This is a genomic window from Variovorax sp. GW821-FHT09D07 (assembly GCF_059416345.1).
Window position 1 is genome coordinate 1 of sequence record NZ_JBWKOY010000017.1, and the last position, 44,214, is coordinate 44,214.

The following is a 44,214-nucleotide window of genomic DNA, read 5'->3' on the forward strand; positions in this document are numbered from 1 at the left end:
GCCGTGGTCAACGTGACCGATCGTGCCCACGTTCACGTGCGGCTTGGTGCGGGTGAATTTACCTTTTGCCATTTTTCGACTCCGAAAAAAACGATTTCAACGCATGCAGATGGGTCGCAAGCCTGTCGTTGCAACCCCAGAAAACTGGTGCCCTTTGCGGGAATCGGACCCGCGACCTCTCCCTTACCAAGGGAGTGCTCTACCACTGAGCCAAAAGGGCTTTTGTTCTAACCAAATCGCTTCCGGCGCCGAACCGGGTCTCTGGAGCGGGAGACGGGAATCGAACCCGCGTCATCAGCTTGGAAGGCTGGGGTTCTACCATTGAACTACTCCCGCATCGGGGGCACTTCAAGGCACCCAAAGCGCTAGATCCAATCGCTCTTAGAAACCAAATTCATCGCTGGTGGAGAGGGCTGGATTCGAACCAGCGTACTCGTAAGAGGGCAGATTTACAGTCTGCTGCCATTAACCACTCGGCCACCTCTCCGGCGAACCTCGAAATATAGCACGATTTTGTGACTACACAGGATTCCCAGCAAAAGATGAAGCATGGAAACCTGCTCGAGGTGTGAAGCCTCTGATTATGAGCGAAGTTCGGAGCCTCCCGACTGCTGCGCCTCACGCCACGCACGGGCTTGGCCAAAATGACCGCAACCGATGAACGGAACCGGCGGCCGGAGCGCAGAAAGCGGCGAGGGATGATTCGACATCAGCACCTTATGGCGCCCAACGTCGATCAACGCACGCTTACTTTGCGCGTGCGAGCCCCATAGCATAAAAACAACAGGTCGCTCACCCTGCGCCACATGGCGAATCACGGCGTCGGTCAGCACCTCCCAGCCGCGGCCTGCATGGCTGGCCGGCTGGGCTTCCTCGACCGTCAGACAGGTGTTGAGCAGCAGCACGCCGTGCGTCGCCCATTTCACGAGACTGCCGCCCGGGTTCGGAAACGCCGGCGGCGGCGTGCCCAGGTCGCGCTGGAGTTCCTTGAAGATGTTGCGCAGCGACGGCGGCAGGGCCACGCCCGACGCCACCGAGAAGGCCAGCCCCTCGGCCTGCCCGCGCCCGTGGTACGGGTCCTGGCCCAGGATCACCACCCGCACGTCTTCCGGCGGCGTGAGTTCCAGCGCCCGCAGCGGCTGCGGCGGAAAGATCACCGCCCCGGCGTCGAGGCGCTCGCGCAGGAAACCCTGCAGCTTCTGGCCGACCGCGCTGGCGAAGAAATCGTCGACCAGCGGCTGCCAGCCCGGCGCCACCGGCCAGTCGGCAGGATCGCTGCTCGACAGCTGGTCCGGCCGCGTCATTTGAACAATGCGGCGAGCGCCTCGCCGGGTTCCTTGGCGCGCATGAAGGCTTCGCCGACCAGGAAGGCATTGACGCCCGCGGCGCGCAGCGTGGCGACGTCCTCGCGCGTGGCGATGCCCGATTCGGTCACCGGCAGGCGATCGGCCGGCAGCTTCGGCAGCAAATCGATGGTGGCCTGGATCGACACCTCGAAGTTGCGCAGGTTGCGGTTGTTCACGCCGATGAGCGGCGTCTTGAGCTTCAGCGCGCGATCGAGTTCGCCCGCGTCGTGCACCTCGACCAGCACCGCCATGCCCAGCCCGCGCGCGATGGCCTCGTAGTCCTTCATCTGCGCGTCGTCGAGGCAGGCGGCGATCAGCAGGATCGCGTCGGCGCCCATCGCGCGCGACTCGTACACCTGGTAGGCGTCGACGATGAAATCCTTGCGCAGCACGGGCAGGTCGCACGAGGCGCGCGCCTGCTTCAGGTAGTCGACGCCGCCCTGGAAGAACTGCTTGTCGGTCAGCACCGAGAGGCAGGCCGCGCTGACCACGCCGTCGCCCTCGGCATAGCTTTGCGCGATGTCGGCCGGAATGAAGTCTTCGCGCAGCACGCCCTTGCTCGGGCTGGCCTTCTTGACCTCGGCGATCACCGCCGCCTGGCCGGCCGCGATCTTGGCGCGCAGCGCGGCCTCGAAGTCGCGCGTGAGCACGCGGCTTTCGGCGTCGAAGCGCACGGCCTCGAGCGGGGCGCGCTTCAGCGCGGCAGCGACTTCCTGGCGTTTGACGGCGACGATCTTGTCGAGAATGTCTGACATGGCTTGCTCTGCTTTCGGTGGCACGACGGCCTGATTCTCAGAAGGAGGTGGAGGCCTTGACCAGCTCGTCGAGCTTGGCCTTCGCCGCACCGGATGCGATGGCCTGGCGCGCATGTTCTACGCCCGCCGGCACCGAGTCGACCACGTTGGCCGCGTACAGCGCCGCGCCCGCATTGAGGAGCACGATGTCCAGCGCCGGGCCGGCCTGGTTGTCCAGCACGCCGATCAGCATGGCCTTCGACTGCTCGGGCGTCTCGACGCGCAGCGAACGGTTGCTCGCCATCTGGAAGCCGAAGTCTTCCGGGTGCAGCTCGTACTCGCGGATCTCGCCGTCCTTGAGCTCGCCGATCATGGTGGCCGCGCCCAGCGAGATCTCGTCCATGCCGTCGCGGCCGTAGACCACCACCGCATGCTCGGCACCGAGGCGCTGCAGCGCGCGCACCTGGATGCCCACGAGGTCGGGGTGGAACACGCCCATCAGGATGTTCGGTGCGCCGGCCGGGTTGGTCAGCGGGCCGAGGATGTTGAAGATCGTCTTGATGCCGAGTTCCTTGCGCACCGGCGCGACGTTCTTCATCGCCGGATGGTGGTTCGGCGCGAACATGAAGCCGATGCCGACCTGTGCGATGCACTGCGCGATCTGCTCGGGCTTGAGGTTGATGTTGACGCCCAGCGACTCCAGCACGTCGGCACTGCCCGACTTGCTCGACACGCTGCGCCCGCCGTGCTTGCTCACCTTGGCGCCCGCCGCGGCCGCGACAAACATCGAGCAGGTCGAGATGTTGAAGGTGTGCGAGCCATCGCCGCCGGTGCCCACGATGTCCACGAGGTTCGTGGTGTCGGCCACGGGCACCTTGGTCGACACCTCGCGCATCACCTGCGCGGCGGCGGTGATCTCGCCGATGGTTTCCTTCTTGACGCGCAGGCCGGTGATCAGTGCGGCCATCATCACGGGCGAACACTCGCCGCTCATGATGAGCCGCACGATGTGCAGCATCTCGTCGTGGAAGACTTCGCGGTGTTCGATGGTGCGCTGCAGCGCTTCCTGGGGGGTGATCATGAAGGGTCTCCTCGGTGTGTGCGTGTAGCCAGGCTTCAGAAGGTGTGAATGAATCCGGCGTGGCCGAGCAGCCCGCCCAGGCGCGCCCCATCAAGGCGCAAAGCGCAGCCATAGCTCGGGCTATGGCGAGCATTTGCAACGCCGAGGGGGCGTGTCTGGGCGGGATGAGCGGACATGGCGGGTTCGTTCACACCTTCTCAAGCCTTGAAGAAGCCGCGGATCGCCGCGACGGCGCGGTCGACGCCCGCGGCATCGACATCCAGGTGCGTCACGAAGCGCAGGCGGTACAGCCCGGTCGCGAGGATGCCCTGCTCATTGAGGCTGGCGAGCAGCGCCGCGGAACGCGCCTGCGCCGCCCCCGCGAGATCGACGAACACGATGTTCGTGTGCGGCGCCTCGACCTTCAGACCCTCGATGCCCTCGAGCCCCTGTGCGAGGCGCTGCGCCAGTGCATGGTCGTCGGCCAGGCGGTCGATGTGGTGGTCGAGCGCATGCGAGGCCGCGGCCGCCAGCAGGCCGGCCTGCCGCATGCCGCCGCCCGCCATCTTGCGGATGCGGTGGGCGCGCGCGATGAACTCGCGCGAACCGACCAGCGTCGAGCCGATCGGTGCGCCCAAGCCCTTGCTGAAGCACACCGACACGCTGTCGAAGCACTGCGCGATGCGGCGGGCTTCGGCGCGGATGTCGCTGCGCTTGTTCAGCGCGGCCTGTGCGGTGGCGGCATTGAAGAGCCGCGCGCCATCCAGGTGCCGCTGCAGCCCCTTGCTTTTCGCCAGGTCGGTCGCGGCCTGCACGTACTCGAAGGGCAGCAGCTTGCCGCCCAGCGTGTTCTCCAGCGCCAGCAGCTTCGTGCGCGCGAAATGCGCGTCGTCGGGCTTGATGGCGGCCTCGATCTGCGCCAGCGGCAGCGTGCCGTCGGGCGCGTGGTCCAGCGGCTGCGGCTGCACGCTGCCGAACACCGCGGCGCCGCCGCCTTCCCAGCGGTAGGCGTGCGCCTGCTGGCCGACGATGTACTCATCGCCGCGGCCGCAGTGCGACAGGATCGCGCACAGGTTGCTCTGCGTGCCGGTGGGCACGAACAGCGCCGCCTCGAAGCCCAGCAGCGCGGCGATCTTCTCCTGCAGCGCATTGACGCTCGGGTCGGTGCCGAAGACGTCGTCGCCCAGCGGCGCAGCCGCCATGGCCTCGCGCATCGCGGGCGTGGGCTGCGTGACGGTGTCGCTGCGCAGGTCGACGATGGGAGAGCGTTCGGTCATGGTGGGTCAGTCCAGAAAGTTCTTGAGCATGGCGTGGCCGTGCTCGGTGAGGATCGATTCAGGATGGAACTGCACGCCTTCGATGCGCACGTCGTGCGCAAAGCCGGTGTGCCGCACACCCATGATCTCGCCGTCGTCGGTCCAGGCGGTGACAGCCAGTTCTTTCGGGCAGCTCTCGCGCTCGATCGAGAGCGAGTGGTAGCGGTTGACGATGAACTTCTGCGGCAGCCCTGCGAACACGCCCTCTTGCGTAGTCGTGATCTCGCTGGTCTTGCCGTGCATGAGCTGCTGCGCGCGCACGATCTTGCCGCCGAAGGCTGCGCCGATGGCCTGGTGGCCCAGGCACACGCCCAGGATCGGCAGCTTGCCCGCGAAGGCCTCGATGGCCGCCACCGACACGCCCGCCTCGGCCGGCGAACACGGACCCGGCGACACCACCAGCCGCGTCACGCCCGAAGCGATCAGCGCGCCGATCTGCTCGACGGTGATCTCGTCGTTGCGGTGCACCTGCACGTCCGCCCCCAGCTCGCCGAAGTACTGGACGATGTTGTAGGTGAACGAATCGTAGTTGTCGATCATCAGCAGTTTCATGGCTTGCTCACAATCCGGTGCACGCCCTTGACGACGGGGAACACGTTGAAGTTGATCAGGAGGCCCAGCTTCAGGCCCGACAGGCGCAATGCGGCCAGCACCTGCGCGCGGTGCAGGTCGGTCAGCACATCGACGGCGCGCAGCTCGACGATGACCGACTGCTCGATCACGAAGCCCGCGCGGTACACCTCGCCGAGCGACCGGCCCTTGTAGCTGGCCGACAGCGCCACGTCGCGCGCAAAGCCGATCTCGCGCTCGGCGAGTTCGATGGCCAGCGCTGCGGCATAGGCCCCTTCGTCGAGCCCCGTGCCGAGCACGCGCTGCACCTCGACGGCGGCGCCGATGATCTCGTGCGAGAAGTCGTTCTGGATGTCGGGTACGTTGCTCATTCCAGGCCTTCCTCGACCAGTTCGGCGGCACGCAGGAGTGCGCGCGCCTTGGCTTCTGTTTCCTTCCACTCCAGCTCGGGCACCGAGTCGGCCACCACGCCGGCCGCGGCCTGCACGTGCAGCATCTGGTCCTTCACGATGCCGGTGCGGATCGCGATGGCCACGTCCATGTCGCCCGCGTAGCTGATGTAGCCGCAGGCGCCGCCGTACAGGCCGCGCTTGGTGGGCTCGAGCTGGTCGATGAGTTCCATCGCATGCACCTTCGGCGCGCCGGTCAGCGTGCCAGCAGGGAACGTGGCCTTGAGCACGTCGATGGCGGTCATGCCGTCCTTCAGCGTGCCTTCGACGTTGCTCACGATGTGCATCACGTGGCTGTAGCGCTCCACCGCGAAGGCCTCGGTCACCTTCACGGTGCCGGTCTTGGCGATGCGGCCGATGTCGTTGCGCGCCAGGTCGATCAGCATCACGTGCTCGGCGCGCTCCTTCGGGTCGTTGATGAGTTCCACCTCGGCCGCCTTGTCGAGTTCGATCGAGGCGCCGCGCGGGCGCGTGCCAGCCAGCGGGCGGATGGTGATCTTCTGCTCGCCGTCGCCCGTGTTCTCCTGGCGCACCAGGATCTCGGGCGAGGCGCCCACCACGTGGAAGTCGCCCAGGTTGTAGTAGTACATGTAGGGCGACGGGTTCAGCGAACGCAGCGCGCGGTACAGCGACAGCGGCGATTCGGTGTAGCGCTTGCTGATGCGCTGGCCCACCTGCACCTGCATGAAGTCGCCAGCGGCGATCATCTCCTTGGCGCGCTCCACGGCCGCAAGGTAGTCGGCCTTGGCGAAGCTGCGCTCGGGCGGATGCGCCTGCGTGGGCTTCACGACGGGCGCACTCACCGAGTACTTGAGCTTGTCCTTCAGCTCGCGCAGGCGACGCTTGCCCACGGCGTAGGCCTCGGGCTGCTTCGGGTCGGCGTAGACGATGAGGTAGAGCTTGCCCGACAAGTTGTCGATGACGGCGAGTTCTTCGCACTGCAGCAGCAAGATGTCGGGGCAGCCCAGCGCGTCGGGCGGGCAGCTTTTTTCGAGCTTGCGCTCGATGTGGCGCACGGTGTCGTAGCCGAAGTAGCCGGCCAGGCCGCCACAGAAGCGCGGCAGGCCGGGCCGCAGCGCGACCTTGAAGCGCTTCTGGTAGTCGGCCACGAAGTCCAGCGGGTTGCCCTTGGCGGTCTCGACGACCTGGCCGTCGGTCACGACTTCGGTGACGGCCTCGTCGCCGAAGCCCGAGGCGCGCAGCAAGGTGCGCGCCGGCAGGCCGATGAAGCTGTAGCGCCCGAAGCGCTCGCCGCCCACGACCGATTCGAGCAGGAAGCTGTGCTTGCCACCGCCCTGCGAATGGGCGAGTTTCAGATAGAGGGAAAGCGGCGTTTCGAGGTCGGCAAAGGCCTCGGCCATCAGCGGGATGCGGTTGTAGCCCTGGGCGCTGAGGCTCTTGAATTCAAGTTCGGTGATCACGGATCGTTCTCCAGTTGCCTGCCGACGCTCCTTTGGCCGGTGGCAAGGTCATTCACGAGAGTGGCCCGGTGCCGGCATGCGTGCCGGCTCGGAACCGCGGGCGCACGGCGTGCGCCGCGCAATCAAACAGTCAGCGATGTATGGCGACGCCAGGGCCAGGCTCCCCGGCTGCCTTCACCTGTTTGAATGATGTGATGAACGAACATGGAGCGCCGAGTTTAGCCCACGAAAACCAGGCCTTGTGCAACCGCAGGCTTCAGGGTTCCCCCGGAGCCTGCGGGATAAAACGAAAAGATACATTCGCACGACCGTTCGCAAATTCAAGGAGACTCACTTGCTCGCACCCCTGCTCCCGGCCGTGTTCTCCCGCCTCGCGGCGCTCGCTGTCCTCTCGGCCGCGCTCTGCGGCAGTGCCTTCGCGGCGCAGGTCGAGGTGGCCGGCGTCAAGCTCGACGACCAGATGGACCTGCGCGGCGCCCCGCTGGTGCTCAACGGCGCGGGCATCCGCTACAAGACCATCATCAAGGTCTACACGGCCGGCCTGTACCTGGGCAAGAAGGCGTCGACCACCGAAGAGGCGCTGGCCGTGCCGGGCCCCAAGCGCGTGGCGATCACGATGCTGCGCGACATCGACGCCAACGAGCTCGGCAAGCTCTTCGTCAAGGGCGTGGAAGACAACTCGCCCAAGAGCGAAATGGTCAACCTGATCCCCGGGCTGCTGCGCATGGGCCAGATGTTCGCGGACCAGAAGCAGCTCAAGGCCGGCGACACCTTCACCATCGACTGGGTGCCCGGCACGGGCACGCTGATCACGGTGCGCGGCGTGCCGCAGCCCGACCCGGTGAAGGAAGTGGCGTTCTTCAATGCGCTGATGCGCATCTGGCTCGGCCCGAACCCGGCCGACTGGAAGCTGAAGGACGCGCTGCTCGGAAAGCAGTAAGTAGCCGGGCGGCCCGTCAGGCCGCCGCGAGGTCGGCCAGCGATTCCACGAACCCGTCCGCATCCACGCCGCGCACCGGCTCGCCGTGGTTGTAGCCGTAGGTCACGAGCACCACGGGGCAGCCGGCGGCGCGCGCGGCACGCGCGTCGTTGCTTGAGTCGCCCACCATCAGCGTGCGCGCGGGCACCGTGCCCAGCGCCTCGCAGGTCTTCAACAGCGGCAGCGGGTCGGGCTTCTTGCGCTCGAAGGCATCGCCGCCGAACACCTGTTCGAAGAAGCCGTCGAGCCCCTTCGCGGCCAGCAGCGGCTTGGCGAAGGAGGTCGGCTTGTTCGTCAGGCAGGCCAGCCGCAGTCCGCGCGCGCGCAGCGCCTTCAGGCCCTCGACCACGCCAGGGTAGGTAGCCGAATACCGGCCGTTGATCTCGAGGTAGTGGTGCTGGTAGCGCTCCCACGCACGATCGAACAGCGCCGCCGGGGCCGGCGCGCCCACGTGCGCCAGCGCCGACAGGATCAGGTGCTCCGACCCCTTGCCCACCATGCGCTCGATGGCGGCGGGCGCCACCGGCGGCAGGTCGAGGTCGCGCAGCATGCGGTTCAGGGCCTCGGCAAAGTCGCCGAGCGTGTCGACCATGGTGCCGTCGAGGTCGACGATGGCGGCGTCGAAGCGGGAGAGATCGGTGCGAAGAGTGTCCAAGACAGGCGGCTCCCAGGGAGCGAAGTGGGTGGTGGATGCGCGAGGCACGCATTGTCCCCCGGCCGCAAAATAGGCGCCCATGACCCCCACGACGCCCCCGCCCTCCGCCCCTCGCCCCATCCGCACCGCCGCCACGCTCGTCGTCCTGCGCGACGGCCCCGAAGGCCTCGAGGTGCTGATGCTGCGGCGGGCCGAGAAGGCCAACGACCAGAACAGCGGCGCCAGCGTCTTCCCCGGTGGCATGGTCGATGCGCACGACCGCCTGCTGCACCCGCTGTGCGCGGGCCTGGACGACGCCGCCGCGAGCGCGCGGCTGGGCCTGCCCGAAGGCGGGCTCGACTTCCACGCAGCGGCGATCCGCGAATGCTTCGAAGAAGCCGGGCTGCTGCTCGCGAACGATGCGCAGGGCCGGCCGGTCGAGCTGCTCTCGCTCACGTCGGGCGAACTCGACGCGATGCGCGCCGCCGCCGAGCGCAGCACCGACGCCCTGCTCGCCCTGTGCGCCGAGCGCGGCTGGTGCCTCGCCGTCGACCGCATCGCGTACTTCAGCCACTGGCTGACCCCGCCCGGCATGCCGCGCCGCTTCGACACGCGCTTCTTCGCCGCCGCGATGCCCGCCGGCCAGGACGTTCGCCCCGACGGCCGCGAGACCGTCGAGCACCTGTGGCTGAAGCCCGCCGACGCGGTCAGCCCCGAACGCGGCCTCAAGCTGCTGAACGTGACGCGGCGCGTGCTCGAGCACCTGGCCACCTTCGCCCGCGTCGACGACTTCATGGCCCACGCGCGCGCACTGCGCCGCATTCCGCTGACCATGCCGCGCCTGGCCGACGGTCCCAAGGGCCGACGCCCGGTGAACATGGAAGAGCCCGCCTACGACGAGATCGGGCACCTCGATCCCGACGGCCAGGGCGGCGGCCGCTATGCGCTCGAAGCGGGCCTGGTCACGCCGCTGTCCGCGCGCGTGGTGCGCGTCGTGCACGACAGCGGCCTCAACAGTTTTCTCATCGGCGGCACCGAGGGCTGGGCGCTCATCAACCGTGCGCCCGGCGACGCGGCGCACGAAGCCGCGCTGCGGGCGGCGGCGCCCGGGCCGGTGCGATGGGTGCTGTCGGCGGACGCTGCGCCGCAGGCCCTGGACCTCGGCGGCGCCACGCTCCAGGTGCTGGGGGCACAGCGCTTCCTGCTGGCCGAGGAGCGCATGCTGTTCACGGACGACGCAACGACCACCGCCGTCGAGACGGATCACCGCGTCGAATGGATCGTGCCCGCGCGCGGCTTCATGCGCCGCCCGGCGTCGGCGCTCGCCGACTGAGCCGCGTCTTCAGGCCTGCTGCGCTTCCGTCAGCGCCTGCGCCGCCACCACCGCTTCGGTGCGGTTGCGCACGTTGAGCGCGCGGAAGATGGCGGCCAGGTGGATCTTCACCGTGCCTTCGCTGATGCCCAGGCTGCGCCCGATCAGCTTGTTCGGCTTGCCTTGCGACAGCAGTTGCAGCACCTCGACCTGCCGCTCGGTGAGCACGCTGCGCAGGTGTTCGAGGGTCTGGGTGCCGCCACCGCCGTTGCCGCCGCGCGCAAAGGGCTCGCCCGCCGCGGCAGACGACGGCGACACGCCGGCCACGATGCCCGGCGGCAGCGCCGTGAGCATCATCGGCGGCACGTACACGCCGCCCGCCAGCACCAGGCGCACGGCCGACAGCATGACATCGGGCGAATAGGCCTTGGGAATGAAACCGAGCACGCCGCGTTCGAGCGCGCTGCGCATGATGGACGGGTCTTCGTAGCCCGACAGCACGATCACGGGCACGGCCGGGTGTCGTCGCCGGATCTCGTCGATGTGGGCCTGCCCGTCCGCGCCGGGCATGTTGAGGTCGATCAGGGCCAGGTCGAGATCGTCGGTCGCGCCGGCAAGCAGTTCGTCGACGCTCAGCGCCAGGACGAACTCGATGCCAGCTCCCAGCTCCGACAACTTGGCTTTGACCGCCTCGATGACGAGCCGGTGGTCGTCGGCGATCAGAATTTTCATGGCATACCCCAGTGTCCCAACGTCAATGTGCATTGGATTCTTCTGCGACTGCGAAGATAACGGCGATTGCCCCGTCCAGCAAGGCCGCCGCGCCCCACCAACGGCATAGACCCCAAGCGGTATGGCGGCCCCGTGGGCCCGTTGAAAAAATGAACGCCCACTCCAACGACCGGGGACATGGGCATGTGCGATCGCTGCAGACGCCGGTGCAAGGCATGCTTCGCAATGCACGCTTGAGAAGCGGGCATCCCTCATGGCCCGCCTGCTCGACTGCTTCTCGCCCTTCATTGCCTTCGGTCTCGGCCTGGACGCATCGATCGCGGCCGGCCACCCCACCCTCACCCACGGCGACGCCCAGCGCGAGGCCCTGCGCCTGCTGGACATCGCACGCGCCGACGCCGACGTGGCCGGCGCCACCGCCACGCAGATCGAGTCGGCCGCATTTGCCATGGTCGCGTGGCTCGACGAGATCCTGGCGCGCCACCCCGACGCCGTGGACGGCGCCGCGCCGCTGCAGGTGCAGCTGTTCAACTCCAACAACGCGCACAGCGAGTTCTTTCACCACCTCTCGGCGCTCGGTGCGCAGGACCACGCGGTGCGCGAGGTCTACTGGCATGCGCTGGCGCACGGCTTCAAGGGCCAGTACTACTTCGAGTCGGGCGACGAGGGCGAGCTCGGCAAGCTGAAGGACCTGCACGGCCGGCAGCTGCAACCGCCGCCGCTCGAACTCGGCAGCCTCGCGCAGGACCACATCACGCCGCAGCCCTACGGCGTGCCCGATCCGCGCGGCCCGGCCGACATGCGCCGGCGCGACCGCACCGTGCTGCGCACCGGCGCCGCGCTGGCCGTGCTCGTGCCCGCGCTCTTCCTGCTGTGGCACTGGCTGGCGGGGCCGCCGGCCGCCGGCACGGCGCTCACGCAGCGCATCGACCGGCAACTCGCCAGCTACGCCTGCGCCGACCTCGAAGCCTCGATCGACCCCGACGGCCGCCCGCGCGTGACCGGCTTCGTCTCGCAGCGCGACGACCTGCTCAAGGTGGCGGAGGACGTCGCGGCCATTCCCGGCGTGCGCGCACCACAGTTCGACATCGGGCTGCGCGTGTGGCCGCACTGCGAGGTGTTCGCCATCCTCAAGCCCTCGCAGGCGCGCAACCGCCAGAAGAACCACGGGCTGAGCGTGAGCGCGCCGTCCGCGCGCGACGGCCGGCTGCGCGAGGGCGACGCGGTGCGCGTGCAGGTGGTGGCGCCGCGCCACGAGAGCTACATCTGGGTCGACTACTACACCGCCGATGGTTCCGTGATGCACCTGAACACCGGGCCGGCCCCGACGCGGCTGCGCGCGGGCGAGTCGCTGGAACTCGGGTCCGACATTCCCTCGAGCTGGCTCGTGAGCCCGCCCTTCGGCAACGTGCTGATCACCGTGCTGTCGGCGCCGATGCCGTTCAGCGAAACCTCCGACCGCCCGCCGTACGAGATGGCCTCGGCCTACCTGCTGCGCCTGCGCGAGGCGCTGGCGGCCAGCAGGAACAGCGAGCGGCTGATCGCCGACTTCATCTCCCTCGAAACCGTGGCGCGCTGACCTCGCCCTCCCCCACCATGTTCGACACGCTGTCACCCGTGCACCTCTTCTGGCCGCTGCTCGCGGTCTGCCTCGCCGGCCTGGCGCTGCTGTACGCCGCCGTGCGCGATGCCGGCCGCGGCGCGCGGCGGCGCGGACTGCTTCGGCGCGTCGACGCCCTCGGTGCGCCCGCCGACCACGCCGCCGTCGACGCGCTGAAGGAGGCCATGGCACAGGCGCGCACCTCGCTGCGGCAGGCGCCGCGCACGCGCGCGACGGCGCCGTGGTTCCTCTTCATCGGCGGTCCGGCCACCGGGCTGCCGGGGCTGCTCTCGGCGGCCCGCGCCGAGTGCGTGGCGCCGCCGCCGCACGAGGCACCCGGCACGCCCTGGTGGCGCTGGTGGACCACCGGCGCGCTGACGGCCATCGAGCTGCATCCCGACGCCATCGGCGACCAGGCCGGCACGGCGCCCGCGCGCGGGCTCTGGCTGCAGTCGCTGCTGGCGCTTGCCGAGCGGCGCGAACGCCTGCCGCTGCACGGCGTGGTGGTGTGCGTGGCGGCCGGCGACCTGCTGCACGGCGACCCGGCCCTGCGCAAGCGCGCCACCGCGAACATGCGCCGCCTGCTCGACGAGGCCAGCGACACGCTGCGCCTGCAGCTGCCGGTCTACCTCGTCGTGACGGGCCTCGAAGGCCTCAAGGGCTACGCCACGCTGCGCGCCGCGCTGCCGCCCGAGGTGCTCGCGCAGGCGCTCGGCCACCGCGTGGAGCACCCGTTCGCGGCGCACGCAGCGCGCGCCGCCGACCGGCTCGATGCGCTGTTCGATCCGCTCGTGGCGCAGCTGCACGGCCTGCGCATGGCCTTGCTGCGCGAGCAGCCGGGCCCCGCGGGACGGCTCGCGCTGCATGGCTTCGTGGAGAGCGTGCGCACCTTGCAACCGGCCTTGCGGCAAGTGGCGCAGGGGCTGTTCGAGGGGCACGGCAAGGGGGTGCGCGCGCCGCGCTGGCGCGGGCTGTACCTCACGGCGACGGCGTCGGAGAACGGCACGGGCGCCGCGTTCGTGAGCGACCTGTTCGGCCGCTTCCTGCCGGCGGACCAGCCGCTGGTGCGGCCCGGGCGCTTTGCGCCCACGGTGCCGGCGGAACTGCGCTGAGGCCGCCGTGCAGCTGGCGCTACTTGGCCGCAGCGTCGACGCGGATCTGCCGCGCGCCGAAGGTCACGTTGAGCACCTGCGCCTGGCCCGGCACGACCGCGCGCACCTCGCGCCAGCGTGCGCGGTCGAGGTCGCGGAACGCGGCCATCACGCCGATCGCCTTGGCATCGGCCGGCAGGGTGAGGTCGAGCTTCTTGCTCTCGCCGGGGCGCAGCAGCATTTCTTCGCGCTGCACCAGTTCGGCGCCGAGCGTGGCCTGGTCTTTCTCGAACAGCGAGAAGAAGTCGGCGCCTTCGAAGGGCCCCGGTGTCTTGAGCGCATAGACGCGCACCGTGAGCGGCGAGGCGCGGCCGCGCGCATCGGGGTTGGCATCGGCGCCGGCCGTGAGCGTGATCGACACCGGCGTGACCACCGGTTTGCTCGCGCAGCCCGCCATCAGAAGACCCGCTGCAGCAAGGCCAAGGGCTGCGAGACGTCGCCGGGAAGGCCACGCCACGGAGTGCTCATAGGACGAATGGTGTGTACCCAGCGTGCGCATGCTATTCCCTTCGTTGCATTGACCGGTCCTGACGCATCTTTGATTATCACCAGCGAACTCGAACAGGCAACATGCTGACTCCCCAACTCGTCGACGCACTGCTCACGCCCATCGGCGAGGCCTCGCCTTGCGGGGACGACCTGGAGTACGACGCGGACTTCATGGCCCTCACGACTGCGGCGCAAGGCAAGGCCGAGCAGCAGTTCGGCGACACCGTGATCCCCGCCGTCGAACCCGACTGGCGCGACGTGGCCGAACGCGCCGACGCACAGCTGCGTCGCAGCAAGGACGTGCGCGCCGCCGTGCTGCTGCTGCGCGCCGCGACGCGCCTGCAGGGCGTGGCCGGCTTCACGGCGGGCCTGCAATTGCTCACCTCGCTGCTCGACACCTTCTGGGACGGCATACATCCAAAGCTGGATGCGGACGACGACAACGACCCCACCATGCGCCTGAACGCGCTCGCGCCCTTGAGCGACGACAGCATGGTGCCGCGCGACCTGTACGACGCCTCGGTGGGCAACGCGCCGGGCGTGGGCCCGATCCGCGTGCGCGACATCGCCATTGCGCACGGCGTGCTCAATGCCGTCGGCGGCGAAGCGTCGTATTCGCCCGCGCAGGTGCATGGCGGGCTCGAGGCCCTGCACGCCGCGCACCCCGAACAGCTGCAGGCCGCCATCGGCCTGCCTGCGCTGCTCGACCGCCTGCAGAAGCTGCTGGGCGAGCGCACAGGCCGCACCGATGCGGTGGACCTGGGCACGCTGCGCACCGTGTCGCGCACGGTCGCCAAGGCCTGCACGGCGGCAGCCGGCGCACCGGAAGCCTCGGCCGATGAAGGCGCAGCCGCCGACAGCGACGCCCCGGCCGGCAACGCAGCCCGCCCGGCCACACCGCGCGGTGAGATCCAGAACCGCCAGGACGCGGTGCAGATGCTCGACCGCGTCATCCGCTACCTCGAACAGGCCGAGCCCGGCAACCCCGCGCCGCTCCTGATCGAACGCGCCAAGAAGCTCATCGGCGTGAGCTTCCTGGACATCATGGCCAACCTCGCGCCCAACGCGATGGACACCATCGAGACCGTGACGGGCAAACGCCAGTCCGAATGACCGCCGCCGTTTCCACCCGTCCCCTTTCATTCCCGCAAGGAGCATCGCCATGGCCAAGAGCAGTCAGAAATTCATCGCACGCAACCGCGCGCCCCGGGTCCAGATCGAATACGACGTGGAGCTCTACGGCGCCGAGAAAAAGATCCAGCTGCCCTTCGTGATGGGCGTGCTGGCCGACCTGTCGGGCAAGCCCGCCGACCCGCTCGCGCCCGTGGTCGATCGCAAGTTCCTCGAGTTCGACGTCGACAACTTCGACGCCCGCATGAAGGCCATGAAGCCGCGCGCCGCCTTCGCGGTGGAGAACTCGCTCACCGGCGAGGGCGACCTGAAGGTCGAGCTCACTTTCGACAGCATGGACGACTTCTCGCCCGCCGCCGTGGCCCGCAAGGTGGGCGCGCTGAACAAGCTGCTCGAAGCGCGCACGCAGCTGTCGAACCTCGTGACCTACATGGACGGCAAGGGCGGCGCCGAAGACCTGCTGGCCAAGGTGCTCGAAGACCCGGCCCTGCTGCAGACGCTGGCCGCCAGCAAGAAGCCCGGGGACGGCGAAGCCGCCGCCTGAGCCCCACTCCGATTCCTGACAGACACACACCGGTACACGAGGAGAAACCATCATGGCCGACGCACTCGAGCAGAGCGCACTGAAAGACGTTGCGTACGCGGGAAGCGACTTTTCGTCGCTGCTGCAGAAAGAATTCAAGCCGCGCAGCGACGAAGCCAAGAGCGCCGTCGAAGCCGCCGTGCTCACGCTGGCGCAGCAGGCGCTGAGCAACAGCACCGTCATCGGCAAGGACGTGACCAAGTCGATCCAGGCCATGATCGCCGCGATCGACGCCAAGCTCACCGACCAGGTGAACAAGATCATCCACCACCCCGACTACCAGAAGCTCGAGAGTGCGTGGCGCGGCCTGCACTACATGGTGAACAACACCGAGACCGACGAGAACCTGAAGATCCGGGTGATGGACATCTCCAAGCAGGAGCTGGCCAAGAACCTCAAGAAGTTCAAGGGCGCGGCCTGGGACCAGAGCCCGATGTTCAAGAAGATCTACGAGGAAGAGTACGGCCAGTTCGGCGGCGAGCCCTTCGGCGCGCTGGTGGGCGACTACCACTTCGACCAGAGCCCGCCCGACGTCGAGATGCTCGGCGAGATGGCCAAGATCGCTGCCTCGGCGCACGCGCCCTTCATCACCGGCGCGAGCCCCAACCTCATGCAGATGGAGTCGTGGCAGGAGCTGGCCAACCCGCGCGACCTGACCAAGATCTTCTCCACGCCCGAGTACGCCGGCTGGCGCAGCCTGCGCGAGTCGGACGACTCCAAGTACCTGGGCATGTGCATGCCGCGCTTTCTGGCGCGCACGCCCTATGGCGCCAACACCAACCCGGTGGAAGAGTTCGACTTCGAGGAAGACACCGCCGGCGCCGACCACAGCAAGTACGCCTGGGCCAATGCCGCCTATGCGATGGCGACCAACATCAACCGCTCGTACAAGCTGTACGGCTGGGGTTCGCGCATCCGCGGCATCGAGTCGGGCGGCGCGGTGGAAAACCTGCCGCTGCACACCTTCCCCAGCGACGACGGCGGCGTGGACCAGAAGTGCCCCACCGAGATCGCCATCAGCGACCGGCGCGAAGCCGAGCTCTCGAAGGCCGGCCTGCTGTCGATGATCCACCGCAAGAACTCCGACTTCGCCGCCTTCATCGGCGCCCAGTCGCTGAACAAGCCGGCCGAGTACGACGACCCCGATGCCACGGCCAACGCCAACCTGGCGGCGCGCCTGCCCTACCTGTTTGCCTGCAACCGCTTTGCGCACTACCTGAAGTGCATCGTGCGCGACAAGGTCGGCAGCTTCAAGGAGCGCGAGGACATGCAGCGCTGGCTCAACAAATGGATCATGAACTACGTGGACGGCGACCCCGCCAACTCGTCGGAAACCACCAAGGCCCAGAAGCCGCTGGCCGCCGCCGAGGTGATCGTGGAAGAAGTCGAGGGCAACCCGGGCTACTACACGTCCAAGTTCTTCCTGCGCCCGCACTACCAGCTCGAAGGCCTCACGGTCTCGCTGCGGCTGGTGTCCAAGCTGCCGACGGCCAAGGGCGCGGGCTGAAAAAAATCTGCGGATTCTTCTTGAATTCCCGGTTCCGTTTCGTTCTATGAGTAGCTGCCGGGCATCGGAACTTTTCTCCCACCGCCGGCAGCCATTTTTTTCGTTTCGATCATCAACCGCCCGAATGCAATCGGGTTCCAAGGAGTAGGAACATGTCATCTGACTTTCACATCAAGCTCGACGGCGTCAAGGGCGAGTCTTCTCACAAGGACCACAAGGACGAGATCGAGATTTCGTCGTGGTCCTGGAACGTGAGCAACGCATCGGGCGCGGGATCGGGCGGCGGTTCGGGCAAGGGCAAGGCCACGCCGGGTGAATTCAACTTCACGCACGTCTACGACAAGGCATCGCCCGTGCTCGCCAAGAACTGCGTGAGCGGCAAGCACTTCAAGGACATGGTCATGACCTGCCGCAAGTCGGGCGAAGGCCAGCAGGAGTACCTGAAGGTCACGCTCAAGGAAGTCTTCATCTCCAGCGTGGGCCCCGGCGGCGCACAGGGCGGCGACGTGCACGAGCAGGTGTCCTGCAGCTTCAAGGACATCGAGTTCGCCTACAAGGGCCAGGACGACAAGGGCGCCGGCGGCGGCGAGGTGAAGTTCGGCTGGAACGTGGCCACCACCGAAACCCGCTGACGGGCGACGGACTCGCCAGCCCCGTCCGCCCCAGGCACCGCACGGTGCCGGGGCCGGTCCCTGCCCGTGTCCTCACCGGAGCAATGCCATGGCATTCAGCACCACACTCATCGGTACCAGCGGCAAGCTGCACACGACCTACAACTCCGATTGGTCGGTCGGACGGATCGGCTCCAACACGCGTGAAGACGTGATGCTGGTGCAGGCCCTGTTCAAGATCTTCTACTACGAGCTGCTGGGCTTCAACCACGACTTCGACCCGCCCCCCGGCGCGACCGAGGTGATCGTGGTGGACGGCTACTACGGGCCGGTCACGCAGAAGCACATCACGCACTTCCAGGAACAGGCGATCGCACGCGGGCGCAAGGTCCTGCCGGACGGCATCTTCGATCCGTTCCGCGAGCCCGGTGCGTCCAGCACGATCAGCAAGACGCGCTACGCGCTCGACCTGCTGAACAACGGCTGTGCCAACAGCTGCGAAGAGCAGAACATCGACAACTACAGCAACCTGCCGAACCGGGAAGACATGCCCGCGTTGCTGCGCAGCGCGCTGAAGAAAGTCAAGAAGAAGGCCAGCAAGTACAGCTGAACAGTCTCAGCGGACCCAAGCAAAACGCCCATCCATCGGATGGGCGTTTTGCTTGAAAGATGGCGCTACGCTCAGGGGTCTGTCGACGCGACGTTCTCGGGCAGCAGCCGCGTCAGATCGTCGTCGGCGTCCTCGATCACCCACAGCGTGAGCGCCGTGTAGTTGTCGTGGCCCGGCTTGGCGTTGGCCTTGATCTGCGCGTCGAGCAGTTCGGTCCACTGGCTGGGCGTGCGCGAGGCGTGCAGCGTGTCGACCAGGCATTCGTCGCCCAGCGGCTCCCACACGCCGTCGCTGCACAAGAGCAGCACGTCGCCGGGCAACAGGCGCATGCGGTCGGACACCGCGATGTCGGGCGCCTCCTCGATCGAGCCCAGTGCCGACAGCAGCATGTTGCGCTGCGGATGCAGGCGCGCGCCCTCCTCGTCGAGCATGCCACCCGCCACCATCTGCTGCACCAGGCTGTGGTCGGTGGTGCGCGCCACGATGGCGCCGCCGCGAAACAGGTAGGCGCGGCTGTCGCCGCTGTGCACCCAGGCCAGCACCTCGCGCTCCAGGTCGATCACCGCGAACACCACCGTGGAGCGCATGCCGGCGAGCTTGCCGCCTTCGGCCTGGCGCGCCACCACGTCCAGGTTGGCGCGCTCGATCAGCGCGCGCAGCGCGGCCTCGTCCAGCGAGGGCGCCCCCGAGAAGCCGCCGAGCACGCTGGCGCGCACCGTGGCGGCCGCCACGTCGCCGCCGCCGTGGCCGCCCGCGCCGTCGGCCACCAGGCAGGCGACATAGCGCTCGTCGTGCCAGTGGCCGTGCACGTCCTCGTTGTAGGTGCGCCCGCCCTGCCGGGAGAGCGTGACGATTTCGATTTCCAAGCGGGGTGCCTCGCGAGTGCTGGGGTTGTTCTGGTGGTCTTCAGGTGTCGGACTTCAGGCGCGCCATCTGCTCTTCGTAGGCCGCGAGGAAGGCCTTGCCGAAGAGGCTGTGGAAGTCGTCCTCGGCCTCGCTCGCGATGCCGCCGTACAGCGCCACGAACTGGTCCCAGAGCTTGGCCTTGCGGTTGGCGGCAAAGAGCGCGTCGAGCGCGGTCTTCGCGCTGATCTTCTTCTCGAGCTCGGCCGGCTCGAAGCGGCCGATGACGTGGGCCAGCGCCGCGCGCATGCCCACCATCACGCCGAACTGGTGTGCACGGAGGTCGTCGAAGGCATCGCGCATCGCGGCCTCGGGCGGCATGAAGCCGCGCACGCCGGGGCCCAGCAGGTGCGCCAGCGCGACCTCGACCGTGGGCGAGAACTTGAGCGGGTTGTTGGCTTGCGACGCGATCATCGTGACCTCGGCGCGCACCTCGCGCTTGAACTCCTGGCGCGTGAGCAGCAGCTGCAGCGTGCCCTCGGTGGCGGTGCGCAGCATCGCGCCGATGCGCTCCATGAGGCCGGGCGTGAGCATCTCGGGCGGCTGATGCGTGCTGGCCAGGCCGCGCAGGAAGGCGGCGAGCAGTTCGTCGTCGGAGGCGGTGCGCGTGGACGTGGCTGCTGGTGCCGGCGGCGCGACGTACACGGGCGGCGGCGGTGGCGGAGGGGGCGGCGGCTCGGCGACGCGGCCGGCGTTCTCGGGCCCGCTGATGCGGATCGGCTGCCCGGTCACGTCGTCGAACTTCGCGAGCGGGGCCACGGGCGCAGGCGCAGGAGGAGGCGGCGGCGGTGGCGGCGTGATGGCCTTCGGCGGCTCGAAGCCGAACTGGTCGATCGGCAAATGATCGGAGCGCGGCACCGGCGTGGCGGGCGCGGCGCGCTGCAAGGCGGCCAGCGGGTCGGCGTCCGATGCGGTGTTGGGCTGCAGCAGCGGATCGGCCAGCGGCGACAGCGCGAGCGGATCGCCGCCGATGCCGCCGGCGCCCGGCGAACCGCCGAACAGATCGTCGATGCTCGCGGCCTTGCCGTGCGCGGGCGGCGCGCCCAGGTCGGAAAAATCGTCGAGCGCGCCGAGTCCGGCAGAGGGCGCGGCCGAGGGCGTGGGGCCGAGCAGGTTCGCGAACGGGTCGACCTGGTCGGCCTGCGCATTGCGCGAGCCGCTGGCCATCGGGTCGGGAAAGAGCAGCGACTCGGCGGGCGCGGCGGCGGCGCGGGCCGCAGCAGGCGCCGGGGCGGGAGCGGCCGGCGACCCGAGTCCCGCGAGCAGGTCGGCGAACGGATCGTCGCTGCTGGCGGCGGGCGCGGCGGCCGGCGCCGACATCACGGTGTTGGGGATGACCGGTGCGCGGGGTGCCGCCGCAGCCGCCATCACGCGCACCGAGAGTTCGAAGCTGCCGATGACAAGGCGCGCACCGTCGGTCAGTGCCGCTTCCTTGCCCGCGCCCAGCGACACGCCATTGCATTGCATCGCGTTGCTGCCGCGATCGACGATGAAGTACTGCCCGTCGCGGCACAGCACCTGCGCGTGCACGCGCGAGACGGTGCGGTCAGGGTCGTCGAGCACCAGCGCGTTGGTGTCGGCGCGGCCGATGGTGCCGCCGCCGGGTCCGAAGTCCGCGGCGATGGACGGTCCGGCCGGCATGCCTTGCCGGGTGATGACAGCGATATGGATCATGAATCGGCCCCCGATGGCGGCTGCGCCCGTGCAATCTCGCAAGGAGTATTCATTCCGTGGGGCCGGTTGGCAATCTCGCCTTAAGAGGTATGCCGCATGCGCGCCGTCGCGGCCTCACGGCGCCAGCAGCAGCACGAGCGACTGGCTCGGCACCGCGCGCACGCCCGGGCAGTTGGTGCTGTTCTGCAGCGAGTTGCTGGTCAGGCGCGTGGCGGGCATGCCCTGGAACAGCACGGTGAACGCGCCCGTGAGATGGCGGCACGGCCCCATCACGGTGCCGGAGGCCACGCCCAGCAGCACCCCGGGGTTGTCGCCGTTGCTCATCGGGATCGTGGTGCCCAGGTTGTGCGCCGGGCCGCCCATGATGAGGATCGTGGGGCAGTTGGGAATGGCCATCGCGCCCATCGCGATGTTCGGGTACGGAATGGGCAGCGGCGACGGCGCGGCCGGCGTCATGCAGACGTCGGGGAAGGCCATGTCGGTGCCCATGAGCTGGCAGTTGGCGAACATGGGACGTCTCCTCAACCGAAGTGGATCTGCGCGCCGCGCGTCTTGACCAGCTTGCCGCCGTTGACCATCACATGCTCGGCCTTGAGCTGCATCAGCTGCTGCGCCTCGTGGTCGATGTGCATGGCCTGCACGCGGTCGGTGCCCTGCGTGGTGCGCAGGTAGTGGCGGCTGAAGTGGGTGACGCGGTCCATCACGCTCGAGAGCACCGAACCGACGAACTTGATGGTGCCCGCGCACAGCCGGAACTGCCGCGCGGCCACCTCCACCTCGTCGGCCACCAGGTGGGTGCGACGCCCGCGCAGCTCGAGCTGGTCGGCATCGAGCTGCAGCCGCGCGGCCTCCAGGTGCAGGGCGCCGTCGCACCGCAGCACGGCCGGCTGCGCCGCGTCGCGCTGCAGCACCGCCAGCACCCACAGCTCCGACGGGCCGGTGCGCAGGCAGGCCACGGTGTCGCCGACGGCCGGCACCAGCAGGCAGCTGGCCGCACGCCGCGCCTGCACCTCGCCCCGCAGGCCGACGCGCACACGCACGGTGGCATCGGGCACGACGGCGGTGACGAGGCCGCCCTGGCAGGCGCCGGCGATGGCGACGGTGGGGTCGACCACCGGCGCGCAGACCGGTTGGCTCTGGCTGTGCGGGCTGCGCTGGCTGGGGCTTCTGCCGGGGGTTCGGGTCTTGCTCATGGGGCTCTCCAGGATGTGCGGATGGGGTCAGGCGGCGACGGCGCGCCAGCGCTCGGCCTCGGCGCGCTGCGGGTCTTGCGTCAGCGCGCGGGCGTGGTCGTCGATGCGCGCGCCTTCGGTGAGCGCGCCGTGCAGCTGGGCGCGCAGCAGCGAGGCGCCCGCCATGTCGCAGCCGCGCAGGTCGGCGTGGCTGAGGTCGGCGTGGTCGAGCACCGCGTTCTGCCACTGCGCGCGTGCCATGCGCGCACCGGCGAAATGCACCTGGTGCAGGCGGGCGCGTGCGAACACGCTGCCTTCGAGCAACGCGCCGGTGAACAGCGCCTGCGTGAGGTCGGCGCCCGAGAAGTCGACGCCGGCCGCCTGCGCCTCGCAGAAGATGGCGCGCGGCGCCTGCACGCCGGCCAGCCGCGCACCGCCCAGCAGCGCGCCCTGGAAGCTGCACTGCGGCAGGCGGGCGTCGGTGAAGTCGGCGCCCTGCAGGTCGACCCCGGCGAACTGGCAGCCGCGCAGCGACTGGCCGCGAAAGTCCTGCCCCGCCAGGGGGGTCTTGACGAACACCGTGCGCTCGAAATTGCCGCCGCTCCAGGCCAGGTGACGCACGTCGCATTCCATCAGCGTCGCCTGGCGCCAGTTGACGCGCTCCGCGCTGGCATCGAACAGGCTGCACTGGTTGAAGGTGGCGTTGTCCAGGCTCGCGTCCTGCAGGCCGGCGTGGGCGAACTTGCTGCGGTTGGCCACGAGCATGGACGCATCGGCACCGGCCAGCCGCGCGTGCGACACCTCGCACTCGTTCAGGGTGGCGGCATGCAGCCGTGCCTCGCCCAGGTCGGCGTGCGTGAGCTGGCACTGGTTGAAGGTGGCCCGCCGCAGATCGGCCGTGCCCAGCAGCGTGCCGCGCAGGTCGCACTGGTCGAACACCGCCTCGTGCAGGTCGGCGCCGCGCAGGTCGGCCCGGCGCAGGTCGACCTTGCTGAACAGCGCGCCGGCCAGCGCGGCGCGCGCGAAGTGGCCGCCCTGCAGGTCCAGCGACTCGATGGGCTCGCCGATGGCGGCGGCCATGGCCAGGACTTCGGGCGTCATGGCACGGGCTGCGCCTGCTCGGCGGCGCTCAGCCGCGGCCAGGTGCGGGTGCGTGTGAGCAGCGCGTCGTCCAGCCGCACGTCGCCGTCCAGGCGCACGCGCGACAGGTCGGCCTGGAACAGGTTGCTGCGCCGCAGGTCGGCGCCGCGCAGGTCGGCATGCTGGAGCATGGCGTCGCGCAGGTCGGCGCCGGACATCCGCGCCCCGCGCAGCACGGCCTTGCGCAGCAGCGCACCGCGCGCCGAGGCCAGGCGCCAGTCGCTGCCGGGCATGCGCGCGCCGGTGAAGTTGGCGCCGTCGGCCACGGCGCCGGCAAAGCTGGCGTCGGCCAGCGCCACGCCGCCGAAGTTGGCATGCGCGAGGTCGGCATGGCCGAGGTCCGCGCCCGTCATGTCGCACGCGGGCGTGACGACCACGCCGGCGGCGCGCGCCTGCGTCCAGCGCGCGCCCTGCAGTTGGCAGTCGACGAAGTTGGCGCCCGCGAGGTCGGCGCCGCGCAGATCGATACCGCGCAGGTCGCACTCGACGAAGCTGGCGCCGGCCAGCGTCGCGCCCGTGAAGGCGACGGTGCGCAGGTCCGCGCGATAGAACACCTGCCTGCCGGCCTGCGCCTCGCTCCAGTCGCAACGGCCCCAGGCCGCGTCCAGCAACGAGGTGCCGCCCAGCTGCGCGCGCGCGCCGCGTGCGCCTTCCAGCTGGCAGCGCTCGAGCACGGCGGTGCGCAGGTCGGCGTCGTCCAGCACGCAGCCGTCCAGGCGGCTCGCGCCCAGGTTGGCGCCCTCGAAGTTCGTGCCGATGGCGATGGCGCCGCTCAGCTCGGCATGCGCCAGCACCGCATATGAAAAGTTGGCGCCCGAGAGATTGGCCTGGCGCAGGTCGGCGCTTTCGAGCCAGGCGCCGGTGAAGTCCGCGCCGCGCAGGTCCAGCCCGTGCAGGTCGGCGCCGGTGAGGTCCATGCCGCGGAAGGCGCGAAAGCCCGATGCCGCCGCCCGCCGGATCTCGTCGCGCAACGCCGCGGCCGCATCGGGCGCCATGCGATCGACCGGCGGCTGCTGGTGCGCCGCCTGCAGGTAGCCCAGCGAGTCGGCGCCCTCTTTCTGCAGCAGCGGGCCGTAGACCACCTCGGGCCGGAAGTCGCGTTTCTCGTGCCGCGCGGTCTGTTCGAGCTGCTTCAGGTCCTGCTCGGCGCGGTAGGTGGGCGGTCCGCGGTGCTGCAACTGCGCCAGGTCGACGCCGCGCTCGCGCGCCATCGCGATGGCCTGCTCCATGTGCGCGAGCACGTCGTTGAGTGCATGCAGCTGTTGCAGCTCGGAGGCTTCGATCTGCCGCTGCAGCACCTCGGCCAGCTCGTCGGGCTTGGGCACGGGCTCGCGCGGCGGCATCGTCACGCCCAGCGCGTCGGGGTCCTTGCCGAGCCCGCGCAGCTGTTCGCGGGCCATGGCCACATCGAGTTCGGCGCGCCGGTACTGGGCCTGCGCCTGCACGCCGTCGCTGGCGAAAGGCGCGCGCGCGGCCTCGGCATGCGGATCGGTGATGTCCAGGCCCTCGGGCAGCAGGTCGCTGTCGCGCAGGCTGTGGACCAGGCCCAGGCGCGGATCGGCGCGCTGCGCGATCACGTGCAGGTAGTGCGCATCCGGGCGCGGCGCCTCGGTGATGCGCTCCACGCCGCAGGTCATGCCGCGGATGTCGCTGCCGTCGTCGCTGGCCATCTCCGCCAGGCCGTGGAAGACCAGCACCAGCCGCTGCGCATGCGGAAAGCACCACACGGTGGTCAGGCGCATCGGCACTTCGCGCAGCGCGTCGTCCTGCCCCGCGCCCATCGCGTAGGCGGCGAACACGCGCGCGCGCAGGCCGGGCAGGCGCCCGGTGAGCGTGGGGTGCTCTGGGTGCAGGTGGACGAACTCGAGCTCCTCGTCGCCGCGCAGCGGTTCGGCAAACCACTGGTCGGCGGGGGCCACGTTGAAGAAGCGCCAGTCGGTGTCGGGCGCAAAGCCGGGCGCGTGCTCGCGCAGGTACTCCGGCCCGTAGGTGCCGCGCCAGGCGGCACGCGCCGGGTGCATCGGATCGAGGCGGCCGAAGCCGGCCGGCTCCGCCACCTGGTCGGGATGGTGCAGCGGTGCGTGCGGCCATTCCACATTGGGCAGCGGGCGCACGCCCTGCACGGCGGCCCGGCCGATGCCTGCCGGGTTGGCCGCGAAATCGGCACCGCCGTAGGCGCGCTCCCAGCCGATCGGCATCTGGGTATAGGGCTGCGGCGCGCTGGCGCGTTCGCCCTCCCAGTGCCGGTCGCCCATCACCACCAGCGTCTTGCTCACCGGCCCCACGCGCACGCGCACCGCGCAGCCGGTGGCCGGTGCCGACGGCGGGCAGGCCCGGCCGTGCACCAGGAATTCGGCGGTGAGCTTGGCCACGCCTTCGTCGACCAGGGGCTCCGCCATTTCCTCGGCCAGAAAATCCCACATCGACTGCTCGCCCCACAGCCGGCCGTGCGCGCCCTGCTCGAGCGGCACATGCAGCAGCGCGCTGATGCACAGTGCGCGCCGGCCCCGGTACTCGATCGGGCGGGTGGACAGGCCCAGGGCCTGCGGCTTGTTGATCTGCATCGCGTGCGGCCCGGCCCGTCAGGGCGTGCCCGACCCGCCGGAGCTGTTGGGGTCTTGCGAGCTGGTGGGTCCGGGCGTGCTCTGGGGCCCGTCCGCCGCCGGTGGCTGGTTCGAGCTGACGGGCTCGCTGGGCCCTGCCGGTTGGCTCGAACTGGCAGGCTCGCTGGGCCCTGCCGGCTGGCTCGAACTGGCAGGCTCGCTCGGCCCTGCCGGCTGGCTCGAACTGGCGGGCTCGCCGGTGCCGGCCGGTGCCGTCTGCGCCGGCGAGGGCTGGGGGGTCGGCTGGGGCGCGGGCACCGAGCCGTCCTCGGCCGGCTTGAGCGCATCGGCCTGGTCCTCGGCACCGCTGCCCATCGCGCGGCCCATCGCGCCGATCGGACCGCCCACCACGGCGCCCGCGACACCCAGCACCGGCGACGCGATGATCGCGAACGGACCGGTCACCAGGCCCAGCGCTGCGCCGGTACCCGCGCCGATCGCCGTGTCGGTGCCGTAGTGCGATCCCGCCAGCGCCTCGCCCTGCGCCTTGCGATCGCGCGCCAGTGCGGCCATGTCCTGCAGCCGCTTCTGCAGGCCGGGAATGCGGCCGACGTCCGGGTCCTTGGCCGCCTCCTCGAGCTGCTTGGCCGCGTTCTCGTACTGGGTGAAGGTGGCGTCCACGTCGCGCGCACCCAGGAACAGCCCGCGGATCGCGCCCACCGCCGAGAAGAGCGCGGCCACGCGGTTCAGCGGCGGCGGACCGCCGCCCCCGCCCCCGCCGCCGCCGGCCTTGAAGATGTGGATCGGCGCCTCGCGCAGGCTGCCGAGCTTGCGCTCGATGCCCATCGAGGCCACCGTCTCGAGCTTGAGCGCGATGGTGTTCTCGATCTGCATGCCCATGAAGTTGGCCACCGCCAGCCCCACGGCGTTGTCCATGCTCATGCCCAGGAAGGTGGAACGCGCCGCGCCCAGGTTCGCCTCGCTGTTGGTGCCGATGTAGCCGCTGCTGTTGGCGCCGAGCACCGTGGTGTTGGAGCCCAGCGAGGTCTGGTTGATGTCGCCGATGGCCATCAGGTTGATGTGCGTGTTGCTCACCAGGCTGTACTGCATGAAGTTGGCCTGGAACGGCGCCACGCCGGCGTCCATCTTCATCGAGTTGCCGCCGGTCACCTTGAACTCGATGTGGCCGGCCTCGAAGGTCATGCGCGACGCCTTGTGCGCCATGTTGCCGGCGATGGTCACCGTCTGGTTGCCGCCCACGGTGCGGCTTTCGTTGGAGGCCGTGAAGTCGGTGCGCGCGGACTTGGTCTCGATGCGGTGGTCGCCCTTGACGACCAGCGCGTGCGCGCCGTCCACGTTGGTGGTCTGGTTGGCCACCACGTGCACGTCCTGGCTGGCGCCGACCGTGATCTTCTGCGCCACCTTGACGCTCTTGGTCTCGTTGTTGGTGACGTTGACCGTGCGGTTGCGCTGCACGCTCACGGTCTGGTCGCGGTCGACCTTGAGCGACTGGTCGCGGCCCACGCTGCCCGAGTCGTCGCGTTCCACGCTGCGACTCATGTCGAGTTCGGCGTGGATGTTGATGTTCTCGGACCCCTTCTTGTCCTCGAACATGATCTCGTTGTAGTTGTTCACGCCGCCGCCCGGCGTGGACCGGGTCCGGAAGCCGCTCTGCGTGGGCGACTTGTACGGAATGGGCTGGTCGTCGTTGTAGACCCGGCCCACGATCACCGGCCGGTCGGGGTCGCCGTTGAGGAAGTCGACGATCACCTCCTGGCCGATGCGCGGCGCGAAGTAGCCGCCCCAGCCCTTGCCGCCCCAGGGCTGCGACACGCGCACCCAGCAGGTGGACTTCTCGTTGCTGTCGTCGTAGCGGTCCCAGTGAAAGTGCACCTTCACGCGGCCGTGGTCGTCCACGTGCAGCTCGTCGCCCTTGGGGCCGACCACGATGGCCGTCTGCGGGCCGGGCATGGTCACGCGCGGCGTGAGGCGCGGCGCGCGAAACGGCCGGTCGACCGGCATCACGGTGAGCAGGAACAGGCTGCTGCCGGTCTGCGCGGCGGCCAGCGCGGGCGTGGCGGCGATGAGCTCTTCCAGCACCGGCAGGGTGTCGGCGTTCACGGCGTCGTCGCGCAGCACCTCGGCCAGCGCGCGCTGCACGGGCTGGGCCGGCGCGCTGGCGCTCACGCCTTCGTAGCCGCGATGGCTGGCGATGAAGGTGCAGGCGGCGATCACGTAGTCGCCGTTGCGCGTGCCGTCGGGGTCGTCCTCGAACTTGAAGCTGCGCCCGGCCGCCACGTCGGGCCACGGCGTGAGCGCCCAGTGGCGGTCGCGGCGCGCATTGAGTTCGTCGCCGCGCAGCTTGGCGCGCGTCTCGGCGTCGTCGCCGCTGAAGTAGCCGCCGGGGAACTCGAACATCTCGAACTCGGCGAGCTCGTGCTGGTCGGAGCTGTCGATGTCGGCGCCCAGCTTCTTCTTGATGGCCTTGAAGTCGCTGTCGCGCGACGAATGCTTGCCGGTGTCGAACTGCCGCGCGCTGACCCAGCGCGAGATCTCGTTGAAGCGCGGCTCGGCCGCGTGGACCGCCATGTGGCGCAGCGTGTCGGTCGCGGGCAGCTTGTCGTGCGCCAGGTCGCTGGCGTCCGACAGGTGCATGGTGCCGGGCGCGTCGTGCGCGTCGAACCAGTAGTAGATGCCCTCGTCCTCCAGCAGGCGCGACAGGAACTGGTAGTCGCTCTCCTGGTGCTGCACGCAGTAGCGGCGCGGGTTGTGCGTGCCGATGACGTTGGTGGCCTTGGTCTTCTTGAAGCGCTTGATCGGGCTGTCCTCGAACACCGCGTCGAGCACCTCGAGCACTTTCTTTTCCTGGTGGATGCGCGAGTTGGCGCGCTTGGTGAGCAGCCAGAACCACGAGCGCAGCGCGATGCGGTACTCGTAGTGCCGCCCGATGTGGCCCGCGCGCACGAAGCGCACCGCATGGCCCTGGCAATGCCGCTCGTGCGCGCCGCCGTCGGCGTCCTTGAACTCGATGACCACGTCGAAGGCGTGGCCCAGGATGTCCTTGGCGGCGAGGTCCTTGTTCTTGGACAGCACGGTGAGCTCGTAGGCCGCGGGGCGCGCCAGCGCCTCGTGCCCGACGATGCGCCAGAACATCAGGTCGTCCTTGGCGGGCGAATCGCTCTCGATGCGGAACTCGTGGTCGGCCATCTTGGGTCTCTCGGAAGTGGGGCGTCGCGCTGCGGGGGGCTCAGTCGAACGCGTAGGTGAAGTCGGCGTCCTTCACGTCGAGCGCCACGCGGCGGATCTCGCCGCCGGAGGCCAGGCGTTGCAGGTACTCGACCGAAATGGTGGGCAGCACCGTGTTGGTAAGGATCGCGTCGATCACGCGCCCGCCCGACTCCGGGTCCTGGCAGCGCGCGACCACCTGCTCGATCACCGCCTCGGTGTATTCGAAGGGCACGCCGTGGTTGGTCTCCACGCGCTTCTTGATGCGGCCCAGCTGCAGCCGCACGATCTTCTTCATCATCTCGGGCGACAGCGGGTAGTAGGGAATGGTGACGATGCGGCCCAAGAGCGCGGGTGGGAACACCTTCATGAGCGGCGCCTTCAGCGCGTCGGCCAGCGCATTCGAATCGGGCAGCAGCTCGGGGTCGCGGCACATGCTCATCACGAGCTCGCTGCCGGCGTTGGTGGTCAGCAGGATGATCGTGTTCTTGAAATCGATCATCCGGCCCTCGCCGTCTTCCATCCAGCCCTTGTCGAAGACCTGGAAGAAGATCTCGTGCACGTCGGGGTGGGCCTTCTCCACTTCGTCGAGCAGCACCACGCTGTACGGACGGCGGCGCACGGCCTCGGTCAGGATGCCACCCTCGCCGTAGCCCACGTAGCCCGGGGGCGCACCCTTGAGCGTGGAGACGGTGTGCGCCTCCTGGAACTCGCTCATGTTGATGGTGATGATGTTCTGCTCGCCGCCGTACAGCGCCTCGGCCAGCGCCAGCGCGGTCTCGGTCTTGCCCACGCCCGAAGTGCCGCAGAGCATGAACACGCCGATGGGCTTTTGCGGGTTGTCCAGGCGCGCGCGCGAGGTCTGGATGCGGCGCGCGATCATCTCCAGGCCGTGCTTCTGGCCGATGACGCGCTGGTTGAGCGTGTCGGCGAGCTTGAGCACCGCCTCCACTTCGTTCTTGACCATGCGGCCGACGGGAATGCCAGTCCAGTCAGCGACCACCGAGGCCACGGCCTGCTCGTCGACCGACGGCAGGATCAGCGGCGACTCGCCCTGCACCGCGTGGATCTTCGTCTGCAGTTCGTGCAGCTCGGCCAGCAGCGTGGCGCGGTCGGGGCCGGCCTCGGCGGCGGTTTCACCGGCCGCCGGTTCATCGACCGGCTTGTTGCCCGCGCGCAGCTTGCTGCGCAGTTCGAGCAGGCGGTCGACCAATCCCTTCTCTTCCTGCCAGCGCGCGTTCAGCGCTTCGAGCTGCACCTTCGATTCGGCCAGCAGCGTGGCCACCAGCGCGGCGCGCTTGGTCACGTCGATGCCGATGGCTTCTTCGCGGCCGATGATCTCCTGCTCGACCGTGAGGCCTTCGATGCGGCGCATGCAGTCTTCGACTTCGGGCGGCGTCGCGTGCTGGCTCACGGCCACGCGCGCGCAGGCCGTGTCGAGCAGGCTCACGGCCTTGTCGGGCAGCTGGCGCGCGGGAATGTAGCGGTGGCTCAACTTCACGGCCGCTTCGATGGCCTCATCGAGCAGCTGCACGCGGTGGTGCTTCTCGAGCACGCTGGCCACGCCGCGCAGCATGAGGATCGCCTTGGTCTCGTCGGGCTCGGGCACCTGCACGACCTGGAAGCGCCGCGTGAGCGCCGGGTCTTTCTCGATGTACTTCTTGTACTCGGCCCAGGTGGTGGCGCCGATGGTGCGCAGGTTGCCGCGCGCCAGCGCCGGCTTGAGCAGGTTGGCCGCATCGCCGGTACCGGCCGCGCCGCCCGCGCCGACCAGCGTGTGGATCTCGTCGATGAACAGAATGATCGGCGTGGGCGAGCTCTGCACCTCGTCGATCACCTGGCGCAGGCGCTGCTCGAACTCGCCCTTCATGCTCGCACCGGCCTGCAGCAGGCCGATGTCGAGCGTGAGCAGCTTCACGTCTTTCAACTGCGGCGGCACGTCGCCGCGCGCCAGGCGCTGCGCGAAGCCTTCCACCACCGCTGTCTTGCCCACACCCGCCTCACCCGTCAGCAGCGGGTTGTTCTGGCGGCGGCGCATGAGGATGTCGACGATCTGGCGGATTTCCTCGTCCCGCCCGGTCACCGGATCCATCTCTCCCTTCTTGGCTTTCTCCGTGAGGTCGACAGCAAATTTCTTGAGGGCATCGCCCTTGCCCATGGCGGCCGGCGCCATGGCGCCCGAGTCTTCGCCGGGCGCGCCGCTGCCCATGCCGGTGCCGTCCTGGGCACGCATCTGCGCTTCGGGCGAGGCGTCGCAAATCTTGGGAAAGTTGTCGGCCAGGTCTTCGACCTTGATCTTCTCGAACTGCTTCGACAAACCGAACAGCGGGTTGCGCAGGCTCTGCGTCTTGAGCATGCCCACCAGGATGTAGCCGGTGCGCACCTGCGCCTCGCCGAACTGCAGGGTGGCGTAGGTCCAGGCGCGCTCGATGGCGTTCTCGATGTGCGGCGAAAAATCGCTGATGGCGGTGGCGCCGCGCGGCAGGCGGTCGAGCGCGGCCGTCATGTCCTTCGCGATCACCGACACGTCGAGGCCGTAGTGCTGGATCACGCGGTGCAGGTCGGAATCCTGCGCCTGCAGCAGCTGGGCGAACCAATGCTCCAGCTCCACGTACGGGTTGCCGCGCATCTTGCAGAAGACGGTGGCGCCCTCGATGGCCTTGTAGGCCAGCGAGTTGAGTTTGCCGAAGAGGGCGGTGCGGCTGATTTCACTCATGGAGGACTCCGTATCTCTTCTGAACGAATGAAGATGGGTTTATTGAAAAGAGGCGGGCTGCTGCGGCAGGCGCGCCCTCGACGGCTGGCTGGCAATGCGCACATCGGCCGCATCGCGCGTGCGCGGGCGTTCGCCGAGCCACGAGACCCAGCCCAGGCGCGGGCCGTTGCCCCGGGCCTGGCCCAGGCGCGTGGGCGGCACCTGTACTTTCTCGAGCACCAGTTCGGCGTCCCATTCGAGGGTGTCGCCGAGCAGCTGCTGCATCCAGCGCTGCAGCACGGGCTGCGCGTCGCCGGTGGGCAGGAACATGCGGTACTGGTCGACCGTGAGCGGCCCCAGGTGCAGGCGCACGCGATGCTGGCGGTCCCACGCGCGCGTGCCGAGCATGGCGCCCATGCCCATCGCGCGCGAACTCTCGCCCTGCCCCAGCCGCGTGACCTCGTCCGTGGGCACGCGCATCCAGTGGCCGACCCAGCGCTCCAGCTTCACCGGCACGCCGAAATAACAGCACAGCACCGACTCCACGCTTTCCGCGTTGTGCACGCGGCGCGCGAGCCAGCCCGAGAAGTGCAGGCGCGCGTCGTCGTGGATCTCGTCGCGGTCGATGCGCCCCGGCGTGCCGATGCCGACCAGTGCGCCGACCTGCAGGCGGAAGCGGTCTTCGCCGGGCCGGTCGAGCGCCACGGCCGGCCGCGACTGCGCCCACGCGCGGTAGAAGTGCAGCGAGAAGCGGTGCGAGAAGGTGTCGAGAAAAGCCAGCCAGGTCGGGTCGCCGTGGTTCAGGCTGCGCTCGCGGATGAAGTCGCTCAGGTGCACCGGCAGCGGGCCGTTGGGGCCGATGTAGCCGAAGAAGTGCTGGCGCAGGCGCGGCGGCGAATGCGCGGTGGCCGGCTCGAAACGGCTGAAGCTGGCGGGCGCGAACGACAGCGACGGCTCCTGTCCCACGCGCACCGGCTCGGCGCTGGGCAGCAGGGCGCGGCCCCAGCGCGGCGTGGTCTTCGCGACGGACTCGATGCGCCGCATCACGGCGAAGTAGTCGAAGTCCCATGGCTGCGCCGACCACCCGCGCAGCGCGTTGTCTACCCGCGTGCTTACAGAATCTGTCGTGTCCCGCACAGCGGCCTCCAGCGCATGGCTTCGCCCTTGCCCGCGACGCGCAGCACGGTCTCGACGAAGTGGTTCACCTCGACATGGCGCGCGAGAAACTGCGCCAGCACGGCACCGAACAGGAAGGCGCTGTGGCCGTGGAAGGCGTCCTTGTCGACTTCGAGCGTCACCTCGAGCCCGCGCCCGAAGGCGATCGGGCCCGCGAGCGGCAGGCGCCGCGCCACGGGCTTGCTCTTGACCGACAGCAGGCCGCGCACCTGGCCCTGGCGCATCTCGTCGGCATGCACGGCGTAGAGCATGAGCGTCTCGCGCAGCGCGGCGGCGCCCTGCTCCGGCGTGCTGTCGGACAGCGACAGGTAGTTGAGCGCCAGGTGGTCGATGACGCGCCAGCCCAGCCCCTGGCTCACCACCGGCGACACCGGCCGCGACGGCCCGCGCACCATGCGCACACGCTGCACGGGAAAGGAATCGACGCAGTCGAAATCGTTGTCGCGCCCCAGCGGCATCAGAAGCGGCAGGTCGCGGTTGGTGCACAGCGCGGTCACGGCGAGCTGGCGCAGCGTGGCCGCATACGGCGCCTGCTGCGGGTCGACGATCTGCATGTAGACCTCGGAGCCGATGTGGCTGCTGCGGTGGCCTTCGGTGCGCTGGCGCACCGAGAGCATGCGCGGCTCGCGCGTGGTCGTGAAGTAGGCCGGGTGGCTGTTGCGGCTGCCGTGGAAGGCCGAGTAGAACGGCCGGAACGGCTGCTCGGCCACCGCGGCGTCGGCCCCGGGCGCGCCGTGGCCGATGACCTCGGTGACGGTGTGCACCTCGAAGTCCTGCGGGCGCGTGCGGTCGGGCACCAGGTGGAACTGGCTCACGCCCTCAGTCACGGGCACGCGGTCGAGCCGCTTGGTGAACAGGTTGACGGCGGGCACGCAGTGCAGCTGCACGTTGTCGGCGCTCACCAGCTTCTCGAGCGCCGCATCGCCACGCGAGAACAGCAGCACGATCTCCAGCTCGGTCACCGGCATCGTCGCGAGCAGCGCCTGCAGCCCGCCGATGCGCACGAACTGGAAGCGCTGCGGGAACGCGAAGTACTCCTGCAGCAGCCGAAAGCCCGAGAAGCCCGTGGCCGTGACCGGCAGCAGCGCCTCGTCGTCCCCGAAGCCGACCGCGCCGATGGCGCTGCCCGGCAGGCTGCGCATGGCGCCCTGCAAGGCACCACTGGCCGTGAGCGGTCGCACCCACACGCCGATGGGCTGGCCCAGCGCGCATTCGTGCAGCTGCCAGGCCACGTCTTCCGCGCCGCCGAAATGCAGCATCAGGTCGTCGAGCGCGATCTGGCTGAAGTCCAGCCCCGCCGTGGCGCGCAGCGCGATGCGCAGGCCGCCGCGGATGGCGCGCGACTGCGGATGGGTGTTCAGCGGCAGGTCGGGCGCGTAGGTGAAGTACTGGGCGCGCTGCACCTCGATCGGCCAGATGCGCAGCGCGGCGGCGGTGCGGAACTCGCAATGCGTGTTCTGCCCCACGGCCTGGCGCGCGCGCAGGCCGGCGCCGCGCGGCAGCGTGGGGCCGGCCGCGAGGTTGGCGTCTTCCGGGTCGGGCACGAACGACACCACCGTCATGGCCGGCGTGGGCGCCAGGAAGTGCGGGTAGACGATGTCCAGCAGGTGGCCCGTGAAGCGCGGGTATTCGGCGTCGAGCTTGAGGCCCACGCGCGCCGAGAGAAAGGCCGTGGCCTCGATCAGCCGCTCCACGTACGGGTCGGCGACTTCCTGGCCCTCGATGCCCAGCCGGTGCGCGATCTTCGGGAACGCACGGGCGAACTCCGAGGCGCTTTCGCGGAAGTAGCGCAGCTCCTGCTCGTACAGGCTCAGCAGCCGAGGGTCCATGTGGACTTACCTTGGGTTTTGCGCCATGTCCACGATCTCTATGCGGCCCTCTTCCAGATCGACGCGGCTTCGCATGAGGAACTCGAGCGGCACGGGCTGCGCCCACAGCATGCCGCGGATCTGCAGGCCGATGCTGTTGTGGGACTCCAGGGCCGGGCCTTCCATGACGAGTTCGACTTCGAGTGTGCGGGACAAAATGCGCGGCTCGAACTGCAGGATTGCGTTCTTCAAAGCCTGTTCCATGCTGACACGCTGCACCGACGAGGTGAACTGGCCAGACAGCATAGGCAATCCGTAGTTGATGACGGAGCGCGCGGCATTCGGGTGCTGCTTGTCGTCCATCGACAGGCCGTGCCCCGTGGCATTGAAGAGCCAGCCGAGGTCGCGCAGCACGGCCTGGCGCAGCGCCTGCTTGGTGAGCGTGCGCTTGTCGTCGCCCTCGCGCTTCTCGTCGGGCGCGTGGTCGACGAGGCGGTCGAGCAGCGAGGGCTGCAGCCGCTCCTGCGCGGTGAGTTCAGCCACCGCCGCTGCTTTCGCCGCCCTCGGCCGCATCAACGGCAGCAGGCGTGAAGAGGATCTCGCGCACGTCCATCAGCGCGTACTCGCCGGCGTCGCTGCCGAGCACGCGCTGGCCGTAGCCGGCCCAGACCTCGGGGCGCAGCTCGCGCCACTCGGTCTTGCGCGCCAGGCGCAGCTCGCCGTCGTCCTGCGCCTCGGTGCCTTCGTAGCGCGTGGGAATGAGGGCCAGCGTTTCGCCGCCGTTCTCGAACTGCAGGTGCGCGGGCATCCAGACGCAGTCGCGCAGGTCTTCGGGCGGCTCGATCTTGATGTGCGCCAGCCGCGCGTAGGGAATCCAGTAGTACTTGCCGTTGACGAAGGCCTCGAGCACCGGGCCCAGGCGCATGTCGGCGTCGGCCAGCCATTCGAAAGGCACGCCGTCGATGGTGCCGGCGATGGCGGGCGCGCCGTCGAAGGCGCGCTGGCGCAGGTCTTCGGCCAGCCCGCTCTCGCCGCGGCCTTGCCGCAGCAGCGATTCGATGAGCAGTGCCAGCCATTCATCGGGCTGGCCGAAGATCATCGGCGTGCGCGTGCCGGCGAACACGTCGGCGCGCAGGCCTTCGCAGCGCACGGCCTCGCCGTACACCTGCTTCATGGGCACGGCGAGCGCGTCGAGCTCGGCCGCGACGGTGAGCTGGTTGAGCGCGCGCTCCCACTGCCCGAGCACGCACAAGAGCTGCGCCATGAAGACGCGGTGCTTGGAGTCGGAGGGCTTGGCGCGCACGTCGTCGCTCAGGGCCTTGAGGGCGGCCACCGGGTCGGCGGCCTTGAGGAAGTCTGCGGCGGTCGTCGTCATGGCGGTGTGCTCCTGGGGGCGTTCGGAATCAGGTCCGGGTGAACTGGCATTCGCGCACCGCGCCGCGCGCGCCGCTGGTCTTCTGCGGGGCCGACTTGATCTTCACCGTGCGGTAGCTGATGGAGACCAGCTCCGAGGGCACGCCCCAGTGGCCGCCGGAGTTGAGCACCAGCCGGCAGATGCGCGCGTTCTCCAGCGAGATCTCGAAGGTCGCCTGCGCCTCGGGCGACTGCGGATCGCCGCCGGCCTTGTAGGCGCTGATGACGACCTTCAGGTCTTTCTCCTGCGCGCGCAGCAGGCTGGCGAGCGTGGCCGTGGCCGCGTCGCTGCGGCGTGCGACGACCAGGTTGTGGGGCACGACCTGGTTCTGCGCGGACGATTCGGGCACCTGCACCGACCAGTAGTAGCCGCCGATGTTCAGGCGCGCCTTGCCGTCGTCGAAGACGCGTTCGAGTTCGCCTTCGACGGGCGAGCCCTTGCTCTCGATCATCATGACCAGGTCGGTCTCGGCCGAGCCGGTGCCGATCAGTTCGTAGAACTGCCGTGCGTCTTCGGGGCTCCAGGAGCCGTCTTCGAGAAATGCCATGTCAACCTCCGGATTCGGACAAAGAAAACTGGACCGGGACCACGCGCACCTGCCTCATGGCCGCGCACCACCGTCTGCCGTGCCAGCGCTCCTGCGCAGCAAGGCGGCGAACACCTGGCGCTCGCCGCCGGCGGCCGGTGGCTGGCCGCCGCGCACGCGCACCTCCGACACGTCGGCCTGTGCCGCGGTGGCCACGCCGAACAGGCGCGGCGCGCTGTGGGGCGCGGCCGGCACCGCCATGACGAGCAGGCGCGCCTCGCCGGCCGCATCGAGCCAGGGCAGATCGAAACGCTTGACCGCCGGCTGCTCGGGCGTGCCGCGCTTGAAGCGGTTGGTTTCGCCGGCCCCGTCGGGGTACACCGCCTGCAGCGCGCCGCGCGCGTCGATGCCGGTGATGACGAGGTCGAGCGAACGGCCGCTGGTGTTGCGCACGTTCAGGCGCACGCGCTCCCCCGTCCTCAGTGCAGGCAATGCAGGCAGCACGCTCGCGGCCTCGGCGACCGGCACGCTGCGCAGCAGCCGGTCGGCGCTCCAGACTTCGAGCGCCACATCGAAACCGTCGAGCTGGCCGCCCTTCGCATGGGCCTGCAGCTGGGCCAGCCACTTGAGCTGCGCCAGCGCCTGCAGGCGGCGGCGCAGCGCGGCCACGTCGGGCACCACGACGGTGGAGGCGGCAGTGCCGAACACGGGCGCGAGCGCTTCGAGGCGATGGCCCGCGGGGCCGAGGTCGGTCCAGCGCACGTCGGCGCTCGCGGGGTCGTCGGCCAGGCGGATCGCGGCCGGGTAGTCGAGGCTCAGGCCGGCGGGCAGCGGCTTGTCGGCGCGCACGCGCAGGGCCGTCGCGGCCGGCTCGGCAATGGGCGTGACGCTCCAGAACGCGCTGCCCGGCAGGTCTTTCAAGGCGGCCGGCACGGCGAGCCAGGCGCCGCCGAGCTTGATCTGCACGATGGCGGCCGGTGCGCGGCGCACGGTGCCGTCGTCGAGCGTGGCGAGCACGCGCACCTCCTGCTGCGGCGCCAGGCCGTCGAGCAGGCCGGCCTTGACGGCCAGGCTGTCGCCGCTGCGCTGCGCGCCCCACACCGGGCGCGTGGACGCGGGCGCGCCGCTGTTGGCGAACAACGGCGCATCGAGGTTGCCCTCGGCCACGGGCGAGGGTAGCTCGCGCGTGGGAAAGCGCTGCGCGAGTTCGTCGATGACCGGCGGGTACAGCGCGAGCACGCCGTCGAACAGGTCGCGCCAGGTGGCGGGCTTGCGCGCCAGCGACTCGACCACGGCCCAGGTCAGGAGGCCCTGCGGCCGGGCGCTGCGCGCCTTGCGCGGCAGGCGCAGCTCGGGCGTGATCTGGTGGCTCTCGGACGCGAACAGCGCCACGTAGCGGGCGCGCGGCACGGCATCGGTCGCCGCCGGCGGAGCCAGGGACCGTGCGGGCGACGCACCGCCCATGAGCTGCGTCGTGCGCAGGCCGCGCCAGCGCACCTCGTCGTCGGCCGGGCCCTCGGCGGTCGCGGGCGCATCGCCCGTGCCGCGTGTCATCGAGTTGGCGGAGCAGGTGTCGAACACCGAGGCGACGAACACGTTCTTCGCCAGGAAGGCCTGGATCCAGGCGTCGAAGTCGACGTCGCGCAGGTCGCCGCTGAGCGCGGCATCGGCGCCGAGCGTGCCGCGCACGTCGCGCGCGAGGAAGTTCTCGGACAGCCCATCGGGCTCCTGGTAGCGCTTGGCCACGTCGCGCAGGCGCGTGCCGTGGCCGGAGAAATACAGCAGCACGAAGTCGCCGCTGGCCGACTGCGCAAGCAGCCGCGCCAGCGCCTCGTGGATGGCCTGCGATTCGGGCAACGCGGCGCCGGGCACGCCGTCGGCGAGCACGGCAATGTCGGGTGCGGCGAAGCCCTGCTTCAGCAAGGCATCGCGCATGAGCATCACGTCGTTGCGCGGCGCCTGCAGCCACAGGGCCTGCGGCTGGTTGACGAGTTCGGAGACGCCGACGAGCAGCGCGCGCTGCGCGGCCTGCGCGGCGACACCGCCCGCGCCCCACACCACCAGCGCGAGCAGGAACCGCAGGCTGCACGCGCGCAGGTTCATGGCGGCTCCGAAGCCGGCCCGGCCGACGCCACCAACGGCGACGTCGCGAGCACCGACAAAGCGCCGACCGGGTCGGCCACGCGCAGATGCCAGACGCCATTCGGCCCCGGCCCGCCGACCACTTCGGCCGACATCGTGTGCAGCAGGCGATCGGCCTCGTCGATGCGCACGCCGTCCTTCCAGCGCACGACCAGGTTGGCCTGCGCCGCGACCGGTGCGGTGGGCACCGAGCGGAAGCGCACGTCGTCGTCTTCGGTGGTGCCACGCCCGCCGATGAGCCCCACGTTCTGGATCACCGCGAACAGCGCCACCGCTGCGAAGGCCGGGCGCGCCCAGCCTTCGGCGCCGAACCAGCGGCGGATGCTGCCCCACCAGCCGTCCTCGGGCCGCGGCAGCGGCCGGGCGGGCGATGGCGGCGGCGCGGCGGGGGCCTCCTCCTGCGGTTGCACCAGCGCGCGGCCCAGTTGCAGGCCTGCGTCGCGGTACAGCGCCTGGTAGTCGGTGCGCGGGTCCTGCGGCCCGAGCGGCGTGCCCGAGAGCACCGAGAACGCGCCGGCCACGCCGCGCAGCGCGATGCGCCCGGGCTCGGGCGCGATGTCGGGCGCCGCGTGCGCGGCCCATTCGTCGTGCACCGCGCGGATCGCGGCGAGCCGCGTGGCCGACACCTCGCCGAGCACGCGCGCGGCCAGCTGCGGGCTGGGCTCGAGCGTGAGCACGTTCCAGGCCTGGATCACGCCGAACATCGGCTCGAAGGGCTCGTCGTCGGGCTCCAGCAGCACGTCGAAGGGGCCGGCCCAGTCGGGCTCGCCCGCGGCCATCCAGCCCTGCCAGAGGTCGCCGTGGATGCAGCGGTCGAGCAGCACGCCGAGCAGGCGCCCGTCGTGCACCACGCTCACGAGGCGGCCCGGCGCCCAGCGCGCGGTGAAGGCGCGCCGGGCGACAGCCTCGCGGCGCCGGGCCAATTCGGTCAAAGGGAGCAGCAGGTCCGACACCACGGGCGTGCCCGCGTTGCCGTGCGGCATCGCGACGGGTGCAGCGTCCGGCGCAGCATCGCCGGGCGGCGCGCCGGTTTCGAACGCATGGCGGATCACGCTGAGCGGGGGCCAGAGGTCGGTGGTCATGGCGTCTGTTCCTGAATGGCTATGTCTTCAGACATAAGACGCTTCAGCCCCGAGGATTTTGAAAACCTGCAGGATCGCCGCCATGTTGTCGGCCTCGATCGCGATGCCCAGGGTCTGGCCGATCCAACTGCCGATGCGGGTCTGCGCATAGCCGGCGCCCAGCCCTTCGCGCTTGTGCACGAGGCCCAGCCGGCCGGCGCGGTAGTGGTACGAGGCGATGGCGTGGCGCGAGGCGACGCCCGACAACCCGCCCTCGGCCTCCTGCCCGAAGCCCTCGCACAGCAGGATGCGCTCGGGCTCGGGCAGCCCGGCGATGAAGGCACGCGCCGCCAGCTGCACGGCCTGCGCGCTCAGGCCATGCTCGGCCAGGCAGCCGTCGAGGTCTTCGCCCGGGCCGAGTTCGTCCTCGAGCTGGGCCTCGGTGATCTGGTCGCCGATGGACACCTTGCGGCGAAACGAACTGGCGCGCGTGCAGTCGATGAGGTAGCGGCGGAAGTACGCGCACAGCGCGAAGGCGGTGGACGGTGCGCTGTGGCCGGCGCGCTCTTCCGACTCGTCGGGGTCGGCGTCGAGCCGCAGCACCTTCACGTAGATGAACTGCGCCACCAGCTCCTGCCGCCCCTCGCCCAGCACCTGCAGCTCGGGCGGGTTGCAGGCCACGAGCGCATCGCCCACGATGCGGTACATGGTGCCCATGTCGTCCGAGGACAGCGTCTGCCGGCGCCGCCAGAGGCGGACGAGTTCAGAGCTCTCGGCGGACGAAAGGGTTTCCTGCATGAAGGGCCAAGGGGGTCGAAAGAAAAGAGGTCAGTCGTCGACGCAGACGCCTTCCGTGGGCACGAGGCACTGCGGAAGATTGGCGCCGACCGGGCCGCCGCGCGTGCGGATCGCTCCCGACACCGCCGCCTGCGCCACGGCCAGGCCGCGCGGCAGAAGAATCCACAGCTGCCCGCGCTCCTTCATGCGGCGCGCGTTGGTGGCGGCCTGCTGGCCGTTGCCGAAGAAGTAGTCGGCCCGCACCGCGCCGCGGATGGCGCCGCCGGTGTCCTGCGCGATGGTCAGGCGCTGCATGGGTGCGCCGCTGCCAGGCGTGCGCGTCGACACGAACACCGGGTAGCCCAGCGGCGTGCTGCGCGGATCGACCGCGATCGAGCGGCCGGCCGACAGCGGCACGCCGAAGGCGCCCACCGGGCCGCCCGCGGGCGAGGTCGATTCCTTGAAGAACACGTAGCTCGGGTCCTTGATGCCGGAGCCGGTCACCGCGCCGGCCGTGCGCCGGCCCGGCACCACCACCGCGCCGCTGGCCGTCGGCCGTGCCAGCGTGAAGCCGCGCGTGCGGATCACGCTGTTGTCGATGGCGCCCGTGTCTTCGTCGTCGCCGTCGTCCAGCGTCAGCTCGAGCGAGCCGCCGCGCACCTTCACGGCGCTGCGCGGCTTGCCGTTGGCGGCCTGCGCGATGGTCGGGCGGAAGGGCTGGCCGTTCTGCTCGGCGTAGGCCACGCGCACGACTTCGCCGCTGGGCAGCTTGATGCGGCCCGAGCCCTGAATCTGCATCTCGTACAGCGCCGTGGCGCTGCTCACGAAGGCCAGCACCTTGGCATTGGGCGCGCCCTTGGTCTCGATCTCTTCGCGCGTGTAGTACGGCAGCAGGCGCTTGCCGTCGATGCGCAGGCGCACCTTGCGGTCGAGCGTGTCGCGGGTGATGGCCGACAGGTCGAGCGCATACAGGCCCGGTGCGCCCATGTCGCGCGTGCTCAGGCCGCTTTGCACGATCACGTTGCGGCCTTCGACCTTCGCGGCCACCGTGCCGCTGCCGGCCGGGAGCTTGCGCGCATCGACGAACAGCATGTCCTCGGGCTGGCCGTAGACCGGGTAGATGAACGGCGCGACGTAGGTGCGACTGCCCGCGATCTCGGGCTCGAAGTAGCCGGTGACCACGCCGTCAGGCTTGCGGTCGTCGTCGCGGATCTGGTAGGCCGAGAACTCGCTCTCGAAGAAGCCGCGAATGGCCTGCGTGCTCTTGCCGTCGACCTTCAGCGCGCGCTCGCACACCTCTTTCCATTCGGCGCCACGGCCGTTGAGCACCTTGCAGCTGCCCAGGAAGGCCGGCCAGCTTTCCGAGAAGTCGTCGCGCGCCCAGCCCGGCACGGCGTCGAAGCCGACCGAGGTGTAGGTGGCGAGCTGGGTCGAGAAGGTGCGCGCCTGCCCCGCGACGCTGCCGCCGGTGGGGCGGGCCGGTGCGGTCGCGGGGTCGGTTGTGGTGGGCGCAGTGGCGGCCGAACCCGTGGCGGTCGGCGGCGTGTTGGCGCAAGCGGCCAGCAGCACCAGCGCGACCACGGCGGCCGTTCGGCAAAGGGGAAGCGCGAAGTGCGGCGACGGTGACGTGTGCATGAAAGTCTCCTGGTCGTGGAAAGGGGGCCGAAGGCGGCCGACGCTCTACAGACGATTACTTCTCGACGATTTTGAAATTCGCGACGCCATAGACGTCGTTGCACGGCGGGGCGCCCGGCGCGCACACCGGTTTGCCCAACAGCGGCGACGGCCCCGTGCCGCGCGTGGCTTCGAGTGCCGCGAGCACCGGCAGCGGGAACTGCGGGAACACGCCTTCGTTCTGCACGCCCGAGGCGCCGAAGTCGCGCTCGTGCTCGCTCACGAGCACCGCGAACTGGTTGGTGCCGGCCGGCCCGCCGGCGTCCATCGGCCAGGAGGCGCGCGGCAGCGCGAGCGCGGCGTTGGCGGTGATCTTGTTGTACTTGTCGAGCAGGTTCGGGAACAGCAGGAACATCTCGCCGCCGCTGGACAGCAGGAACACGTAGACGAAACCGTCGCGCTTGCTGCGCACCTCGAAGGCCAGCTTGTCCTTGCCGATGGCGACCTCGGCCTTCTTCGGCGTGGCCGTGACTTCGAAGCCCGGGGCGGCGCCGGCTGCGAGCGATTGCAGGGATTCGGCCGGGGTGCGTGGCTTGGGAGGCGGCGGAGGTGGCGGCGGCGGTGGGGCCTCGGCGACCTGGGTGGGGGTGTCGGGGGGTGGTGCGGGTGTGGCGGTTTGCGCCGTCTTGCCGGCATCGCCTTCGCTGCCCGAGCGGCCGAGGAACCACCAGCTGCCACCTGCTGCGGCGACCAGCACGGCGGCGGCGACTGCGCCGAGGACGGCCTTGTTGCTGCCGCCACTCTTGTGGTCGTTCGCAACAGGTGCCTTGGCGGCGATGGGCTTCGGCATGTGGGCCGTGCCGATCACCGTCGGTGCATCGGCACCTGATTGACTGCTGCTTCGTGCGCCCGACGGCGGCACGGTGCGTGGCGTGGGCGCGATGCTGTGGCCGACTTCGAGACCCAATGCCGCGCGCAGCTCCGCCATCGACTGCGGCCGCGCTTCGGGCCGAACGCCCAGGCCCGCATCGATCGCCGCGAGCAGCCGGTCGCTGTAGCGCTGGCGCAGGATGTCGTTGCCGGCCAGCGGCACGTAGCTGTCGGACAGCAGCCGCGCCACCGACGGCGGCGGCGCGCGACCGCACACGGCGACGTGCATCACGGCGGCGAGCGCGTAGACGTCGGTCCACGCGCCCTGCGACATGTCGGGCATCTCGGCGTACTGCTCGATGGGCGCGTAGCCGGGCTTGAGGATGACGGTGATCGCCTGCGTCTTGTCGGTGATCACGCGGCGCGCGGCGCCGAAGTCGAGCACCACGGGGCGGCCAGAGCCTTCGAGCAGGATGATGTTGTCGGGGGCAATGTCGCGGTGGTAGCAGTGGGCGTTGTGCATCACGGCGAGGGCCTGGGTGACGCCGTCCATGATGCGGGTGAGCCAGGCTTCGTCGACGCCTGCGGGGATCGCTACGAGTGCCTCTCGCAAGGTGTCGCCCTTGTAGAAGGGCATGACCATGTAGGTGGTGCCCTTTTCTTGCCAGAAGCGGTAGACCTTGAGGAGCGAGGGGTGGTCGAACTGGGCGAGGAGGCGGGCTTCGTTGATGAAGCTGCGCATGCCTAGGTCGAAGGTTTCTCTGTGGCGTTCTGAGAGGGGGACTACGGTGCCGTCTTGCTGTCTTGTGGAGAGCGAGGTCGGGAGGTATTCCTTGATGGCTACTACGCGCTCTAGCGTGTGGTCCCAGGCTTCGTAGACGACGCCGAAGCCGCCTTGGCCGACTACTCGGGTGACTTCGAATTCGGCGAGGCGGCTGCCTACGGGGAGGAGGCCTGCGTCGTGGGTGGCTGTGGCGGGACTTGTTACCGGGGTGCCTGAGGCTGTGGTGAAGCCGCCGGCTGTGATGACTGTGGCTCCGCCTGTGTCAGCTTCGGTTGTGGGCGTGCGTGAGACGACTCGGGTGCGGTCGTCTTCCGGGGGAAGGGCGTTGTCGGTCATTGACCTGCTCCTGCTAGGTGAACGCCGTTTTGGGTTTGCTTCCCGAGGCCGGGTCTCGCCCCGGCAGGCGACCTACTTTTCTTTGCTTCGCCAAAGAAACGTAGGCAAAAGAAAGGCGA

Annotated in this window: 37 protein-coding genes, 3 tRNA genes and 1 pseudogene; 9 read left to right on the plus strand and 32 right to left on the minus strand. The window is 69.8% G+C overall.

The window, feature by feature from the left end; genetic code table 11:
- From AC07OX_RS31115 to trpE, 11 genes and pseudogenes are all read right to left on the minus strand, one after another.
- Window positions 1–72: pseudogene (locus AC07OX_RS31115) on the minus strand (GTP-binding protein); the annotation flags it as partial.
- A gap of 73 nt (window positions 73–145) precedes the next feature.
- Window positions 146–220: transfer RNA gene (locus tag AC07OX_RS31120), tRNA-Thr, on the minus strand.
- Window positions 221–262: 42 nt separating this feature from the next.
- A tRNA-Gly gene (locus tag AC07OX_RS31125) sits at window positions 263–336 on the minus strand.
- A gap of 65 nt (window positions 337–401) precedes the next feature.
- Window positions 402–487, minus strand: a tRNA-Tyr gene (locus tag AC07OX_RS31130).
- A gap of 94 nt (window positions 488–581) precedes the next feature.
- Window positions 582–1,304 (minus strand): uracil-DNA glycosylase, encoded by a 723-nt coding sequence (locus tag AC07OX_RS31135; RefSeq protein WP_095950912.1) that lies wholly within the window; start codon window positions 1,302–1,304, stop codon window positions 582–584.
- Complete coding sequence (gene trpC / locus AC07OX_RS31140) at window positions 1,301–2,101, minus strand: indole-3-glycerol phosphate synthase TrpC (RefSeq protein ID WP_354346577.1); 801 nt, start codon at window positions 2,099–2,101, stop codon at window positions 1,301–1,303. Before trpC ends, AC07OX_RS31135 begins: the two co-directional genes overlap by 4 nt.
- A gap of 37 nt (window positions 2,102–2,138) precedes the next feature.
- Entirely contained in the window at window positions 2,139–3,161 is a 1,023-nt protein-coding gene (gene trpD / locus AC07OX_RS31145) for an anthranilate phosphoribosyltransferase (protein ID WP_495262775.1), read from the minus strand.
- 197 nt (window positions 3,162–3,358) lie between these two features.
- On the minus strand, window positions 3,359–4,417 hold the full coding sequence (gene ltaE / locus AC07OX_RS31150; protein WP_495262774.1) for a low-specificity L-threonine aldolase: 1,059 nt from the start codon (window positions 4,415–4,417) through the stop codon (window positions 3,359–3,361).
- A 6-nt stretch (window positions 4,418–4,423) separates the two neighbouring features.
- Window positions 4,424–5,008 carry an aminodeoxychorismate/anthranilate synthase component II gene (locus AC07OX_RS31155; RefSeq protein ID WP_070063896.1) on the minus strand — a complete coding sequence of 195 codons (585 nt, stop codon included), beginning with the start codon at window positions 5,006–5,008 and terminating at the stop codon, window positions 4,424–4,426.
- Window positions 5,005–5,397, minus strand: coding sequence for a GxxExxY protein (locus AC07OX_RS31160; protein ID WP_495262773.1), 393 nt, complete (start codon window positions 5,395–5,397; stop codon window positions 5,005–5,007). The genes AC07OX_RS31155 and AC07OX_RS31160 overlap by 4 nt, the downstream gene beginning before the upstream one ends.
- Window positions 5,394–6,896, minus strand: coding sequence for an anthranilate synthase component I (gene trpE, locus AC07OX_RS31165; RefSeq protein WP_056584602.1), 1,503 nt, complete (start codon window positions 6,894–6,896; stop codon window positions 5,394–5,396). The genes AC07OX_RS31160 and trpE overlap by 4 nt, the downstream gene beginning before the upstream one ends.
- A 334-nt stretch (window positions 6,897–7,230) precedes the next feature.
- On the opposite strand from trpE, the gene AC07OX_RS31170 reads away from it, so the two are divergent.
- Window positions 7,231–7,836 (plus strand): chalcone isomerase family protein, encoded by a 606-nt coding sequence (locus AC07OX_RS31170; RefSeq protein WP_095743420.1) that lies wholly within the window; start codon window positions 7,231–7,233, stop codon window positions 7,834–7,836.
- A 16-nt stretch (window positions 7,837–7,852) separates the two neighbouring features.
- Here the strand turns inward: AC07OX_RS31170 and AC07OX_RS31175 are convergent, their stop codons facing one another.
- Entirely contained in the window at window positions 7,853–8,530 is a 678-nt protein-coding gene (locus tag AC07OX_RS31175) for a phosphoglycolate phosphatase (RefSeq protein WP_495262772.1), read from the minus strand.
- 79 nt (window positions 8,531–8,609) lie between these two features.
- Here AC07OX_RS31175 and AC07OX_RS31180 point away from each other — a divergent pair, with 79 nt between their 5' ends.
- Complete coding sequence (locus AC07OX_RS31180; RefSeq protein WP_495262771.1) at window positions 8,610–9,842, plus strand: NUDIX hydrolase; 1,233 nt, start codon at window positions 8,610–8,612, stop codon at window positions 9,840–9,842.
- Window positions 9,843–9,851: 9 nt separating this feature from the next.
- Here the strand turns inward: AC07OX_RS31180 and AC07OX_RS31185 are convergent, their stop codons facing one another.
- Window positions 9,852–10,553 carry a response regulator transcription factor gene (locus tag AC07OX_RS31185; protein WP_095743417.1) on the minus strand — a complete coding sequence of 234 codons (702 nt, stop codon included), beginning with the start codon at window positions 10,551–10,553 and terminating at the stop codon, window positions 9,852–9,854.
- Window positions 10,554–10,806: 253 nt separating this feature from the next.
- On the opposite strand from AC07OX_RS31185, the gene AC07OX_RS31190 reads away from it, so the two are divergent.
- Window positions 10,807–12,132: a DotU family type IV/VI secretion system protein gene (locus AC07OX_RS31190; RefSeq protein WP_492733676.1), complete on the plus strand. Its 1,326-nt coding sequence runs from the start codon at window positions 10,807–10,809 to the stop codon at window positions 12,130–12,132.
- 17 nt (window positions 12,133–12,149) lie between these two features.
- Window positions 12,150–13,265 carry a type VI secretion system protein gene (locus AC07OX_RS31195; RefSeq protein ID WP_495262770.1) on the plus strand — a complete coding sequence of 372 codons (1,116 nt, stop codon included), beginning with the start codon at window positions 12,150–12,152 and terminating at the stop codon, window positions 13,263–13,265.
- A gap of 19 nt (window positions 13,266–13,284) precedes the next feature.
- Here AC07OX_RS31195 and tssJ read toward each other — a convergent pair whose 3' ends face one another.
- Complete coding sequence (gene tssJ / locus AC07OX_RS31200; protein ID WP_095743414.1) at window positions 13,285–13,803, minus strand: type VI secretion system lipoprotein TssJ; 519 nt, start codon at window positions 13,801–13,803, stop codon at window positions 13,285–13,287.
- Between the two features lie 71 nt (window positions 13,804–13,874).
- Between tssJ and tssA the strand changes: the two genes are divergently transcribed.
- From tssA to AC07OX_RS31225, 5 genes are all read left to right on the plus strand, one after another.
- Window positions 13,875–14,906, plus strand: coding sequence for a type VI secretion system protein TssA (gene tssA, locus AC07OX_RS31205; RefSeq protein ID WP_495262769.1), 1,032 nt, complete (start codon window positions 13,875–13,877; stop codon window positions 14,904–14,906).
- A gap of 49 nt (window positions 14,907–14,955) precedes the next feature.
- Window positions 14,956–15,468 carry a type VI secretion system contractile sheath small subunit gene (tssB, locus tag AC07OX_RS31210; protein ID WP_062482197.1) on the plus strand — a complete coding sequence of 171 codons (513 nt, stop codon included), beginning with the start codon at window positions 14,956–14,958 and terminating at the stop codon, window positions 15,466–15,468.
- Between the two features lie 52 nt (window positions 15,469–15,520).
- Entirely contained in the window at window positions 15,521–17,014 is a 1,494-nt protein-coding gene (gene tssC, locus AC07OX_RS31215) for a type VI secretion system contractile sheath large subunit (RefSeq protein ID WP_062482199.1), read from the plus strand.
- 152 nt (window positions 17,015–17,166) lie between these two features.
- Window positions 17,167–17,646 (plus strand): Hcp family type VI secretion system effector, encoded by a 480-nt coding sequence (locus tag AC07OX_RS31220; protein ID WP_070063886.1) that lies wholly within the window; start codon window positions 17,167–17,169, stop codon window positions 17,644–17,646.
- Between the two features lie 88 nt (window positions 17,647–17,734).
- Window positions 17,735–18,235 carry a peptidoglycan-binding domain-containing protein gene (locus tag AC07OX_RS31225; protein WP_062482201.1) on the plus strand — a complete coding sequence of 167 codons (501 nt, stop codon included), beginning with the start codon at window positions 17,735–17,737 and terminating at the stop codon, window positions 18,233–18,235.
- A 71-nt stretch (window positions 18,236–18,306) separates the two neighbouring features.
- Here the strand turns inward: AC07OX_RS31225 and AC07OX_RS31230 are convergent, their stop codons facing one another.
- The 18 genes from AC07OX_RS31230 to AC07OX_RS31315 form a co-directional block, all read right to left on the minus strand.
- Window positions 18,307–19,101, minus strand: a complete 795-nt coding sequence (locus AC07OX_RS31230) for a PP2C family protein-serine/threonine phosphatase (protein ID WP_070063885.1) — start codon at window positions 19,099–19,101, stop codon at window positions 18,307–18,309.
- A 40-nt stretch (window positions 19,102–19,141) separates the two neighbouring features.
- Window positions 19,142–20,812, minus strand: coding sequence for a type VI secretion system-associated FHA domain protein TagH (tagH, locus tag AC07OX_RS31235; protein ID WP_495262768.1), 1,671 nt, complete (start codon window positions 20,810–20,812; stop codon window positions 19,142–19,144).
- A gap of 114 nt (window positions 20,813–20,926) precedes the next feature.
- Window positions 20,927–21,322 carry a DUF4150 domain-containing protein gene (locus AC07OX_RS31240; protein ID WP_062482207.1) on the minus strand — a complete coding sequence of 132 codons (396 nt, stop codon included), beginning with the start codon at window positions 21,320–21,322 and terminating at the stop codon, window positions 20,927–20,929.
- 11 nt (window positions 21,323–21,333) lie between these two features.
- Window positions 21,334–22,005: a DUF3540 domain-containing protein gene (locus AC07OX_RS31245; RefSeq protein WP_495262767.1), complete on the minus strand. Its 672-nt coding sequence runs from the start codon at window positions 22,003–22,005 to the stop codon at window positions 21,334–21,336.
- Window positions 22,006–22,032: 27 nt separating this feature from the next.
- A complete protein-coding gene (locus AC07OX_RS31250; protein ID WP_495262766.1) occupies window positions 22,033–23,085 on the minus strand; it encodes a pentapeptide repeat-containing protein in 1,053 nt (350 codons plus the stop codon).
- Window positions 23,082–25,688 carry a DUF2169 family type VI secretion system accessory protein gene (locus AC07OX_RS31255; protein WP_495262765.1) on the minus strand — a complete coding sequence of 869 codons (2,607 nt, stop codon included), beginning with the start codon at window positions 25,686–25,688 and terminating at the stop codon, window positions 23,082–23,084. The genes AC07OX_RS31250 and AC07OX_RS31255 overlap by 4 nt, the downstream gene beginning before the upstream one ends.
- Window positions 25,689–25,706: 18 nt before the next feature.
- Window positions 25,707–28,874: a type VI secretion system Vgr family protein gene (locus AC07OX_RS31260; RefSeq protein ID WP_495262764.1), complete on the minus strand. Its 3,168-nt coding sequence runs from the start codon at window positions 28,872–28,874 to the stop codon at window positions 25,707–25,709.
- A gap of 40 nt (window positions 28,875–28,914) precedes the next feature.
- On the minus strand, window positions 28,915–31,608 hold the full coding sequence (tssH, locus tag AC07OX_RS31265; protein ID WP_070063879.1) for a type VI secretion system ATPase TssH: 2,694 nt from the start codon (window positions 31,606–31,608) through the stop codon (window positions 28,915–28,917).
- 39 nt (window positions 31,609–31,647) lie between these two features.
- The gene (gene tssG / locus AC07OX_RS31270; RefSeq protein ID WP_495262763.1) at window positions 31,648–32,724 is read right to left on the minus strand and encodes a type VI secretion system baseplate subunit TssG; all 1,077 of its coding nucleotides are present in this window, start codon (window positions 32,722–32,724) and stop codon (window positions 31,648–31,650) included.
- Complete coding sequence (tssF, locus tag AC07OX_RS31275; RefSeq protein WP_495262762.1) at window positions 32,700–34,592, minus strand: type VI secretion system baseplate subunit TssF; 1,893 nt, start codon at window positions 34,590–34,592, stop codon at window positions 32,700–32,702. The genes tssG and tssF overlap by 25 nt, the downstream gene beginning before the upstream one ends.
- 6 nt (window positions 34,593–34,598) lie before the next feature.
- Complete coding sequence (tssE, locus tag AC07OX_RS31280; RefSeq protein WP_062481207.1) at window positions 34,599–35,114, minus strand: type VI secretion system baseplate subunit TssE; 516 nt, start codon at window positions 35,112–35,114, stop codon at window positions 34,599–34,601.
- Entirely contained in the window at window positions 35,107–35,946 is an 840-nt protein-coding gene (locus AC07OX_RS31285) for a type VI secretion system accessory protein TagJ (RefSeq protein WP_495262761.1), read from the minus strand. The genes tssE and AC07OX_RS31285 overlap by 8 nt, the downstream gene beginning before the upstream one ends.
- A 28-nt stretch (window positions 35,947–35,974) precedes the next feature.
- Window positions 35,975–36,532, minus strand: coding sequence for a type VI secretion system tube protein Hcp (locus AC07OX_RS31290; protein WP_056584544.1), 558 nt, complete (start codon window positions 36,530–36,532; stop codon window positions 35,975–35,977).
- Window positions 36,533–36,586: 54 nt separating this feature from the next.
- Entirely contained in the window at window positions 36,587–38,614 is a 2,028-nt protein-coding gene (locus AC07OX_RS31295; RefSeq protein ID WP_495262760.1) for a caspase family protein, read from the minus strand.
- Window positions 38,611–39,735 (minus strand): hypothetical protein, encoded by a 1,125-nt coding sequence (locus tag AC07OX_RS31300; RefSeq protein WP_495262759.1) that lies wholly within the window; start codon window positions 39,733–39,735, stop codon window positions 38,611–38,613. The genes AC07OX_RS31295 and AC07OX_RS31300 overlap by 4 nt, the downstream gene beginning before the upstream one ends.
- A 27-nt stretch (window positions 39,736–39,762) precedes the next feature.
- Entirely contained in the window at window positions 39,763–40,512 is a 750-nt protein-coding gene (locus tag AC07OX_RS31305) for a hypothetical protein (protein ID WP_062482983.1), read from the minus strand.
- 30 nt (window positions 40,513–40,542) lie between these two features.
- Window positions 40,543–42,126: a murein transglycosylase A gene (gene mltA, locus AC07OX_RS31310; RefSeq protein ID WP_495262758.1), complete on the minus strand. Its 1,584-nt coding sequence runs from the start codon at window positions 42,124–42,126 to the stop codon at window positions 40,543–40,545.
- Window positions 42,127–42,181: 55 nt separating this feature from the next.
- Window positions 42,182–44,095, minus strand: a complete 1,914-nt coding sequence (locus AC07OX_RS31315; RefSeq protein WP_495262757.1) for a protein kinase domain-containing protein — start codon at window positions 44,093–44,095, stop codon at window positions 42,182–42,184.
- Between the last annotated feature and the right edge of the window lie 119 nt (window positions 44,096–44,214).

Coding starts and splice junctions, on each gene's coding strand:
- AC07OX_RS31135 (WP_095950912.1), bottom strand. CDS start 1,304: ATGACGCGGCCGGACCAGCTGTCGAGCAGCGATCCTGCCGACTGGCCG.
- trpC (WP_354346577.1), bottom strand. CDS start 2,101: ATGTCAGACATTCTCGACAAGATCGTCGCCGTCAAACGCCAGGAAGTC.
- trpD (WP_495262775.1), bottom strand. CDS start 3,161: ATGATCACCCCCCAGGAAGCGCTGCAGCGCACCATCGAACACCGCGAA.
- ltaE (WP_495262774.1), bottom strand. CDS start 4,417: ATGACCGAACGCTCTCCCATCGTCGACCTGCGCAGCGACACCGTCACG.
- AC07OX_RS31155 (WP_070063896.1), bottom strand. CDS start 5,008: ATGAAACTGCTGATGATCGACAACTACGATTCGTTCACCTACAACATC.
- AC07OX_RS31160 (WP_495262773.1), bottom strand. CDS start 5,397: ATGAGCAACGTACCCGACATCCAGAACGACTTCTCGCACGAGATCATC.
- AC07OX_RS31180 (WP_495262771.1), top strand. CDS start 8,610: ATGACCCCCACGACGCCCCCGCCCTCCGCCCCTCGCCCCATCCGCACC.
- AC07OX_RS31185 (WP_095743417.1), bottom strand. CDS start 10,553: ATGAAAATTCTGATCGCCGACGACCACCGGCTCGTCATCGAGGCGGTC.
- AC07OX_RS31190 (WP_492733676.1), top strand. CDS start 10,807: ATGGCCCGCCTGCTCGACTGCTTCTCGCCCTTCATTGCCTTCGGTCTC.
- AC07OX_RS31195 (WP_495262770.1), top strand. CDS start 12,150: ATGTTCGACACGCTGTCACCCGTGCACCTCTTCTGGCCGCTGCTCGCG.
- tssJ (WP_095743414.1), bottom strand. CDS start 13,803: ATGCGCACGCTGGGTACACACCATTCGTCCTATGAGCACTCCGTGGCG.
- tssA (WP_495262769.1), top strand. CDS start 13,875: ATGCTGACTCCCCAACTCGTCGACGCACTGCTCACGCCCATCGGCGAG.
- tssB (WP_062482197.1), top strand. CDS start 14,956: ATGGCCAAGAGCAGTCAGAAATTCATCGCACGCAACCGCGCGCCCCGG.
- tssC (WP_062482199.1), top strand. CDS start 15,521: ATGGCCGACGCACTCGAGCAGAGCGCACTGAAAGACGTTGCGTACGCG.
- AC07OX_RS31220 (WP_070063886.1), top strand. CDS start 17,167: ATGTCATCTGACTTTCACATCAAGCTCGACGGCGTCAAGGGCGAGTCT.
- AC07OX_RS31225 (WP_062482201.1), top strand. CDS start 17,735: ATGGCATTCAGCACCACACTCATCGGTACCAGCGGCAAGCTGCACACG.
- tagH (WP_495262768.1), bottom strand. CDS start 20,812: ATGATCCATATCGCTGTCATCACCCGGCAAGGCATGCCGGCCGGACCG.
- AC07OX_RS31240 (WP_062482207.1), bottom strand. CDS start 21,322: ATGTTCGCCAACTGCCAGCTCATGGGCACCGACATGGCCTTCCCCGAC.
- AC07OX_RS31245 (WP_495262767.1), bottom strand. CDS start 22,005: ATGAGCAAGACCCGAACCCCCGGCAGAAGCCCCAGCCAGCGCAGCCCG.
- AC07OX_RS31250 (WP_495262766.1), bottom strand. CDS start 23,085: ATGACGCCCGAAGTCCTGGCCATGGCCGCCGCCATCGGCGAGCCCATC.
- AC07OX_RS31255 (WP_495262765.1), bottom strand. CDS start 25,688: ATGCAGATCAACAAGCCGCAGGCCCTGGGCCTGTCCACCCGCCCGATC.
- AC07OX_RS31260 (WP_495262764.1), bottom strand. CDS start 28,874: ATGGCCGACCACGAGTTCCGCATCGAGAGCGATTCGCCCGCCAAGGAC.
- tssH (WP_070063879.1), bottom strand. CDS start 31,608: ATGAGTGAAATCAGCCGCACCGCCCTCTTCGGCAAACTCAACTCGCTG.
- tssF (WP_495262762.1), bottom strand. CDS start 34,592: ATGGACCCTCGGCTGCTGAGCCTGTACGAGCAGGAGCTGCGCTACTTC.
- AC07OX_RS31285 (WP_495262761.1), bottom strand. CDS start 35,946: ATGACGACGACCGCCGCAGACTTCCTCAAGGCCGCCGACCCGGTGGCC.
- AC07OX_RS31290 (WP_056584544.1), bottom strand. CDS start 36,532: ATGGCATTTCTCGAAGACGGCTCCTGGAGCCCCGAAGACGCACGGCAG.
- AC07OX_RS31295 (WP_495262760.1), bottom strand. CDS start 38,614: ATGAACCTGCGCGCGTGCAGCCTGCGGTTCCTGCTCGCGCTGGTGGTG.
- AC07OX_RS31300 (WP_495262759.1), bottom strand. CDS start 39,735: ATGACCACCGACCTCTGGCCCCCGCTCAGCGTGATCCGCCATGCGTTC.
- AC07OX_RS31305 (WP_062482983.1), bottom strand. CDS start 40,512: ATGCAGGAAACCCTTTCGTCCGCCGAGAGCTCTGAACTCGTCCGCCTC.
- mltA (WP_495262758.1), bottom strand. CDS start 42,126: ATGCACACGTCACCGTCGCCGCACTTCGCGCTTCCCCTTTGCCGAACG.
- AC07OX_RS31315 (WP_495262757.1), bottom strand. CDS start 44,095: ATGACCGACAACGCCCTTCCCCCGGAAGACGACCGCACCCGAGTCGTC.